The organism is Nocardia sp. NPDC057227 (genome assembly GCF_042669725.1).
In the GTDB taxonomy this organism is placed as follows: Bacteria; Actinomycetota; Actinomycetes; order Mycobacteriales; family Mycobacteriaceae; genus Nocardia; species Nocardia asteroides_A.
Genome location: NZ_JBHUXA010000037.1, coordinates 1 through 55,895 on the forward strand (window position 1 = coordinate 1; position 55,895 = coordinate 55,895).

A 55,895-nucleotide genomic window follows, 5' to 3' on the forward strand; every position below is an offset into this window, starting at 1 on the left:
TGGCGATGGTCCGGCCCGGCCGACCCGGCCCTCCATCCGACTCGAAGCACAATCGAGTCGAGGCGGCCGCTCGAGGCCCCGAATAGGGGTCAGAATCCGGCGCAGGGCGCGGCGCCGAAGGCATCCGCGCCGAGCGGCCGGGTTTCGGGGACCGGGCTCCACGCCCCGCCCTCGGCGGCGTAGGACCACACGGACTCCCCGCGCACCAGTGCGTGCAGCGCCGAGATGAGCCGGTCCACGTGCTGCACGGTCGTCCCCACCCCGACGCTGGCCCGCAGCGCGGCGGGCAAGCCGAGCCGCTCGAGCAGCGGGTGCGCGCAGAAACGCCCGTCGCGGACCCCGATCCCGTGCTCCGCGGAGAGGTACGCAGCGACGTGCCCCGGCGCGAACCCGTCCACCGTGAACGCCACGATCCCCACCCCCTCCCCGCTGTCGGTGAAGATCCGCGGCTGCGCGACCCCGGGCACCCCGGCCAGCCCGTCCCGCAGCCGCTCGGTCAGCGCCCGCTCGTGCGCGACGAACCGCTCCTCGGGAATCGCGGCCAACGCCTCGCACGCCGCGGCGAGCGCCGCCGCCCCGAGCACGTTCGGCGACCCGCCCTCGTGCCGCTGCGGCGCCGGAGCCCACTCGGTCTCGGTCACCGAGACGGAGCGGACGGCCCCGCCCCCGGCCAGGTACGGCTCGGCCGTGTCCAGCCAGTCCCGCCGCCCGACGAGCACCCCGGACCCGAACGGCGCGTAGAGCTTGTGCCCCGAGCACACCAGGTAGTCGATCCCGGTGTCGCGCAGCGAGATCCGCCGGTGCGGCGCCAGCTGTGCCGCGTCCACCAGCAGCCGCGCCCCGCAGCGGTGCGCGATCTCGGCCAGCTCGCGCAGCGGGAGCAGCTCCCCGGTGACGTTGGAGGCGCCGGTGACGGCGAGCAGCGCGGCAGGCTTGCAGCACAGCTCGGCGACGAGCCTGCGCAGCGTCTCGGCTACGGTGTCGGCCGCGGTCACCACCCGGCGCCCGCCCGCGAGCCAGGGCAGGAAGTTGGCGTGGTGCTCGATGTCGAGCACGACGGTGTCGCCCGGCACGCAGCCTGCCAGCAGGTTCAGCGAGTCGGTTGTCCCGCGGGTGAAGACCGTGACCTGGTCGTCGGCGGCGTCGAAGAAGGCGCCGACGGTGCCGCGCGCGCTCTCGTAGCAGTCGGTGGAGACCCGGGAGGCGTAGCCGGCGCCGCGGTGCACGCTGGCGTAGTACGGCAGCAGCGCGGTGACCCGCTCGGTCACCGCGGCGATGGCGGGGGCGCTCGCGGCGTAGTCGAAGTTCGCATAGCCGACGGTGCCGCCCTGCACCAGCGGGACGGCGAGGTCGTCACCGGAGGTCGCCGCGAGCGGGGCACAGGTCGGTTCGAGAACAGCGGTCATCACGTCATCCCAACGTTCGGGGACCCGCAACAGCGATGTGCCGAGTCCGCGCTTGCCGCGTCCGGTCGGACGACGGCCCGGTCGTCACCCGGAGCACCCCACCGCGGAGGAGGGTTGCCGACCAGCAAGCCGGGGCTGAACGCTGGTACTCATGACCTGCCGAAAAGACTGACAAAGCCACGCCCGGGTTGTCAAGGGCGGATCCGGCGAAGATCACAGCCCGCCCGCGGCGCGCACCCCACCAGGCAGGAGTCGCCGGATGAACGCCGGATGAACAGCGACGCACCCGCTCGACCAGCGCAAATGCCGGTCCGGCCGAGTACCGTGAACAACCGGTCGCCGGCGGGTTCGCCCGCTGGTAACCCGAACATGACAGAACGAGCGGGAAGTGTGGGCACATCGATGAAAGGTGGTGGGGACGTCATGGTCCGACCACAGCTCCATCCGGAGGAACTCGATTCCGCAGCCATCGGCTCGGCGCCGCCCGGCACGGCCACGCTCCCCGACCCGCTGCGCCGCGGCGCGCTCGCCGCGCCCCCGCGCACGCTCGTCGACATCGTCACCGCTACCGCCCAGGAATTCCCGGACGCCGCCGCCATCGACGACGGCGAGACGGTGCTCAGCTACCTGGAACTCGTGGTCGAGATCGAGGCGGCGATGAACCGGCTCGCCGAGGCCGGGGTGCGGCGCGGTGACCGCGTCGGCATTCGGCTACCTTCCGGCAATCGAGAGTTGTACGTCACCATCCTCGCGGTGCTCTACGGCGGCGCTGCCTACGTCCCGGTGGACGCGGACGACCCGGAGGAGCGCGCCCGGCTGGTCTTCGGCGAGGCGAAGGTGGCGGTGATCGTCACCGCCGACGGCATCCTGCCCGGCACCCGCGATGCCGCCGAGGCGCCCGCCGACGACAGCGGCTGGGCCGACCTGCCCACCCCCGACGACGACGCCTGGATCATCTTCACCTCCGGCTCCACCGGCACCCCGAAGGGCGTCGCGGTGACGCACCGCAATGCCGCCGCCTTCGTCGACGCCGAGCACAACCTCTTCCTGCCGGACGACCCGATCGCCCCCGGCGACCGGGTGCTGGCCGGCCTCTCGGTCGCCTTCGACGCCTCCTGCGAGGAGATGTGGCTGGCCTGGCGCAACGGCGCCTGCCTGGTCCCGGCCCCGCGCGACCTCGTGCGCACCGGCGCCGACCTGGGCCCGTGGCTCATGCGGCGCGGCATCACCGTGGTCTCCACCGTCCCGACGCTGGCCGCCACCTGGCCCGCGGAGGCGCTGGACGGCGTCCGGATGCTCATCTTCGGCGGCGAGGCGGTACCGCCGGAGCTGGCCGAGCGGCTCGCCCGCGACACCGACCGCGAGGTGTGGAACACCTACGGCCCCACCGAGGCCACCGTCGTCGCCTGCGCGGCCAGGCTGACCGGCGAGCCGCCGGTGCGCATCGGGCTCCCGCTGGACGGCTGGGACCTGGTGGTGGTGAACGCCGATGGCGAGCCGGTGCCGGAGGGCGAGACCGGCGAGCTGGTGATCGGCGGCGTCGGCCTGGCCCGCTACCTGGACCCGGCCAAGGACGCGGAGAAGTACGCCCCGCTGCCGACGCTCGGCTGGGACCGCGCCTACCGCAGCGGCGATCTGGTGCGCAACGACCGCGCGGGCCTGGTCTTCCTCGGCCGCGCCGATGACCAGATCAAGCTTGGCGGCAGGCGGATCGAGCTCGGTGAGATCGACAACGCGCTGCAGCACCTGCCCGGCGTCACCGGGGCGGCCGCCGCCATCCGCACCACCAAGGCGGGCAACAAGGTCCTGATCGGCTACCTGACCGGCCCGGACACCGACTACGACCTGCGCGCCGCCCGCGCCGCGCTGGCCGGGCAGCTGCCCGCGCCGCTGGTGCCCCGGCTCGCCATCGTCGACGACATGCCGACCAGGACCTCGGGCAAGGTCGACCGCAACGCCCTGCCGTGGCCGCTGCCGAACGCCGCCGAGGACGACCCGGAGAACGAGCTCACCGGCACCGCGCTCTGGATCGCCGGGATCTGGGACTCGATCCTCGGCGCCGAGATCACCGGTTCCGACGTCGACTTCTTCGACCTGGGCGGCGGCTCGCTTGCGGCGGCACAGCTGGTCACCGCGCTGCGCGAGCGCTACCCGACGGTCGCCGTCGCCGATATCTACGACCACCCCCGGCTCGGTGCCATGGCCGAGCTGCTCGACCAGAGCACGCCCGCGGTCGCCGTCGTCGACCGCACGGTCCGCCCGACCCCGCGGCGGGCGCAGCTCGCCCAGGTGCTCGCGACCGTCCCGCTCACCACGCTGACCGGGCTGCAGTGGCTCACCTGGCTCGCCATCGTCGGCAATGTGGCGGCGTGGTCCGGCTCGCTGCCGTGGCTGCCCGCGCTCTCCTGGTGGTGGACGCTGATCGCGTTCGTGCTCTTCATCTCCCCGCCCGGCCGGATGGCCCTCTGCGTGGTCGGGGCGCGCACGCTGCTCGCCGGGCTGCGGCCGGGCAGCTACCCGCGCGGCGGCTCGGTGCACCTGCGGCTCTGGGCCGCGGTCCGGCTCTCCGAGGCCTCCGGCGCGGAGAATCTCTCCGGTGCGCCGTGGATGGTCCCGTTCGCCCGCGCGCTCGGCGCCAAGATCGGCCGCGGCGTCGACCTGCACAGCCTGCCGCCGGTCACCGGCATGCTCGAACTCGGCGAGGGCTGCAGCGTCGAGCCCGAGGTGGACCTGGCCGGGTACTGGATCGACGGCGACGTCGTGCACATCGGCCCGATCGTGGTCGGCGCCGGCGCCGTCGTCGGCTCCCGCTCGGTATTGCTGCCCGGTAGCAAGATCGGCCGCGGCGCCGAGGTGGCGCCCGGCTCCGCCGTGGCCGGAAAGGTCAAGGCCGGGCAGGAGTGGGCCGGCTCGCCCGCGGGCAAGGTCGGCAAGGCCAGGCACCGCTGGCCGACGCAGCGCCCGGACCGGGCGCCGCACTGGGTCGCGATCTTCGGCGTCACCTCGATGGGGCTCGCCGCGGTGCCGATTCTCGGCCTCACCGCGGGCGGGCTCTTCCTGGCCTGGATGATCCGCGACACCAGCACGCTCGGCCAGGGCGCGCTGCGCGCCTTCCTGCTGCTGCCGCCCGCGGTGCTGCTCAGCCTCGGCGTCTACGCGGCGATCACCATCGTCGCGGTGCGGCTGCTCGCCATCGGGCTGACCGAGGGGTACCACCCGGTGCGCGGCCGGGTCGGCTGGCAGGTCTGGTCCACCGAGCGGCTGCTCGACGGCGCGCGCACCTTCCTCTTCCCGCTCTACGCCAGCCTGCTCACCCCGATCTGGCTGCGGCTGCTCGGCGCGAAGATCGGCAAGAGCGTCGAGGCGTCGACGGTGCTGCTGCTGCCCAAGTTCACCACCGTCGCGGACGGCGCCTTCCTCGCCGACGACACCATGATCGCCGGCTACGAGCTGGGCGGCGGCTGGCTGTACATCGGCGAGGCCAAGGTCGGCAAGCGCGCCTTCCTCGGCAACTCGGGGATGACCGCGCCGGGCCGCCGGGTGCCGAAGAACAGCCTGGTCGCGGTGCTCTCCGCGGCGCCGTCGAAGGCGAAGGCCGGGTCGTCCTGGCTGGGCAGCCCGCCGGTGCGGCTGCGCCGGGCCGCCGAGAACGCCGACACCACCCGCACCTTCGACCCGCCGCCGCGGCTGCGGCTGGCCCGCGCCGCCGTCGAGACCTGCCGGCTGATCCCGGTACTCGTCACCTTCGGCATCGGGCTCGGCGTGCTCTTCGGCCTCGCCGCGCTGGCCCGCACCGTGGGACACCTGGCGACCGCGCTGCTCAGCGGTATCGTGCTGATGATCGCGGGCGCGGTGGCAGGCGGCATCGCGGTGCTCGCCAAGTGGCTGTTGGTCGGCCGGATCGGGCGCGACGAGCACCCGCTGTGGAGCTCGTTCGTCTGGCGCAACGAGGTCTCCGACACCTTCGTGGAGACCGTTGCCGCGCCCTGGTTCGCCAGGGCCGCGACGGGTACCCCCGTGATGATCCTGTGGCTGCGCGGACTCGGTGCCACGATCGGCCGCGGAGTATGGTGCGAGTCCTATTGGCTGCCGGAGGCCGACTTGGTGACGCTCGGTGACGGCGCGACGGTGGAGCGGGGGTGCGTGGTGCAGACCCACCTCTTCCACGATCGGATCATGGCGATGGACACCGTCGTGCTCGAGGACGGCGCCACCCTCGGCCCGCACTGCGTCGCGCTGCCAGCCGCCACCATCGGGGCGGGCGCCACCGTCGGCCCGGCCTCGCTGGTCATGCGCGGCGACACCGTCCCCGCCTCCACCCGCTGGTGGGGCAACCCGATCGCCCCCTGGTACCTGAACGATCCTGGGACGGTGTGATGGGCGGCAAGTTCTACGACGCCCCCATCGACGAGTACCTCCCGCAGAACGGCAACCGGGGCTACCGCGTCTCCCGGTACGAACTCGAGCTCGGCTACCGGGTGGCGGGCAACCGGCTCACCGGCCGGGCCGTGCTCACCGCGGTCACCACCGAGGTCCGCGACCGCTTCGCGCTCGACCTCTCGCAGGCCATGCGGGTGACCAAGGTGCTCGTCAACGGCGTCAAGGCCGCGCGCTACGTGCACCAGCACCACAAGCTCGTCGTCACCCCGCAGCAGAAGATCCCGGCGGGCGGCGTGCTCACCTTCACCGTGCAGTACGGCGGTACACCGCGGCCGGTGCGCGGGCCGTGGGGCGAGGTCGGCTGGGAGGAGCTCACCGAGGGCGCGCTGGTCGCCAGCCAGCCGAACGGCGCCGCCTCCTGGTTCCCCTGCGACGACCACCCCAGCTCCAAGGCCAGCTACCGCATCGCGATCACCACCGACTCGCCGTACTACGCGCTCGCCAACGGCACCCTGGTCGGCAAGCAGACCAAGGCCAGCCAGACCACCTGGATCTACGAGCAGCCCGAGCCGATGGCCGGGTACCTGGCCACCATCCAGATCGGGCACTACCGCAGGCACCGGATCGGCCCCGCGCACGCGCCGGTGCCCATGGACGCCGTCGTGCCGACCCGGCTGCGCGCCGCCTTCGAGCACGACTTCGCCAGGCAGCCGTGGATGATGGAGCTGTTCACCGAGCGCTTCGGCCCCTACCCGTTCGCCGGCTACACCGTCGTCGTCACCGACGACGAGCTGGAGATCCCGATCGAGGCGCAGGGCATCTCGATCTTCGGCGCCAACCACTGCGACGGCAGGCGCAGCGCCGAGCGGCTGGTGGCGCACGAACTCGCACATCAGTGGTTCGGCAACAGCGTCACCATCCGGCAGTGGCGCGACATCTGGCTACACGAGGGCTTCGCCTGCTACGCGGAGTGGCTCTGGTCCGAGGAGAGCGGCGGCCCCGGCGCCGACCGGATGGCCCGCGCCGCGCGGCACAACCTGGCCAGGCAGCCGCAGGACATCGTCGTCGGCGACCCCGGCCCGGCCCGGATGTTCGACGACCGGGTCTACAAGCGCGGCGCGCTGGCGCTGCACGCGCTCCGGCTCGAACTCGGCGACCGCGCCTTCTTCGCGCTGCTGCGCGAGTGGACCACCCGCTACCGGCACTCCTCGGTGATCACCGAGGAGTTCACCGACCTGGCCGGGCACTACACCACGCTCCCGCTGCGCCCGCTCTGGGAGTCCTGGCTGCACAGCGCGCCGCTCCCCCAGCTGCCGCCGCTCAGCGGGGTTCAGGGCGCCAGGTAGCGGGCGGCCAACTCCTCGACCAGCGGGTCGTCGTCGGCCACCGCGTCGAGCTCGAGCAGATCGGTGCGGACCGCGTTCTGCCTGGTGTCGTCGTGCTCCGGGTCGGGGGTGCCGTCCTCCGCGAGCTGGCGCTCCAACTTGTGCCGGATCCGGGATTTCAGCGTGTCGCTCATACCGGTGGCCTTCCCGCCACGGGGACCGCGAATCTAGACCGGGGTGAGCCAGCCACCCCACGGCGAGTTGCGCAGCACGGTGTAGAGCGTCATCACCCCGAGGAACGCCAAGAGCATCCACCGCTCCAGCCCCGGCACCCGCACCGCGTCGCCGCGCCAGGCCCTTCGGGTCCAGTCGGCGACCCACAGCACGAAGGCGAGCACCAGCGGCAGCACCAGGATATTGCTGTGCAGCGAGCCGAGCAGGTCGCCCTCGGTGAGCAGGTGCGTGCCGCGCAGCCCGCCGCAGCCGGGGCAGTACCACCCGGTGAGCGCGTAGACCGGGCACACCCCGTAGGAGCCTTCGACGTGCGGATCGCGCACATGCAGCAGCACGGCCGCGCCGATCCCGGCGCCCGCGACGGCCAGCGGCGCGAGCACTCCGAGCCGGCTGCGGGTAGCGGTAGTCACGGCTTCCAACGGTAGCGCACCGGATACCCGAAGATCGGCCACCGTAACGGCCCGACGGTTTTGGCCGGATCTCACAAAGAAGCCGCTTTCATCGTGCGCAATATATCTGCTGTCCAAAACACGAATCGGGCTCCGAAATCCGGGTATAAAAGCTGCAAGAGCGAGGATTTCCGCAGTGCGGCGCTTGCTCTGGCAAGCACTCTGCTTGCAGCGTATGGTGTGCCGTTAGACACAAAGGAGTGCTCGCATGCTGGTCAAGTCGATGCGGACGGTCGCCGGTTTACGCGGCGCCGAGCCCCTCACCGCCGCCTACCGCGCCGGGCTGCGCTCGCGCACCTACGGCTCCGCCTCGCTGAACCGGCCCGCCGCCGACCCGGAGGTCTTCCCGGTCACCACTGTCGACGGCGCCAGACTCCGGGTGCACGCCTACGGCCCCGCCGATGCCGACGCGATCGTGCTGATCCACGGCTGGAGCTGCTGTATCGAGTACTGGAACCCGCAGATCAATGCCTTCGCCGAGAACTACCGCGTGATCTCCTACGATCAGCGCGGCCACGGCGACAGCGACCTCGGCCGGATCGCGCCGAGCGGCGAGACCCTCGCCGACGACCTCGCCACCGTCCTGGACGCCACGCTGCGGCCGGGCCGGAAGGCGCTGCTGGTCGGGCACAGCATGGGCGGCATCACCATCCAGGCCTGGGCGCAGCGCTACCCCGAGCAGGTCGCCCGCCGCGCGGCGGGCGTTATCCTGGCGAACACCGCCTCGAAGGACATCGCGAACGAGACCGACCTGCTGCCGCTGCTGAACAAGCAGCTCTCGGTGGGCGGCAACCCGCTTACCCTGCTCGGCGCCGCCGTCCGGATGCCCATGTTCCTGGCCGAGGCGCTGCTCTTCGCCCCGGTACCGGTGCCGGACGTCTGGCCGGTCGGGCTCGCACTCAAGCACCGGGTGATGACCAGCAGGGCCACCGACGAGCAGGTCTCCTTCGCGCTCGGCGTCGTCCGCTCCTGCCGCCCGCTCTCCCGCGGCCTGCACGCCGCCGCGCTCGCCGAACTCGACCTCGGCGAAGCCGCCGCGCACCTGGCCGCGGTGCCGACCACGGTCATCGCCGGCGAGCACGACCGACTGCTGCCCGAGCGGCTCTCCCGGCCCATCGTGCAGCACATCGTCAAGGCGGGCGGAACGGTCGACTACCAGGTGTGGCCGACCGGGCACCTCGGGAACGTCGAGGAGGCCGAGCGGTTCAACGCGGAGATCGCCAGGATGGCGGGGATGTCGCGCGGGGTCGCGGCGGTGGCGGGCTGACCGCTTTTCCCGAAGCCGAGGTCGCGGTCCGCTGGGGCCGCACCGGTGATCACTGCTTCCCCGCGGCCGCCGAAGTGGACGGCCGGTGGTGGGTGGCGCGGCTGAATCCGTTCCCCGACCACGAGATGTACACCCTGTTCGTCGACGGCGAGGTGCGGTTCGACTTCACCGAGGTTCCGGAGGCGTGGCTCGGGTTTCGCGCCGGTCTGCGCAGGGTGAATCGCTGGTCGGCGCGGCGTGCGCTCGCGCCGCTGCGCGAGTTCGCCGTCTACGGCAGTGAGGTCGGGCGGCCCTGCGACGACCCGTTCTGCTGCGGTTAGCCGCTTCCCTCCCGGACGTCCCTGCCTTCTTCGGCGAACGCCTTGAAGTCCCGCATGTGCTGCTGCGACTGCCTGCGGAAGGAACCGGGCAGCAGCCGCCCGAGCAATCGGATCAGCCGGCTGTCGAACCGGTACTCGCTCTCGCTCTCCCAGTGCGTCGCCTCGGGACCGGCCTCGGTCAGCCGATCCCGCACGGCGCTCCACATGCCAGCGCCGACGATCTCCCGGTCGAAGTGCACGACCACCTCCGCGGGGATGTCCCGCAGCTCCGCCGGTTCCCGGCGGGTGATCGTCTCGGTGCACTCGACCTCGCGATTACCCGTCCGCAGCACCACCCGCGACTCGGTTCCGAGCTCCCCGTGCACCCCTTTCACCGGCTCGTGCCGCACCACCCCGCGCAGCCACTTCGGGATGTGCACCGGGTCGGCCAGCAGCTGAGCCACCCGCTCCCGCGGCAGCGCGATCTCGATCGAGTTGGTGTACTTCACGGGCCGGATCATATTTCGAGAACGTGATTCTCTTCCAGCTCGGCCCCTTGCGCGCGTCACACCAGCGCAAACGCAACAGCAGGTTGACTGGGCAGCACCCTCGTGGAAACCTGTAGTTCCAAAATGAGAATATAATTCTCACAAGGAGGGACTACGCATGGCCAAAGCGCTTGCGGCAGAGGTGTCGACCTGGCCCGAGGACAACCCGCAACTGATCGGGAGCCGGTGCGGCACCTGCGCCGCCACCACCTGGCCGCGGCAGTCGCGCTGCCCGCGGTGCAGCGGCCCGGAGATGACCGATCTGCTGCTGCCCCGGAGCGGGACCCTGATCGCCTGGACCACGCAGGGCTTCGTCCCCAAGCTGCCCTACGCGGGCAAGGAGAACGCTGACAGTTTCCAGCCGTTCGGCGTCGGGCTGGTGCAGCTCGGCGAGGACGTGCGCGTCGAGGCCAGGCTCACCGAATCCGACCCCGAGGTGCTGCGCTTCGGCATGGACGTCGAGCTGACCTTCGTCCCGCTGTACACCGACGACGCCGGTGAAGAAGTCATGACCTGCGCCTTCCAGCCGGTTCAGTGAGGAGAGACAGATGAACGACGTCGCCATCATCGGCGTGGGGCTGCACCCGTTCGGCCGCTTCCAGAAGACCGCCATCGAGCTCGGCGCCGAGGCGATCCAGCTCGCGCTCACCGATGCCGGGGTGCAGTGGAAGGACATCCAGTTCGGCTTCGGCGGTAGCTACGAGGTGAGCAACCCGGACGCCGTCACCCGCCTGGTCGGGCTCACCGGCATCCCCTTCACCAACGTGTTCAACGCCTGCGCCACCGCGGCCAGCTCGATCGAGCAGACCGCGGAGGCCATCCGCTCCGGCCGCTACGACATCGGCATCGCCGTCGGCATGGACAAGCACCCGCGCGGCGCCTTCACCGACGACCCGGCCAAGCTCGGCCTCCCGTCCTGGTACGCGGAGAACGGCCAGTTCGTGACCACCCAGTTCTTCGGCATCAAGGCCAACCGCTACATCCACGAGCACGGCATCTCGCAGCGCACCCTGGCCAAGGTCGCCGCCAAGAACTTCCGCAACGGGGCGCTCAACCCGAACGCCTTCCGGCGCAAGCCGATCTCCGAGGACGACATCCTCAACTCGACCATGCTGAACTACCCGCTCACCCAGTACATGTTCTGCTCCCCCGACGAGGGCGCGGCGGCGGTCATCATGTGCCGCGGCGACCTCGCCGCCCGCTACACCACCAAGCCGATCTACCTGCGCTCCAGCGCGATCCGCACCCGCCGCTACGGCGCCTACGAGGTGCACAGCACCTGGGCCGCCATCGACGAGGACGTCTCGCCCACCGTCTACGCCTCCCGCGCCGCCTTCGAGACGGCAGGCGTCGAGCCGGGCGACGTCGACGTCATCCAGCTGCAGGACACGGACGCCGGTGCCGAGATCATCCACATGGCGGAGAACGGCTTCTGCAAGGACGGGGAGCAGGAGAAGTTGCTCGCCGAGGGGGCGACCGAGATCGGCGGGCGGCTGCCGATCAACACCGATGGCGGGCTGCTCGCCAACGGGGAGCCGATCGGGGCCTCCGGGATCCGGCAGGTGTACGAGATCGTGCAGCAGTTGCGCGGGAACGCCGGGGATCGGCAGGTGCCTGGGAATCCGAAGGTGGGGTTCGCGCAGGTCTACGGTGCGCCGGGTACCGCGGCGGCGTCGGTGCTGACTACCTGAGTTCGTCGAGAACAAGTTCGGCCCGGTCGTACGCGACCGGGCCGAATTCGTGCTTGGGTGAAAGAATATCCAGCTGTTGAGCCGCCTGCGAGAATCGAACTCGCGACCTTTTCATTACGAGTGAAGCGCTCTACCGACTGAGCTAAGGCGGCGTGCCTTTCGGCCAGGGCAGTCTATCGTCCCGGCCCTGGATCACGAAAACAGGTGGTCACTTCGTTTGGGCCTCGATGAGCGTGGCGACCATGGCGGCGACCGCGAAGCGCGGTTTGACGTTCAGGTCGAGCGCTTCGCGGCAGGCGAGGACGGCTTCGACGGAGCGGAGCAGCCCCTCGGGGGAGACGCGGTGGGCGAGGTCGTGGATGGGGTCGCTGAGGTCGGGGTGGGTGAGCGAGACGCCGGTGCGGACGGCGCCGAAGCGGACGGCGATGGCGTCGCGGTAGACGCCTGCGATGTCGATCAGGGTGCGGTCGAGTGCGTCGCGGCCGGTGCGGGTGGCGCGGGATTTCTGGCGGCGTTCGAGGTCTTTGAGCACGCCGGCCGAGCCGCGGGTGGCGCCTGCGGAGCCCTTGCCGGTGCCGCCCGCGCCGAGTGCGGTGGCGAGTTCGTCGCGCTCCTGCTCGTCGCGGTCGGCGCTCATCTCCTTCGCCTCGTCGTCGGCGGCTTTGACCAGTTCGTCGGCGGCGGTGTAGCCGTTGCCGCGGCCGACGGCGCCGACGAGGGCGAGCGACTTCTTGCGGCGGGCCCGCGCCTCGGGGTCGGTGGCGAGCCGCCGGGCGCGGCCGACGTGGCCGCCGCTCACCGAGGCGGCCCAGTCGGCGGCGTCGGCGGGGAGGCCGTCGCGTTCCTTCAGTACCTGGGCGATGGCGGGCACCGAAGGGGTCACCAGGTGGACGTGCCTGCAGCGGGAGCGCAGTGTGATGGAGATGTCCTCGGGGTCGACGGTGGGGGCGCAGAGCAGGAAGACGGTGCGCTCCGGCGGCTCCTCGACCGCTTTGAGCAGGGCGTTGCCCGCCCCCTCGGTCAGCCTGTCGGCGTCCTCGACGACCACAACCTGCCAGCGGCCGGTGCTCGGCCTGCGGGCGGCGATCTGCACGATGTCGCGCATCTCCTTGACGCTGATGCTGAGCCCCTCCGGCACGATCCGGCGCACGTCGCCGTGCGTGCCCGCGAGCACGGTGGTGCAGGCATGGCAGTGGCCGCAGCCGACGACCCCCGGCGTCGTGCACTGCAGGGCGGCCGCGAAGCACACAGCGGCCACCGACCGGCCGGAGCCGGGCGGGCCGGTGAACAGCCAGGAATGCGTCATGGCGCCGGACATCCGGCCCTCGCGGGCCGCGGTCGCGGCGGCGGTCAGCTCGGCCTCGACCGTTTCCTGCCCGACCAATCGATCGAAGACTCCCGCCACGGCGACCACCCTAGCCGGGGCCACCGACGCCGCGCCCCCACACGGCGGTCAGCCAGACGGCGCGCGCGGCGGCGAGCGCGCGCTCGACCGGAACGTCGGCGGCGGGCACGCTCTCCTGCCGCAGCACCCCGATCGTCATGCTGAACAGCGCCGTCACCAGCGCGGGAATGTCGTCGACCGGCGGGGCGGCGCGGCCGGAGGCCACCTGCCCCTCGACGAAGCCGACCAGTTTGCGCACGAAGGCGCCGATGAAGTCGTCCCACATGGCGCTGAGCTGCGGGTCGCTGTCGCGCGCCTGCACGCAGGCGTTGAGCAGCGCGGCGTGGCGCTGCCAGACGGCGACGGCGGCGTCCAGCATGCGGCCGGTGAAGGCGGCGGGGGCCTCGGCGGCGGCGAAGGTGCTCAGCTCGGCGGTGGCCTCGTCGACCTCGGACCACACCTGGGCCAGCGCCGCGGCCACGACGGTGTACTTGGACTCGAAGTAGAAGTAGAAGGCGGGCCGGGAGACGCCGGCCCGGCTCGCGATCCGGGCCACCGAGAGCTCCTGGATCGGCACCGAGCCGAGCAGCTCGGTGACCGCGTCGATGATGGCGGCGCGCTGCTGGTCGCCGCGGCTCGGCGCCCGGCGATCGCCGCGGGTGGCGCGCTCCGGCATCGCTGCTCCTTCGGATCGGGTGCCACCGAGCATACGGTTATTGACGGTGTGTCAGATTTGCTGACACACTGTCAGCCATGACCGAGCGTTCTTTCCCGGGCCGCCGCTGGGTCGGCGGCCGCACCATCGCCCGCCGGATGGCGGAGCTCGACCCGGTGCGGGACCACGAGGAGCTGACCCGGCTCACCGTCGAGGTGCGCTACGGCGACAAACTCTTCGTGCACGCGGCCTACCTGGTCGCCTTCGCCAGGCAGGTGGCGGTGCCGTCGATCGCGCGCACGGTCTACCGGCGCGGCACCGGCGACCTGATCCGGGACGTGCGCAGGCGCAACGACCACACGCTCGTCTTCTTCGGCGAGATGCTGCGGCACGGGCACACCGGGGAGCGGGGGCGGGCCGCCATCGATCGGATGGAGGCCATCCACAGCCGGTTCGGCATCGGCCACGACGAGAAGCTGTACACGCTCGCCTCGCTCGCGTTCGAGGGCGAGCGGATCGCGGGGAACCTCGGCCTGGATCCCTTCACCGACGCGGAACGCGTTGCGCAGTACCACTTCTGGCGCGGGGTCGGCGAGCGGATGGGGCTGACGGTGCCGGAGACCGCGGCGGCGTTCCAGGGTTGGGCGCTGGCGTACGAGCGGGCGCACTACGGGCACACCGAAGGCGGCCGGGCACTGGTCGACCAGCTCTTCGCCGACTGGCGGGCCCGCTGGTTCCCTGGCCCGGCCGGACACCTCGGCGACGGCGTGCTGCGGCTGCTCATGGACGACCACCTGCGCGCGACCCACCACCTCGCCGCACCGCCGCGCCCGCTCACCGCGCTCGCCCCGACGGCGCTGCGCGGGTACCTGGCGGTGCAGGCGGCCCGGCCACACCGCCCGGAGCGCTCCTGGGTCGACCACTTCGCCGACCCGGGCGCGCTGGACATCGCCGCCTACGGCCACCGGCCCACTCCGGCGTAGCGACCGAGCTACTCGCTGACGCTGCGCGCGGCCGTCTTCTTCGCGGGCGCCTTCTTGGCCGGCGCCTTCTTCACGGCCGACTTGGCCGCGGCCGTTTTGGTCGCGGTCGCCGCCGTCTTCTTGGCGGGCGCCTTCTTGGCCGGAGCCTTCTTCGTCGCGGTCTTCTTGGCGGTCTTCTTCACCGGCCCGCGCGCCCGCCGCTCGGCGAGCAGCTCGGCGGCGCGCGCATCGCTGATGCTCTCGACCTCGTCGCCCTTGCGCAGGCTGGCGTTGGTCTCGCCGTCGGTGACGTACGGGCCGAAGCGCCCGTCCTTGATCACCATGGGCTTCTCGGTCACCGGGTCGGCGCCGAGTTCACGCAGCGGCGGCGTGGCCCCGGCCTGCCTGCCGCGCCGCTTGGGCTCGGCGTAGATCTTCAGCGCGTCCTCCAGCGAGACGGTGAAGATCTGGCTCTCGTCGGCGAGCGAGCGGGAGTCGGTGCCCTTCTTCAGGTACGGCCCGTAGCGCCCGTTCTGCGCGGTGATCTCCTCGCCGGAGGCGGGATCCTTGCCGACCACCCGCGGCAGCGAGAGCAGCTTCAGCGCCTCGTCGAGGGTGACGGTCGCGGGATCCATCGACTTGAAGAGCGAGCCGGTGCGCGGCTTGGCCGCGGCGGGCTTCTTCGCCGTCTTGGTGGCCTCGGTCTTCTCCGGGGCGGGCAGCAGCTCGGTGACGTACGGGCCGAACCTGCCCTCCTTCGCCACGATCTCGTGCCCGGACTCCGGGTCGGTGCCGAGCGAGCGGCCCTCCTGCGGGGTCGCGAAGAGCTTCTCGGCGAGCTCGGGGGTGAGCTCGTCCGGGGGCAGGTCGTCGGGCAGGTTGGCCCGCTGCGAGACCGGGTCGCCCTCCGGATCGTCCGGGTCGGTGACGAGCCGCTCCAGGTACGGGCCGAACCGGCCGACCCGGACCACGACGTCCCGGTCCTCGTCGTCGCGGAACAGGACGATCGAGTTGACCTCGCGGGCGTCGATCTCGTCCAGCCGCTCGCCGACCATCCGCTTCAGCCCGCCGGAGCGCGCGACCGAGCCCTCGGCCCCGGTCTCGCCGCCGAAGTAGAAGCCGGACAGCCAGTCGCCGCGGCGCTCCCTGCCGCCGGCGATGGCGTCCAGGTCGTCCTCCATGGCGGCGGTGAAGTCGAAGTCGACCAGCCTGCCGAAGTGCGCCTCGAGCAGCCCGATCACCGCGAACGCCACCCAGGACGGGACGAGCGCGCTGCCGCGCTTGTAGACGTAGCCGCGGTCGAGGATGGTCTTGATGATCGAGGCGTAGGTCGACGGCCTGCCGATGCCGAGCTCCTCGAGCGTCTTGATCAGCGAGGCCTCGGTGTAGCGGGCGGGCGGGTTGGTGCTGTGCCCGTCCGGGTTCAGCTCGACCGCGGTGACGGCCTGGCCCTCGGTGAGCGAGGGCAGCCTGGACTCGGCGTCGTCGGACTGGCCGCCCGCCTCCTCGTCCACGCTCTCCACGTACGCCTTGAGGAAGCCGGCGAAGGTGATGGTGCGGCCGGAGGTGGAGAACACGCACTCCTCGCCGGTGCCAGCGTGCCCGGTGACCCGGACCGTCAGCGTGGTGCCCTTGGCGTCGGCCATCTGCGAGGCGACGGTGCGCTGCCAGATCAGCTCGTAGAGCCGGAACTCGTCGGTGTCCAGCCGCGAGTGCAGCTGACCCGGGGTCGAGAAGGTGTCGCCGGAGGGGCGGATCGCCTCGTGTGCCTCCTGCGCGTTCTTCACCTTGCGGGTGAACTGCCGCGGGGTCGGGTGCACGTACTCGGCGCCGTAGAGCTGGGTGGCCTGCGCGCGCGCGGCGGCGATGGCCGACTCGGAGAGCGTCGTCGAGTCGGTGCGCATGTAGGTGATGTAGCCGTTCTCGTACAGCCGCTGCGCCACCCGCATGGTGCGCTCGGAGGTGAAGCGCAGCTTGCGCCCGGCCTCCTGCTGCAGCGTCGAGGTCATGAACGGCGGGTACGGCTTGCGCGTGTACGGCTTGGACTCGACCGAGCTGACGGTCAGGTCGACGCCGTCGAGCGCCTCGGCGAGCCTGCGCGCGTGCGCCCCGTCGAGCACGACGACCCCGGCGGCCGACTTGAGCGCGCCGCTGGAGTCGAAGTCGCGGCCCGAGGCGACCCGGGCGCCGTCCACGCCGACCAGGCGGGCGCCGAAGATCCGCGGATTGCTCGCGGCCTCCTGCTCGCCCGCGTCCAGTTTGGCGGCGATATCCCAGTACTCGGCCGAGCGGAAGGCCATCCGCTCGCGCTCGCGGCGCACGATGACCCTGGTGGCCACCGACTGCACCCGGCCTGCCGAGAGCCGGGGCATGACCTTCTTCCACAGCACCGGGCTGACCTCGTAGCCGTACAGCCGGTCCAGGATGCGCCTGGTCTCCTGCGCGTCGACCAGGTCGCTGTCCAGATCGCGGGTGTCGGCGGCGGCGGCGCGAATGGCGGGTTCGGTGATCTCGTGGAAGACCATCCGGCGAACCGGAATCTTCGGTTTGAGCGTCTCCAGCAGGTGCCAGGCGATGGCCTCGCCCTCGCGGTCCGGGTCGGTGGCGAGGTAGAGCTCGTCGGCGTCCTTGAGCAGGCTCTTGAGCTCGGTGACCTTGGACTTCTTGTCCGGGCTCACCACGTAGATGGGCTCGAAGTCGTTGTCGACGTCGACGCCGAGCCGCGCCCACGGCTGCCCCTTGTACTTGGCCGGCACGTCGGCGGCGCCGCGCGGCAGATCCCTGATGTGGCCGACCGAGGCCTCCACCGTGTAGTTGCGGCCCAGGTAGGGGGCGATCTTCCTGGCCTTGGTCGGGGACTCCACGATCACGAGACGACGCAGGGGCCGGCCCTGGTCGGCTGTACCGCGGTCTCGTGTTGCCACCGGCGACTCCACACCTTTCGTTCTCTACCCGCACGGCGCGTATGCGCCCGGCGCGGCTGCAGTGGGCGGCGCGGGACGACCGTCGCCACCAGAGACGTTTATACCCTCGGCCTGCACACCGCGAGCGCGGTGGAAATACCGAGCGTACGACCTCTCAGCGGTTCAGTATGCACCGAACCACGAGCGCGATGCGTCCGCGCCGGACACGCCGGCCCTGCGAGCACCCCCCTGAGCAGGGTCCGCGACGGACCCGGACCTCCCCCGGAAACGGCTTCGTCCCTCACCTCCGTCGCCGGTGGTGAGGGACGAACGCTGATGCGTGGCTCAGCTGAGCGCGCGCACTCCGGTGGCCTGCGGGCCCTTGGTGCCCTGACCGACCTCGAATTCGACCTTCTGGTTCTCCTCGAGGGTACGGAAGCCCGCCCCCTGGATTTCGGAGTAGTGGACGAAGACGTCAGCGGAGCCGTCTTCGGGCGCGATGAAGCCGAACCCCTTCTCCGCGTTGAACCACTTCACAGTTCCCTGTGCCATTCTGTTCCTTCTCTTTCTTACCCGGAACGGCGGACAACTGGTTCGTCCACCGGGCCCGTTGAGACCGCTGTACTGTTGGTTTCCCCCTGCAGGAAAGCCCGAGCACACCGTTCGCAACTCGATCCTGCTGACGGTTTGGACTTTGGATCCGTCCCTCGAACACAGAAGCTTGCGACCAGGAACCAGTGAACCATGTCCCTCACGAATTCAACAGCCGAGTTACCAGTAATTTGCAAAAAACTTGATCTTGCGAATGCGCAGGTGCGGAACCCATTGGCGAAATCCATACTTCGGGTCGGTTTGCCGCACGATAACCAAGTCCGAGTACGGCAAACGGGCTGTGATGCAGGTCGCTATTTGGTATCGAATACACCCTCGACGGCACGCCGATACACACTGATCACAGCGCCGGAGGCCGGAAGGGGCGGTTACGCGTGAGTAGCAAGCAGCCTGGGGCGTGCGCGGCGCCGGAATTGCCGCTGTCCTATGGTCGATCGTTGCTCAACCGTGTTCTGGTCAATGGTCCAGAATTCGACGGGCAGTTGACGCACGTGGCGGAGCTGCCCGCGCGGCCCGCGGCGCCGGATTCCTGGCCGGAATGGGCTCCGCCCGAGGTCATCGCCGCTTTCCGGGAGACCGGGGTGCCGGAGCCGTGGCGGCATCAGCGGCGGGCGGCGGAGCTGGCCTTCTCCGGCGCCGATGTCGTGCTGGCGACCGGCACCGCGTCCGGCAAATCGCTGGCCTATCAATTGCCGGTGCTCAGCACCCTGCACGACGACCCGCGGGCCACCGCGCTGTACCTGGCCCCGACCAAGGCGCTCGGCGCCGACCAGCTGCGCGCGGCGGGCGCGCTCACGCACGCCGGCGCGCTGCGCGAGGTGCACCCGGCCACCTACGACGGCGATACGACGCCCGAGGTCAGGCAGTGGGTGCGGGCCAATGCGCGCTGGATCTTCACCAACCCGGACATGCTGCACCTGAGCGTGCTGCGCTCGCATCAGCGCTGGGCGCGGCTGCTGCGCGGGCTGCGCTATGTCGTGGTCGACGAATGCCACGCCTACCGGGGCGTCTTCGGGTCGCACGTGGCGCTGGTGCTGCGCAGGCTGCGGCGGCTGGCCGCGCGCTACGGCGCCGACCCGACCTTCGTGCTGTGCTCGGCCACCGCCGCCGACCCGGCGGCCGCGGCGTCCCGGCTGATCGGGCGGGAGTGCGCGGCGGTGACGGAGGACGGCTCGCCGAGCGGTCCGCGCACCATCGCGCTCTGGGAGCCGCCGCTGCTTACCGGCGTGACCGGGGAGAACGGGGCGCCGGTGCGCCGTTCGGCCACCGGAGAGGCCGGCCGCTTCCTCGCCGACCTGGTGCTGGAGGGCGCCCGCACGCTGGCCTTCGTTCGCTCCCGGCGAGGCGCCGAGGCGACCGCGCTTGAGGCCCGCAGGCTGCTCGCCGCGGTCGATCCGGAGCTGGTGGGGCGGGTGGCGGCGTACCGGGCCGGGTACCTGCCGGAGGATCGCCGGGCGCTGGAGGCGGCGCTCTCCGAGGGGGAACTGCTCGGGGTCGCGACCACGAACGCGCTGGAGCTGGGCGTCGACATCGCGGGGCTGGACGCCGTGGTGATGTCCGGCTTTCCCGGCACCGTCGCCTCTTTCCGGCAGCAGGCCGGGCGCGCGGGGAGGCGCACGCAGGGTGCGCTCGTCCTGCTCGTGGCCAGGGACGATCCGCTCGACACCTACCTGGTGCACCACCCGGAGGCGCTGCTCGGCAAGCCGGTGGAGGCGACGATCACCGACCCGCGCAACCCCTACGTCCTCGGCCCGCACCTGCTCTGCGCGGCCTGTGAGCTGCCGCTCACCGAGAACGAGATCGACGCGCTCGACGCCCGCGCCGTGGTCGCCGAGCTGGCCGCCGACGGGCTGATCCGGCGGCGGCCGGGGCGGACCGCCGACGAACCCGCACGCTGGCACGTGACCGCGGGCAGCCAGCCGCACGACGGGGTGGATGTGCGCGGCGGCATCGGCGATCCGGTGGTGATCGTGGACAGCGAGACCGGCAGGCTGCTCGGCACCGCCGACGCCGGACGGGCGCTCGCCACCCTGCACCCCGGCGCCGTGCACCTGCACCAGGGCGAGACCTTCGAGGTGGAGGAGCTCGACCTGGACGAGGGCGTCGCCTTCGTCCGGGCGGAGGATCCCGGGTGGACCACGCACGCCAGGCAGACGACATCGATCGCGGTCGTGCACACCATCGACCAGCGGATTTCCGGTCGCGTGGTGGCGTCGCTCGCCGAGGTCCGGGTGACCGGGCAGGTCGTCGGCTACCTGCGCACCCTGGCCGACGGCACCGTGCTCGACCTGGTCGAACTCGCCATGCCGGAGCAGATCCTCCCCTCGATCGCGGTCATGTACACGGTGACCCCCGCGCTGCTGGGCGCGGCGGGGATCGTCGACGTCCCCGGTGCGCTGCACGCCGCCGAGCACGCCGCCATCGGGCTGCTTCCGCTCGTCGCGACCTGCGACCGCTGGGACATCGGCGGGGTCTCGGTGGCCGAGCATCCGGACACCGGGCTGCCGACGGTGTTCGTGTACGACGGGCAGCCGGGTGGCGCCGGCTTCGCCGAGCGGGGGTACGCCGCCCTGGAGCGCTGGCTGGCGGCGACCAGGGATCTGATCATCGCCTGTGAGTGCCTGGCCGGGTGTCCGTCCTGCGTGCAGTCGCCCAAGTGCGGGAGCGGGAACCATCCGCTGGACAAGGACGGCGCTGCTCGGCTGCTCGGTGCGGTACTGCGGGAGATCACCGGCGCAACGCCGATCCGTGACGGCGGCGACGCCGCCTCGTGACCGCCCCGCCACCGGCGCTGGGTCGAAGCTCGTCGTGCTCGCCCCAGCCGGTCGCCGAGCGGCCGCCGAGGCGCTCGATGGAATAAAAAGGATAGGTTTCAGGTTAACTGGGCTATTGCCACGTCACCCAATTGCGGCCGATTGGTTTATTTCGTTCTGTTTCGATTGGTTCTCCGCACATTAGTGGGAGCCTTCGCATTTCCCGCAGAATCGCGATTAATTCACTCTGATTGCGACGATCCCGAGGGTTGCGCAATAGCGCATCGTGATCACTCGATCTTGTCCGTCGGACCGGCGCGAGCAGCTGCGCTGGCGAATCGTGCACCGAACAGACCTAGCGGTATTCGCAGCTCCGCGACGACGGTCACATCCCATTGATCGACGGTGCACTCGCGCAGCCGGGTGCCCGCTCGCGCCGCGAGCTCGTCGGCCGCCGCGCAGCCTGCCACCGGCCCCTCGAGCAGCGCGCCCGCCGCCGCCAGCGCGGCCAGGTCGGCCGCGGACTGCACCCGGTGCCTGGCGGTGACGGCGGCGCCGAGTTGAGCGATCATCGCGGTCACCGCCAGCAGGGCGAGCAGGGCGAAGCAGGCGATCACCGTCGCGCTGCCCCGCTCACGGTGGGCGCGCACGGCCTGTGCGGGCGTGTCGCCACGCTCGCTCGGAGCGGTCACCGGCGCACGGGCGCGCCCGCTGTGCGCCGGGACAGTTGGCACACTCGCGCTGACGTGCGGCTTCACCGGCCCGCCTCCGGCTCGACGGCTGCGACGGCCTCAGCCCGCAGCCGCAATCCGGGCAACAGCGGCACCGATGCTGTGACCTGCGCGACGACCAGTGCGCCGTCGTGCCGCAGCGTGATCTCGGCGCCGGTCGGGGCGACCTGTCGTGCTGCGGCTTCGGCCTGCGGCCGGTCGCCGCGGGCGGCGAGCCGGGCGGCCTCGCGGGCGGCGTCGACACAGCGGACCTGTGCCGACGCCGCGAGCAGGGCTCCGAGGCAGAGGGCGACCACCGCGACCAGGGTCGCGATCGCGATGGCCGCCTCGACGGTGACGGCGCCGCGATCGCCGCGGAGCGGGCCGGTCAGACTGTCGTCCGCAGTGCCCGATCGATGATGCCGGTGAGCGCGTCCACGATATTGTCCCCGGTCACCACGGTGAAGAGCACCGCCCCGAAGGCCGCGGCGGCGATCGTCCCGATGGCGTACTCGACGGTCGACATGCCGTCGTCGGCGCCGAGTGCGTGCCGGAGCCGCTCGCGCAGCCCGGCCCTCTCCGATTCGGTCATCCCTCTCCCCTTCCTGTCCGGCGGGCGCCCCGCGCGCCCGCCCGTTCCTGTGCCGCCTCACAGCAGCCCGTTTCCGAGGACCCGGCCTGCCAGCCCGATCACCACCGGCACGATGCCGAGGCAGAGGAAGGCGGGGAGGAAACAGAGGCCGAGCGGGCCCGCGATCAGGACCCCCGCGCGTTCGGCGCGCGCGGCGGCCGCGTCCTCGACCGCTGCCCTGCGCTGGCCGGCGAGTTCGGTGACGGCGGTGGCGAGTGCCGCGCCGGAGCGGGCCGAGCGGCGGGCCAGCCGGGCGAGGGCGTCGATCTCCTCGGCGCCGGGGCGGTTCGCACACTCGGCGGCGGCGCGCTGCCACGCGGTGCTCGCCTCCGCGCCGAGTGCGAGTAGTTCCGCGGCGCGGCGCAGGGCCTCGGCAACGACGGGTGGTGCCGTCGGGGCCACGGCTCTTGCCGCGTTCGCCATCGGGAGTCCGGCGCGGAGGCAGGCGGCAAGGAGGTCGAAGACGGAGGCGCCCGCCAGCGGGTCGGCGACGCTCTCGGCTTCGGGCTCCGCGTCGGGGCCGGGTGTGCGCAGCCGGCGCGCTACCGGCGGCCGCGATGGCGTGGCCAGCAGGGCGAGTGCGAGCAGCAGGAAGGGAGCGGGGATCAGCGCGTGGGTCATCCCGCTACTCCCCGGATTTCGGTGCCGGTCGAAGGAGCGGCCGGGCGAGAGCGCCGGTCCGAGAACTGACAGAGAGCAGTCATGGGAGTACCGATCGGGTGATGGCGTCGGTCCAGAGGAGACCTGCGCAGGCGAAGGTGGCGCCGAGGGGTAGGAGGATCGCTCCGGTGCCGGGGCCGAGGAGGACTTCGAGGGGCGCGGCGGCCATGAGGTGGCCGAGGGCGATGCCGAGAATCGGGAGGGCGGCGAGGACGGTGGCGGTGGCCCTGGCGCCTGCCAGGGCCGCTCTGGTGCGACTGCGGAAGCGGCGGCGGGCGTGCAGGTCGGTGCGGGCGGCGGTGAGGAGTTCGGCGAGGGCGAGGCCGTGTTCCTCGGCGATGCGCCACGCGGTGGCGATGCGGGCGAGTTCGGGGGCGATCGGGGAGGTGGGGCGTTCCAGGCCGTCGGCGGCGGAGCCGCCGAGCTTGCTGCGGCCCGCGGCCACCGCGAAGGCGGCGGCGGCTTCGCCGCCGGCGTCGGTGGCCGCGGACTCGGCGGCGGCGCCGGGGTGCGCGCCGACTCGCAGTTCGGCGACGACCAGTTCGAGTGCGTCGAGCAGCTCGGCGGAGCCGGTTTCCCGCGTGCGGTCGATGCGGGAGCGGCGGATCCGGAGCAGGACGGTGCACGCCAGAACTCCGGTGGCGATGGATGCGCCGACGCCGAGCAGGGCGGCGGCCGCGGTGGCAAGGAAGCAGGCGGCCTCGGCGCAGTGGTCGGCGAGGATGATCCGAAGCCTCCCTTGGCGCCTGCCACCGATGGCTCGCGCCGAACCACCGACGCCTGCCGGCGAACCGCTGGTGCCGCCCAGCGCACCGATAAGGCCGATCGGCGCACCGCTGATACCTGCTAGCGGTCCGCTGATGCCGGCCGCCGCACCACTACTGCCTGGCATCGAGCCGCCGATACCGAGCGATGACAGCCGCCGACGTGCGGCGGGCGGCGGCACCAGCAGCAGGGCGACTGCGAGACAGGCGAATGCGGCGCTCACGTCCACCACCCGGTGACCCCGCGCTCGGCCAGCAGCGCGCTCAGGGCGGGGGCGCCTGGCGTCGGCCCGTCCTCGGCACTCCACGCCGCCTCGATGCGGACCTCGGCATCGCCGCTCCTCCGCAGCACCCCGATCTCGCGCAATCGCCGCGATCCGTCGGCGCGCCGGTGCACGTGCAGCACCACCTGGACCGCGGCGGCGAGCTGGCTGTGCAGGGCGGCGCGGCCCATGCCGCCGAGTGCGGCGAGCGCCTCGAGGCGGGCGGGGACCTCGCGCGGTGAGTTGGCGTGCACGGTGCCCGCTCCCCCGTCGTGCCCGGTGTTCAGCGCGGTCAGCAGGTCGACGACCTCGGCGCCGCGCACCTCGCCGACGACGATCCGATCGGGGCGCATGCGCAGCGCCTGGCGCACGAGGTCGCGCACCGTCACGGCTCCCGCACCCTCCACATTGGCGGGGCGCGCGACGAGGCGGACCACGTGCGGGTGCGGCGGGGCGAGCTCGGCCGCGTCCTCGACGCAGATGATCCGTTCGCTCCGCGACACCGTGGCGAGCAGCCCGGAGAGCAGGGTCGTCTTTCCCGCGCCGGTGCCGCCGACGACCAGGAAGGCCAGCCGCGCCCCGATGATCGCGGTGAGCAGTTCCCGTGCCTCGGGGGCGACGGCGCCCGCGCGGGTGAGCGCGTCGAGCCCCTGGGTGGCCGGGCGCAGCACGCGCAGTGACAGGCAGGTGCCGCCGTGCGCGACCGGGGCGAGCACCGCGTGCAGCCGGACCCCGAAGGCGGCGCCGATTCCGGCCTCGTGGCCGGGGAGCTTGCCGTCGACCCACGGCTGCGCGTCGTCGAGGCGCCGACCGGCGGCGAGCGCGAGCCGCTGCGCCAGGCGGCGCACCGCGGCTTCGTCGGGGAAGGTGACGCTGGTGCGCTCCAGCCCGCCGCCGCGGTCGATCCAGACCGCGCCGGGGCCGGTGACCAGCACGTCGGCTACGGCCGGGTCGTGCAGCAGCGGTTCGAGTGCGCCCGCGCCGGTCATCTCGGTCTGCAGCAGCCGCAGGGCGCGCAGCAGGTCGGTGTCGCCGAGGACGCCGCCCGCCTCGGCTCTGATGGCGGCGGCGAGCTGCTCCGGCTCCGGTGCGCCGGTGCCGGTGGCGAGCCGCTCCCTGACCCGGTCGAGCAGTGCGGCGGTGACGAGGGCGCTCATCGGCCGCTCCGCTCGCCGAGTACGGCGAGAATGGCGTCGGCGGCCCTGGTGAGCGGGGTGCGGCGGCCGAGGCCGAGACCGCCGCGCTCCAGCCGCCCGGCGAGCCCCGGTTCGGCGCGGATGGCGGCGAGCAGCGGGAGGTCGAGCGCACCGGCGATCTCGGCGCCGCGCAGGTTGCCGGGTGCGGGGCCGCGGATCACCAACCCCTGGTTCGGGTTCCGGCGGCGGATGGTGGTGGCGACGGCGCCCGCCGCGGCGAGTGCCCGCAACCGGGCGGGAACCACGAGGACGACGAGATCGGCGGCGTCCAGCATCTGCTCGGCATGCGGCCCGCGCTCGCCCGATATGTCGCAGATCACGAGATCGCCTGCGGCGCGGCCTGCTTCGACGACGGCGTGGCTCGCGGCGGCGCCGATCGGGGCGGGCAACTTCCCGGCAGCGGGCCGGGCGCAGGAGAGCACGGCGAGGCCGGGCGCGGCGCTCGGCAGGGCGTTGTGCAGCGCGCTCGCGGCGACCCGCCCGTCTTCGATGGCGAGGTCGGCCCAGCGCGGCCCGCCCGCGGTTTCGATACCGAGCAGCAGGTCGAGGCCGCCGCCGAGCGGTGCGCCGTCGACCAGCACGGTGTGCCCGCGGAACCGCCGCGCGGCGGCGCGCAGGGCGGTGGCGGCGGCGAGGGTGGAGGCGCCCGCCCCGCCGACCGCGCCGGCGAGCGCGACGACGACGCCGTCGCCCGCGCGCGGCTCCGCGTGTTCAGCAAACTTCTGCACCAGTTCGACGGCCGCACCGGGCAGCGCGACCACCCGCTCGGCCCCGACGGCCGCCGCGGCCCGCCAATCCGGCAGCTCCGGTTCGCCCGCGGTGACCAGGACGACGCCGACCCGCCGCGGGTGCCCGGCCGCCGCGCAGCCGGTGGCAGCGGCGGTGTCGAGCACGACCAGCGGGGCCGCGCTCCAGGCATGTCTGCCGACCGGCGGCGTCAGCTCGGTGAGCGGCCGCTGGGCGGCTGCCGCGACCCGGCGCACCTCGGCGCGCAGGGCGCTCTCGGCCACCAGCGCAAGGGCGGGGGCGCCGCCACCGTTCTCGGTATCCATGCAGTTCAGCGTGGTGGAGCCGGGGAGGCCGCGACAGCCACCGCCAACCGAATGTGGATAACTCCGAGCCTGTGGACAACTCACCGACGGCCGCGCCGCGGCAACTGGGAGAAACCGGGTCACCCGGCTGGAAATAGAGGACGGCCCCAGCCGGGGGGGAGGAGGCTGGGGCCGTCGGGGTTCAGCCCCGGGGGGTCGGGCTGAACACGCCTGGAACGAATCCCAGGTACTGGCCATACTACACCCACGATCGGCACCGGACGCAAGTCCGACATGCCACATTCCCCGCCGCCGTGTCGCCCCGTGAGCGGCCCGGGAGCCGCTCACGCGCGGCCGTCCGGCGGCCTGGCAAACCCGCAGTGACACCTACTGCGCGCAGACCGGCACACTCGCGCCCGGCATGCCTATCCTGGACCGATGACGGCCGACGACCCCGCCGCGCGGAACGAGCCCCCGGATCGGGCCGGGCACGTGGCCGCGTTCTTCGATCTGGACAAGACGGTGATCGCCAAGTCCAGCACGTTCGTGTTCAGCAAGCCGTTCTACGCCCAGGGGCTGCTGAACCGGCGCTCGGTGCTGGAGAGCAGCTACGCGCACTTCCTCTTCCAGCTCTCCGGCGCGGACCACGACCAGATGGAGCGCATGCGCGCGCACCTCACCAGCATGTGCGCGGGCTGGGACGTGGAGCAGGTGAAATCCATTGTGGCGGAGACGCTGCACGAGCTGGTCGAGCCGCTGATCTACGCCGAGGCGATGGATCTGATCGCCGATCACCGCATCCGCGGGCACGACGTGGTGATCGTCTCGGCCTCCGGTGAGGAGATCGTGGCGCCGATCGCGGCGGCGCTCGGCGCCGACCACGTGGCGGCGACCAGGATGGTGGTCGCGGACGGCCACTACACCGGCGAGCTGGACTTCTACTGCTACGGCCCCGGCAAGGTGGCCGCGATCGAAAAGCTGGCCGCCGACAAGGGTTACGAGCTGGCGCGCTGCTACGCCTACTCGGATTCGGTGACCGATCTACCGATGCTGAGCGCGGTGGGGCACCCGACGGCGGTGAACCCGGACCGCGCGCTGCGCCGGGAGGCGACGGCGCGCGGCTGGCCGGTGCTGACCTTCTCGAACCCGGTGTCGCTGTGGTCGCGGTTCCCGAGCTCGTCGTCGACGGTGGCGGCCACCGCGGTGGTCGGGCTCGGCGCGCTGGTTGCGGGCGCGCTCAGCTACCGGCTGCTGCGCAAGCGGTAGAAACAGCCCGGCAAATCCGCTGGTCGAAGCCCTTGATGTGAGGGCGGTCACAATGTAAGAATGGGTGCCACGGGAAGGCGGAAGGCCAGGGCGGAGCCGGAAGAGAAGGCTCAGTCTCCCGACCTTCTTCCCCAGCACGGACGCCAGGTACCCACGCGGAGCGCGCCGCGAAAGGGCAGAAGCGTTGTGGGCCTGCGGGTTCCGGATTGGTGGCGGCAATGGCCTCGCACAGGTTGCGGGGATGAACCGCCGGAGTCCGGTCCATCCGCCGAGGCCGGAGAACACAACCCACCGAGCACGCTTGGTAGCCCGGTGATCCGTGCTCGCGGGCGGTGAGTCGATGTCGACACACCGCCCGCTGTGGTGTCCGGCTACTGTCCGGCAGCCGCGTCCGCGATCGAGGTGGCCTCGCGCGCACCGTCTTCCAGTCCGCCGCAGCAGAAGATGACCCAGCCGCCGACGGCCTCCGGCTCACCCGAGCCGAAGCCGGCGGCGGCGTCGCGGTAGGCCTGCCCGCGGCGCAGCCAGAACACCTCGGGCACGCCGAGCGCGTGCGGGTCGAGGCCGCTGGACACCGTGACCAGCCGGGCCGCGGCCCTGGCGACCACCCCGTCCGCGGTGCCGAAGGGGCGCAGCGCGAGCAGCTCGCCGTGCACCACCGCGGCGATCACCGGGGCGGGCGCGCTGGAGGTCAGCGCGATCTGGGCCAGCAGGTCGAGCCGCTCGGCGACCCCGGCATCGGCGCGCGGGCGGCCGAGCGCGGCCTCCTCGGTGAGGTCGGCGGCGGCGAGCAGGTGCAGCCGGGCCAGCGTCTGCAGCGGCGCCCGCTGCCAGGTGCCGGTCAGATTGCGCAGCGCGTCGCCGTCCAGCGCCTGCCCGACCCGCAGCGCGCCGGCCAGGATCGGGTCGTCGACCCGGCCGTCCACGCTGGGCAGGTCGGTGCTGCCGCCGTCGATGGCGGCCGACGAGCGGGCGGCGCGCACCGCGGCCTCGGCGGCGGTGGTCGGCCAGCCGCGCCGGTTGGTCTTGTGCCGGTGCACCGCGGCGAGCGCGTCGCGGGCACGGTCGGCGGCCGCGCGGACGCCGGGCAGGTCGACGAGGGGCTGCAGCGGGTCGGTCACGGGATACGAGGCTACCGGCGGCGCTCAGCCCACCCGCAGGTCCCGGCCGGGGATGGCGTCGAGCAGCGCGCGGGTGTACTCCTCGCGCGGGTTCTCGAAGACCTCGGCGGTGCTCGCCTCCTCCACCACCCGGCCGTCCCGCATGACCAGCACGTGGTCCGCGATCCGCCGGACGACGGCGAGGTCGTGCGAGATGAACAGGTAGCTGAGCCCGAGCTCGGCCTGCAGTTCGTCGAGTAACTCCAGGATCTGCGCCTGGACCAGCACGTCCAGCGCGGAGACGGCCTCGTCGCAGACCACGAGCTCCGGCGAGAGCGCGAGCGCGCGGGCGATGGCGACCCGCTGGCGCTGCCCGCCGGAGAGCTCGTGCGGGTAGCGGCGCAGCACGTCGGCCGGGAGCGCCACCCGTTCGACCAGGTCGCGGACGCGCTCCGCGCGCTCGGCGGGCGTGCCGACCCGGTGCGTGCGCAGCGGCTCCTCGATCGCCCGCGCGATGGTGAAGAGCGGGTCGAGCGAGCCGTACGGGTTCTGGAACACCGGCTGCATCCGGCGCCGGAAGTCCAGCTCGGCGGCGCGATCGAGACCGGTGACCGGGCGGCCGTCGAAGGTCACGCTGCCCGAGGTCGGCGCGAGCAGGCCGAGCACCAGGCGCGCGAGCGTCGACTTGCCGGAGCCGGATTCGCCGACCACCGCGGTGGTGGTACCGCGCACGACGCGGAAGGAGACGTCGTTCACGGCGTGCAGCGGCTCGGACCGCCACGGCACCCGGCCGCGCAGCGGGAAGGTCTTGACCAGGTGCTCCGCCACCACCACGTGGTCGGGCGGCGCCGCGGAATCCACCCTGGCCAGCACCGCGGCGCGTTCCCGCCGCACCGCACCGCGCCCGCTCGCCGGTGCGGGCGCCGCGGCCACCAGCCTGCGCGTGTACGGGTGCTGCGGCTCGCGCAGGATGCGCTGCGCCGGACCGGATTCCACCACCCGGCCGCGGTACATCACCGCGACGTGCTCGGCGCGCTCGGCGGCCAGCCCGAGGTCGTGCGTGATGAGCAGCACGGCGGTGCCGAGCTCGCCGGTCAGCCGGTCCAGGTGATCGAGGAGCTGGCGCTGCACCGTGACGTCGAGCGCCGAGGTCGGCTCGTCGGCGATGAGCAGTTTCGGGCGGCAGGCCAGCGCCATGGCGATCAGCGCGCGCTGCCGCATGCCGCCGGAGAACTCGTGCGGGTACTGCCCGGCCCGGCGCGCGGCGTCCGGCAGCCCGGCCTCGGCGAGCAGCTCGACGGCCCGCTCGCGGGCGGCCTTCCCCGTGGCGATGCCGTTCGCGGTCAGCGTTTCCCGAATCTGGAAGCCGACCTTCCACACCGGATTCAGGTTGGTCATCGGGTCCTGCGGCACCAGCCCGATCCCGGTGCCGCGGATCCCGACGATCGCGCGCTTCGAGGCGGTGGTGAGCTCGGTGCCGTCGAACTCGATCGAGCCGCCGGTCACCCGGCCGGTGCCGGGCAGCAGGTCGATGACGGCGTGCGCGGTGGTCGACTTGCCCGAGCCGGACTCGCCGACCAGCGCGACGGTCTGCCCGGGGTACACCGCGAGATTCACCCCGCGCACCGCGGCCGTCGTGCCGAAATCGACGTCCAGGTCGGAGATCCGCAGCAGCGGCCGGTCGCCGGTCATCGCACCCGCGCCCGCGGATCGAGCGCGTCGCGCACCGCGTCGCCGAGCATGATGAAGCTCAGCACCGTGACGGCCAGCGCGGTGGCCGGGTAGAAGAGGATCGGCGCGGTGCGGATCTCGCGCTGCCCGGTGGCGATGTCGCCGCCCCAGGAGACGATGGTGCGCGGCAGCCCGACCCCCAGGTAGGAGAGCGTCGCCTCGGTGACGACGAAGACCCCGAGCCAGAGCGTGGTCACCACGATGAGCGGGCCCGCCGCGTTCGGCAGGACGTGCCGGAGCAGCACCCGCAGCCGGGTGACGCCGAGCGCCTCGGCCGCCGTGACGTACTCGCTGTTCTTCGCCTCCAGCACCGCGCCGCGGGCGATCCGCGCCGCCTGCGGCCAGGTGAAGGCGGCCAGGATGAGGATCACCGTCCAGACCGTGCGCTGGGTGAGCAGCTGCATGAGCACGATGGCGGCCAGCATGAGGGGCAGCGCGTAGAAGATCTCCGCGATCCGGGAGACGATCGAGTCCAGCCAGCCACCGAAGAACCCGGCCAGCGCGCCGAGCGTGCCGCCGATCGCGACGAAGAGCAGGGTCGCGCCGAGCCCGGTGAGCACCGAGGCCCGCGCGCCGTAGACGGTGCGGGCGAAGATGTCGCAGCCCTGCCGGTCGAAGCCGAAGGGGTGGCCCGGCCCGCGCGGATCCATGCTGACATCGCCGTTGCAGTACCGCGGATCCTGGTCGGTGAAGAGCTGCGGAAAGGCCGCGACCAGCACGACGAGCACGATCAGCACCGCGGCGGCCAGGAAGACCGGGTTGCGGCGCAGCCTGCGCCAGGCGTCCAGCCAGACGCTGGTCGGGCCGCCGGAGAGCCGCACCTTGTCGGTGACCACCGGTTCGTCGTCGACGGGCGCGACGAAGTACTCCTGGCCGGGCCGTTTAGGCATAGCGGATCCTCGGGTCGAGCGCGGCGTAGAGCAGGTCGACCAGCAGGTTGGTGAGCAGGAAGATCACGATCAGCACGGTCACGAAGGAGACCACCGTCGGCGGCTCGACCCGGGTGATCGCCTGGTAGAGCGTGCCGCCGACGCCGGGGATGTTGAAGATCCCCTCGGTGACGATGGCGCCGCCCATGAGCGCGCCCAGGTCGGCGCCGAGGAAGGTGACCACCGGGATCATGGAGTTGCGCAGGATGTGCACGGTGACGACGCGCCGCCGGGAGAGCCCCTTGGCGGTGGCGGTGCGCACGTGGTCGGCGATCATGTTCTCCGCCACCGCGTTCCTGGTCAGCCGGAGCACGTAGGCGAAGGAGAGCGAGCCGAGCACGATGGCAGGGACCAGCAGCTCACCGAGGCTCGCCCGGCCGGAGACGGTGACCGGCGCGATCCCCCACTTCACCCCGAGCAGGAACTGGGCGAGAAAGCCGAGCACGAATACCGGCACCGCGATCAGCACCAGGCTGGCCACCAGCAGCGTCGAGTCGAAGAGCCTCCCCCTGCGCAACCCGGCGAAGAGCCCGAACAGCACCCCTAGGACGCCCTCGATCAGCACGGCGAGGAAGGCGAGGCGCAGCGTGATCGGGAAGGCCCGCGCCAGCTCCTCGCTGACCGGCCGCCCGGAGAACGTGGTGCCGAGGTCGAAGGTGACGATCCCCTTCAGGTAGAGCAGGTACTGCCCCAGGAACGGCTGGTCCAGGTGGTAGCGGGCGCGCAGTTGCGCCTCCACCGCGGGGGTGAGCGGCTTCTCCCCGGCCAGCGCCTGGATCGGGTTGCCCGGGATCAGGAAGACCAGGGCGTAGACCAGCAGGGTGGCACCGAGGAAAACCGGGATCATCTGCAGCAGCCGCCGCGCGACGTACCAGCCCATGCGCGGTTACTTCTCGATGTTCTCGAAGTCGAAGAGCCCGTTCCAGGCCAGTTCGGCGCGCTGCACCCGATCCGACCGCCCGGCCGCGGCCACGTAGTCGAAGACCGGGATGTCGGCCATGTCCCTGATCAGCAGGGCCTGTGCCTGCGCGATGATCCGGTGCGACTCGTCCTGGGTCGGCGCGGCCAGCGCGGCGTCGAGCAGCCGGTCCAGCTCGGGGTTGTCGTAGTCGACGTTGTTGGTCTCCGAGTAGCTGTAGTACTGCGAGGTCAGGAACTGCAGCATGGACGGGTAGTCGCCCTGCCAGCCGTAGCGGAAGGCGGTGCCGATGGTGCCCGCGTTCACCTCGTCGCGCACGTTCTTGAAGGTGGGCAGCGCGCGGCCGACCGCTTCGATGCCGAGCGTGTTCTTGACGCTGTTCGCCACGGCGTCGATCCAGGCCTGGTGCCCGCCGTCGCTGTTGTAGGTGATCTCGTATCGGCCGGACCACGGCGCGATGGCGTCGGCCTGCGCCCAGACCCGGCGCGCCTCCTCCGGGTTGTACCGGAAGACCTCGGCGCCGGGCAGGTTGCCGTCGAAGCCGGGCAGCGTGCTCGCGGTGAAGTCGCGGGCCGGGATCCTGGTGCCGTTGAAGATGTTCTGCGCGATCTGCTCCCGGTTGATCGCCATCGAGATGGCCCTGCGGCGCAGCAGCCCCTCTTCGCCGCCGAAGTGCGGCACCGTGGCCTGCACGCCGATGTGCTGGTTCTGCGCGGTGGGCTTGGTGATCGCGCGGTCGCCGAGATCCTGCTGGTAGCTGCCGAGCGCGCTGTCCGGCACGGTGTCGAGCGCGTCCAGGTTGCCCGCCTGCAGGTCGGCGTAGGCGGTGTCGAAGGACTGGTACATGACGAAGCGCAGGCCCTTGTTCTTCGCCGGGCGGCCGCCCGGGTAGTCCGGGTTCGGCTTCAGGTCGATCTGCACATTGTGCTGCCAGGCACCGGTGTCGCTGAACATGTACGGGCCGTTGCCGATCGGGTTCTCGCCGAACGCCCGCATGTCCCGGAAGGCCGCCTCGGGCAGCGGGTAGAAGGGGGCGTAGCCGAGCTGGGACTCGAAGTCGATCGACGGCTGCTTCAGCTCGACGGTGAAGGTGCGGTCGTCCACCACCTTCAGCCCGGCCATGGTGGTCTGCGTCGGGTTCTCGGCGGCCACCTCGTCGAAGCCGACGATCGGGGTGAAGACGTAGTTCTGCAGCTGGGCATTGGTGCTCAGCGCGCCGTAGTTCCAGGCGTCCACGAAGGACTTCGCGGTGACCGGGGTGCCGTCGGTGAAGGTCCAGCCCGGCTTCAGGGTGATCCGGTAGCTGCGCCGGTCGGCGGTCTCGATGGACTGCGCCAGCTCGTCGTGCGCCTCCCCGTCGGCGTCGTAGTACTTGAGCCCGGCGAAGAGCCGGTCGACGACACGGCCGCCCTGGTTCTCGTTGGTGTTCGTGGGGACCAGCGGGTTCTGCGGCTCACCGCCGTTGACGGTGACGAACTCGGTCTCCGTCGAGCCGCTGGAGCAGGCGGTCGCGGCGAGCCCGAGCACGAGCACTCCGGCGGCCAGCAGGGCGGTGATTCGTATCGATCGCAACGCATCTCCCCGTTTCGCGGTGATCGAGAACTTGGTCATGGACAGTATCGACACGGGCCGCGCTTGTCAGGGTAACTACTGTCGATGCCGAGCGAACCACGGAAGGGCGAGACGAGATGACCGAGAATCCCGAACACCAGGCTTCCTACGCACCGTCCGCGGAGTTCGCGGCCTCGGCCAACGCGGGCGCCGAGCTCGCCGAGCGGGCGGCGGCGGACCGGCTCGCCTTCTGGGCCGAGCAGGCCGACCGGCTGCACTGGGAGCAGAAGTGGACCGACGTGCTGGACTGGTCCGGCGCGCCGGTGGCCAAATGGTTCGTCGGGGGCAAGCTCAACGTCGCCTACAACTGCGTCGATCGCCACGTCGACGACGGCCACGGCGAGCAGGTCGCCATCCACTGGGAGGGCGAGCCGGGCGATTCCCGCGACATCACCTACGCGGAGCTGCGCGACGAGGTGAGCCGGGCGGCCAACTACCTCACCGAACTCGGGCTAGAGGCGGGCGACCGGGTCGCCATCTACATGCCGATGATTCCCGAGGCGATCGTGGCCATTCTGGCCAGCGCCCGGCTCGGGCTGACCCACTCGGTGGTCTTCGCCGGCTTCTCCCCCTCGGCGCTGCGACAGCGCGTGGACGACGCCAGCGCGCGGCTGGTGATTACCACCGACGGCCAGTGGCGGCGCGGCAAGGCGGCCCCGCTCAAGGAGGCCGTCGACGAGGCGTTGTACGCGAACGGCGATGTGCCGCACAGCGTCGAGCACGTGCTCGTCGTGCGCCGCACCGGGACCGAGGTGCCGTGGACCGAGGGTCGCGACCTGTGGTGGCACGAGACGGTCGCGAATGCCGACCCGCACCACGAGCCGCAGGCCTTCGACGCCGAGCACCCGCTCTTCATCCTCTATACCTCCGGCACCACCGGGAAGCCGAAGGGCATCCTGCACACCAGCGGCGGCTACCTCACCCAGGCCGCCTACACCCACCACTACGTCTTCGACCACAAGCCGGGGCAGGACGTCTACTGGTGCACCGCCGACATCGGCTGGGTCACCGGGCACAGCTACATCGTCTACGGGCCGCTGGCGAACCGGGCCACGCAGGTGGTCTACGAGGGCACCCCGAACTCCCCGGACGAGCACCGGCACTGGCAGATCGTGGAGAAGTACGGCGTCAGCATCTACTACACCGCGCCGACGCTCATCCGCACCTTCATGAAGTGGGGCAGGCAGATCCCGGACGCGCACGACCTGAGCTCGCTGCGCGTGCTCGGCAGCGTCGGCGAGCCGATCAACCCGGAGGCCTGGCGCTGGTACCGCACGGTGATCGGCAGCGGGAAGACCCCGATCGTTGACACCTGGTGGCAGACCGAGACCGGCGCGATCATGATCTCCCCGCTGCCCGGCGTCACCGCGGCCAAGCCGGGCGCCGCGCAGACCCCGCTGCCCGGCGTCTCCGCCCAGGTCGTGGACGAGGAGGGCAACCCCGTCGTGCTCGGCGAGACCGAGGCCAACGGCTACCTGGTGCTCGACCAGCCGTGGCCGTCCATGCTGCGCGGCATCTGGGGCGACATGGAGCGCTACCAGGCCACCTACTGGGACCGGTACGCGAAGCAGGGCTGGTACTTCGCGGGCGACGGCGCCCGGCTCGACCCGGACGGCGACCTCTGGGTGCTCGGCCGGGTGGACGACGTCATGAACGTCTCCGGACACCGGATCTCCACCGCCGAGGTGGAATCCGCACTGGTCGGACACTCCGGCGTGGCCGAGGCGGCCGTGGTCGGCGCCACCGACGACACCACCGGGCAGGGCATCGTCGCCTTCGTCATCCTCACCGCGTCCACCGAGAACACCGGGGACGCGCTGGTAAAAGAGCTCAAGGCCGAGGTATCGCGGGAGATCAGCCCGATCGCGCGGCCGCGCGAGATCCACGTGGTGCCCGAGCTGCCGAAGACCCGCAGCGGCAAGATCATGCGCAGGCTGCTGCGCGACGTCGCCGAGGGCAGGGAGCTGGGCGACACCAGCACCCTGGTCGACCCGTCGGTGTTCGAACAGATCAGGGCGGACAAAGCCTGAAGCCCCGACCGGCCCGGAGCGACGTCAGCGACGGCGCTCCCGGGTTCGGCGCTAGTGTTGCCGCGTGAGCGTGTCCATTCGCGCGCCGGGGAACCGGTGCGCTGGAATGAGACAACGCGGGTATGAGTACAGCGAGAGCCGGGACAGGGAGAAGGGTCGACCAAGTGAGCTTCACACAGGGCGGTAACGGAAACGACGCGCAGCGCGGCCGGTCGGTCACCGCCATCCCGCTCTCCGACGCCGACCCGGTCGGCTCGGCCAGCTTCGGCAGCCTGGTGCGCGATGCCACCGAGCAGATGTCGACGCTGGTGCGCGCCGAGGTCGAGCTCGCCAAGGCCGAGGTGACGGCGGAGGTCAAGAAGGGGCTGCAGGGCAGCGTCTTCTTCATCCTCGCGCTGACCGTGCTGCTGTTCAGCACCTTCTTCTTTTTCTTCTTCGTCGGCGAGCTGCTCGACGTCTGGCTGGCGCGCTGGGCCGCCTTCCTCATCGTCTTCCTGATCATGGTGCTGGCGACGGCGGTGCTCGCGCTGCTCGGCTATCTGCGGGTGAAGAAGCTGCGGGCGCCGGAGAAGACCATCGACTCGCTGAGGCAGGCCAAGACGGTACTGCCGGGCGGGCTCGGCGCGAGCCACGACGAGCCGAAGGCGCTCCGCAGCTGACCGACTAGGCTTCCGGGCGTGCCGGCGACCTTTCCCCCTGACCCGTCCAGCGTCCGCTACGCGGGCCCGTGGACGCACCGGGACGTCCGCGCCAACGGCATCCGCCTGCACATCGTTGAGGCGGCGCCGGAGCGGGTCGACGCCCCGCTGGTGCTGCTGCTGCACGGCTTCGCCGATTTCTGGTGGTCGTGGCGGCACCAGCTGACCGCGCTCGCCGATCTCGGGTACCGCCCGGTCGCGGTCGACCTGCGCGGCTACGGCGACTCCGACAAGCCGCCGCGCGGCTACGACGGCTGGACCACCGCCGGTGACATCGCCGGGCTGATCCGCGCGCTCGGGCACACCGACGCGACCCTGGTCGGGCATGCCGACGGCGGGCTCGGCTGCTGGACGACTGCGGTGCTGCACCCCCGGCTGGTGCGCTCGATCGCGCTGGTCGGCTCGCCGCACCCGGCCGCGCTCAAGCGCTCGGTGCTGCGCGACCGGAGGCAGCGGCGGCTCTGGCTGCCCGGCTTCCTCCGCTACCAGATCCCGCGCTACCCGGAGCGGCTGCTCACCAGGGACGACGGCGCGACGGCCGAGCGGCTACTGCGCACGCGCGCGGGCGCCGAGTTCACCGCGGGGCCGGAGTTCGCCGACACCGCCGAGCGGCTGCGCAACGCCATCCGGATTCCGGGCACCGCGCACTGCGCGCTGGAGTACCAGCGCTGGGCCTTCCGCAGCCAGTGGCGGCCGGACGGGCGGCGGTTCATGGCGACCATGCGGGAGCCGGTCCGGATCCCGGTGCTCGCGCTGCGCGGCGAGCGCGACCCGTACATCCTGCCCGCCACCTTCCACCGCGGCCGCGCGCTCGCGCCCGAGCGGCGGCTGGTCTCGGTGCCGCGCGCCGGGCACTACGCGCACCAGGAGAACCCGGAGTTCGTCACCGCCGAGCTGGCCAAGCTGCTCGGTTGACGGTGGCTCGCCGAGCTGCTCAGCTCAGGACGCAGGCTCCGGTGTCGACCGGGCTCGCCACCGTCGGCGCGGCGGCCAGCTCGTCGGCGACCTCGTCCAGGGTGAGCACGTAGCCGGTGTCGTCGTCGGTCACCGCGGCGCCGAAGACGATGCCGAGCACCTGCCCCCTGGTATCGACCAGCGGGCCGCCGGAGTTGCCCGCGCGCACCTGCCCGCGGACCGTGTAGACCTCGCGCTCCACCGTGCCGTTCCGGTAGATGGTCGGGCCGGTGAGGTCGAGCGTCTCCCTGACCCGTGCCGCGCTGGCCGTGTACGGCCCGCCGCCGGGGTAGCCGAGCACGATCGCGCTGTCCCCCGGCCGCGCCGCGCCCGGCGCCTGCGGCACCACCGGTGCCTGCAGCCCGGGCACCCGGAGCACCGCGACGTCCTTGGACGGGTCGAAGAGCACCACCTCGGCGTCGATCGGCCCGCGCGGCGTGTCCACCGCGACGCTGGTGGTGCCTGCCACGACGTGCGCGTTGGTCATCACCCGCTCCGGCGCGATCACGAATCCGGACCCCTCCAGCGCGCGTTGGCAGCTCGGCGCCACCCCGCGGATGCGGAGCACGCTCTGCTGCAGCGAGGCCGCGACCGGGCTCGCGAGCACCCCGGCGTCCGGCGGTTCGGCGGCCGCGATCGGGGTGCGGCCGAAGGGGCCGATCACGTCGGGCAGGCCGGAGGTGTTGAGCAGCTGGGAGAACTCGTTGGGCAGCTTGCGCAGCCAGTTCGGCGCGACCTGGTTGACGTCGGCGAGCACCCGCGAACCGTTGATCGCGGTCGCGACGGCGGGCTGCGACGAGGTGGCCAGTGGCAGCGCCAGCAGCCAGGCCGTCACCAGCACGGCGACCGCCTGCAGCACCGCGCCGACCGCGCTGTCCACCCCGCGCGCGACCGGGTTGTGCATCCCGCTGCGCGCGGCGCGGCCGAGCACCATGCCCGCGACCTCGCCGACGATCACCAGCACCACGATGAGCAGCACGCCCGCGAGCACCCGCGCCCTGCCCTCGTCCACGTGCAGCAGCAGGTGCGGCGCGATCAGGATGCCGGCGACCGCGCCGAGCACGACGCCGAGGAAGGCGAGCGCGGAGGAGACCGCGCCCTGCCGCCAGCCGGACGAGGCGGCGAGCAGCGCGAGCAGCAGCACGGCCAGATCGAGCCAGCCCGACGGACTCACAGCTCCATCCCCACGCTGGCGAGCGCGGCCGCCAGGTCGCGCACGTCGGAGCGGTCCCACTCCAGCTCCCAGCCCGCCGAGGTGATCAACCCGGCCAGGATGCCGCCGGTCAACCCCCAGACCAGCATGTTGTCCACGAGGAAGGCCGGGCTCTTGTACCCGAGCCCGCTGCGGACCAGGAACCGGTTCGCCGGGTCGAGCAGCTCGGCCATCGGCACCCGGACCACCCGCTCGGTCTCGCTGCGGTCGACGACGCCGACCGGGCTCGGCTCGCGCCAGTAGGCGACCACCGGGGTCACGTCGAAGCGCGAGGGCGGCACGAAGAGCGCGGGCAGCAGGGCCAGCGGGGCGACGCCGGCGGGAACCAGCCCGGTCTCCTCCTTCGCCTCGCGCAGTGCGGTGTACACCGGCCCGGAGTCGCCGGGGTCGACGCTGCCGCCGGGGAAGGCGATCTGGCCGCGGTGCTGCCGCATGGTGGCGGCGCGCTGGGTCAGCAGCACGTCGGCGTCGGCGGGCAGGCCGCCCGGGGCGGCGGGGTCGGGCTCGGGCGCTCCGGCGAAGAGCACGAGTACGGCGGCCTCGCGCGGCTTGCCGGTGATGGTCATGGCGCGGCGCAGGGTGCGGGCCAGGCTCAGGGTGTCGCCGGAATCGGGCGCGGACGGCACGGTGGTGGCGCGCAGCCACTCCGGAGCCGCGGCGGGGTCCGGGTCGGGCGCGGTGAAACCCTGGTTGTCCGGCGATCCGGACGCGGGCACGCTCATGGGACTACCTGTACCAGCAACACAACCCGCGCCGACCCAGTCATTCCCACCTTCATGCTGTGCCCGATGGGTATGACCGGGGGCCCTGCGTGGCTACGCTTCGCTACCGCCTTCGGGCCTGACCCGCTCATACCAAAACTCCCAGTTCGCCTGCGACAGTCCGCGCGACGTCGTCGGTGTCGGTGAAGCTGCGCACCACGACGTCGGCGACGGTGCCGTCCGCGCGCAGCAGTACCGAGATCGGCAGCACCGCCGGTGCGCCGACCGCGTTCCGCAGGGCGGCAGCGGGGTCGAGCACACCGGGCAGCGTGACGCCGAGACCGGTGAGCCGGCTGAGCGCGAACGCCTCCTCCGGGTCGCTGTGCACGGTCAGCACGGTCATCCTGTCACCCGCCCGCCCGGCGAACTCCTGCAGATGGGGCAGTTCCTTCGCGCAGGGCGCGCACCAGTAGGCCCACAGGTTCAGCAGCGCGGGTTTGCCGGCGAGTGCGGCGCGCAGGTCGACGGGTTTGCCGTCGGCGAGGCAGGTGAGGTTCAGCCCGGCGAGCGGGGTGGAAACTCCGGCGCCACCGGTCGGCGAGGCCGGCGCGCCCGGACACGGCGTCAGCCCCGCCGCCGCGCGCTCCGCCTGCGGCACCCCGGTCGCGGCGGGCGCCTCCCGACCGGCCGCAGGCGAGTCCGCGCTACGCGGCCACAGCGCGACAACCGCCGCCACCGCGACGATCACCGCGACGAGCGCGAGACGGGCGGCGACCGGCCACCGCGTCACCGGCCGGCCAGTTCGAGCAGGTGCGGCGCCTCCGGCCCCTTCACCAGCTTGGCGGCCACCTCGGGGTCGGTCGGGCCCGCGCCGTAGGACGGGCAGTCCTTGGCGAGCAGACAGGCACCGCAGGCGGGTTTGCGGGCATGGCACACGCGCCTGCCGTGGAAGATCACCCGGTGCGAGAGCATGGTCCACTCTTTGCGCTCGATCAGCTCCCCGATCGCGTGCTCGACCTTGACCGGATCCTCCAGCTCGGTCCAGCCCCAGCGCCGCACCAGCCGCCCGAAGTGCGTGTCGACGGTGATGCCGGGAACGTCGAACGCGTTGCCGAGGATGACATTGGCGGTCTTGCGCCCGATTCCGGGCAATTGCACCAATTCGTCCAGGGTGTGCGGAAGTTCGCCGTCGTGTCGCTCCAGCACCGCCTGCCCGAGCCCGATGAGCGAACTGGTCTTGTTCCGGAAGAAGCCGGTCGGCCGGATGAACTCCTCCAGCTCGGCGCGATCGGCCTCCGCGTAGGCGCGGGCGTCGGGATACCCGGCGAAAAGCGCGGGAGTGGTGAGATTCACTCTCTGGTCCGTGCACTGGGCGGAAAGAATCGTCGCCACCGCCAATTCGAGCGGCGTCCGGAAATCAAGTTCACAGTGCGCGTCCGGAAAGGCGAGGGTCAGCGTGCGATACATCCGCCGCGCCCTCCGTACGAGGCCCAGCCGTGTTTCCGGCTGTCGCGCCCTGGCTTTGCGGCGCGGCGCGGCGTCGCCGCCCGGCGTCGCCGCCGCCCCGGCCGTGGCGCGGGCGGAACCGTCGGCAGCGGCGGTGGAGGCGGGAGAACGCACGCGTCCACCATACGGAACCGCCCGACACTGTTGCCCTGCCAGTTCTCCCGCCGTGTTCCATCTGAGACCTCGACCGTGTTTACTGCTCGTCATGCAAGGACTCGCTGTGGTGCTCTTCCCAGTGGCGATGATGCTGTTCGCACTCGGCATGGAGCGGTTCGAGAGCCGCCTCCGCAAACTCGTCGAACCCGACGAGGAGGTCCAGCAGTACCTGGACAAGGCAAGCAATGCCGAGGTCAGCGAGCTGACCAAGCTGGGTCTCCCCGCCGCCGTCGCCCGGATGCGCAAGCGCCGCTCGCGCACCGAGGATCTCGACGTCGCCAGGGCGAGCTGAGCTCATCCCACCCCGCGTCCGGCCTGAGTGAGCCGGTCGCGCGGCCTTTCCATCACTCGTTCCGTCGACGTCCCGCAATCCGCTCTTTACGTGGTGTCTGTCACTGTCCGAGCCTCCCTCCGCGTAGACTCCGCTGGTGGCCGGGTCGATTCGGTCCCGGTACGGAAGCCATTTCCCAAAGGAGCACATTCGTGGACGAGGCCCTCGCCAGAGCAGGCATCTTCCAGGGCGTCGAGCCCACTGCGGTGGCCGCCCTCGCCAAACAACTCCAGCCCGTCGACTTTCCGCGCGGGCACATCATCTTCAACGAGGGTGAGCCAGGCGACCGGCTGTACATCATCACGACCGGCAAGGTGAAGATCGGCCGCCGCTCGCCGGACGGCAGGGAGAACCTGCTGACGATCATGGGCCCCTCGGACATGTTCGGCGAGCTGTCCATCTTCGATCCCGGCCCGCGCACCTCGACCGCGACCACGGTCACCGAGGTCCGCGCCGTCACCATGGATCGGGACGCGCTGAAGGCGTGGATCGACCAGCGCCCGGAGATCGCCGAGCAGTTGCTGCGGGTGCTCGCCCGCCGCCTCCGGCGCACCAACAACAACCTGGCCGACCTGATCTTCACCGACGTCCCCGGTCGCGTCGCCAAGGCCCTGCTGCAGCTCGCGCAGCGCTTCGGCACCCAGGAGGCGGGCGCCCTCCGGGTCACCCACGACCTCACCCAGGAGGAGATCGCCCAGCTCGTCGGCGCCTCCAGGGAGACCGTGAACAAGGCGCTCGCCGACTTCGCGCACCGCGGCTGGCTGCGGCTGGAGGGCAAGAGCGTGCTCATCTCCGATTCGGAGCGGCTGGCCCGCCGGGCCCGCTGACCCGGGCCAGCACAGCAGACAGCGCGCCGATGCGTAACCCGCACGGCGCGCTGTGCTGTGTCGTCAGTTGGCGCGCAGATAGTCCAGCTGGGCCTGCACCGAGCTGCGGGCCGCCGGCCAGAGTTTCTTGTCGACGTCCGCGTACACCTTGCGCACGACCGCCATCGGCCCGGCGTCCTCGCCCAGTTCGACGAGCGCGGCGCGCACCTGCTCCAGCCGCTGGTGCCGGTGCTCGATGTAGTACCGCAGCACCGGGCCCAGGTCCGGGTGGTCCGGCCCGTGCGCGGGCAGCAGCGGCCGCCCGTCGCCCGCGGCGAGCAGCCGATCCAGCGAGGCCAGGTAGTCGGCGAGCGCGCCGGGGCGGCTCTCCAGCACCGTCGTCCCGAAGCCGAGCACGGTGTCGCCGGAGAGCACCCCGTCCGCCAGCACGAAGCTCACCGAGTCGGTGGTGTGCCCCGGCGTGCCGAGCACCTCGATGCGGAGCCCGGCCGCCTCGATCACCTCGCCGTCGGCCAGCGCGGCCTCGGTGCCGCGCAGGAAGGTCGGGTCCTTGGCGCGCACCGTCGTCCCGGTCAGGTCGACCAGCCGATCGATGCCGCCGGTGTGGTCGTGGTGGTGGTGCGTGATCAGGGTCAGCGCGATCGCGCCGCCGGTGGCCTCGGCAATCGCGTCGACGTGCGCCCTGTCCTTCGGGCCCGGGTCGACCACCACGTACTCGGCGCTCTCCGGGGCCTTCAGGATCCAGGTATTGGTGCCGTCCAGGGTCATCTGGCCGGGATTGTCGGCGAGCAGCACCGACGCGTTCGGCGTCACCGTGCGCAGCTGCCCGTAAGCGGGATGGGTCAGGGTCATGGCACTCCCCCTGTGATTCGGATTCGATTCGCTTGTCAGCGGACCTCGGCGATGAGCTCCACCTCGACCGGGGTGTTGCGGGGCAGCTCGGAGACGCCGACGGCGGAGCGCGCGTGCGCCCCGGCGTCGCCGAACACCGCGCCGAGGAACTGTGAGGCGCCGTTGATCACCACCGGCTGGTCGCCGAAGCCGGGCGCGGAGGCGACGAAGCCGACGACCTTCACGATCCGCACGACCTCGTCCAGCCCGACCAGGTCGTGCACCGCGGCCAGCGCGTTCAGCGCGCAGAGCCGGGCGGCCTCGGCGGCCGCCTCGACGGTCACCTCGGCGCCGACCTTCCCCTCGACAACGAGTTTCCCGTCCACGAAGGGCAGCTGGCCGGAGGTGTAGACCAGGTTGCCCGAGCGCAGTGCGGGCACGTAGGCGGCGACCGGCGCGGTGACCGGCGGCAGCGTGGTGCCGAGCTTGGCCAGGTTCTCCCGCCAGGGCGTCACGGATTCGGCCACGGCTACTTCGCGCGCTTGAGGTAGGCCACGTGCTGCTCGCCGGTCGGGCCGGGCAGCACCGTCACCAGCTCCCAGCCGTCGGCGCCCCACTGGTCGAGGATCTGCTTGGTCGCGTGCGTCAGCAGCGGCACGGTCGCGTACTCCCACAGGGTGATTTCGCTCATGCGCAGAGCGTAACGGGACGCCACCGACGAGGGCAGACATGGCTCCGCCGCTGATCGGAAGTCCGTGATCGGGACATCTTGTACCCATTCGACCCGCCGGTGGCGCATCACACGGACGGACCGGTCTCCCGGCCTATAGGCTCGCTGGGGTGGAAGCACCAACAGCAGCGCCGACGACGGGCTGGCCGGAGCGGGCGACCCGCGCCCGGCTGCACTACGTCTCCGGCAAGGGCGGCACCGGCAAGTCGACGGTCGCCGCCGCGCTGGCACTGGCGCTGGCCAGGGGCGGGCGCCGGGTGCTGCTGGTCGAGGTGGAGAGCAGGCAGTCCATCGCCCAGCTGTTCGACCGGCCGCCGCTGCCGCCCACCGAGACCAGGATCGCCGCCGCGGACGGCGGCGGCGAGGTCTGGGCGCTCGCGCTCGACATCGAGCACGCCTTCCTCGAGTACCTGGACATGTTCTACAACCTCGGCTTCGCCGGCCGGGCCATGCGCCGGATGGGCGCCATCGAGTTCGTCACCACCATCGCGCCCGGGCTGCGCGACGTCATCCTCACCGGCAAGATCAAGGAGTGCGTGATCCGGGTGGATCGCGACACCGGCGAGCGGGTCTACGACGAGATCGTGGTCGACGCCCCGCCGACCGGCCGGATCGCGAGCTTCCTCGACGTCACCACCGCGATGGCCGAGATCGCCCGCGGCGGGCCGATCGCGAGCCAGGCCGAGGGCGTCTCGAAGCTGCTGCACTCGGACGAGACGCTGATCCACCTGGTGACGCTGCTGGAGGCGCTGCCGGTGCAGGAGACCGCCGACGCCGTCGCCCAGCTCACCGCGGAAGACCTGCGGATCGGCACGGTCATCGTGAACCGGGCGGGCCGCGGCTACCTGCCCGCCGAGCTGCGCGACGCGGTGGCCGACGGCGAACTCGACCGGGACGAGCTGCGTTCCGGGCTGGCCGCCGCGGGCATCACCCTGCCGGACGCGGACTTCGACGGCCTGGTCACCGAGACGGTCGAGCACGCGGCCCGGCTGCGCGCCCAGGACGACAGCGCCACCGAGCTGGCCGAGGTGGACGTGCCGCAGCTGTACCTGCCCGCGCTGCCCGACGGCATCGATCTCGGCGGGCTGTACGAACTGGCGGAGAAGCTCAGCGAGCAGGGGGTCCGATGACAACGCCGAGCACAGGTTCCCGGCTCGACGTCGCGGCGATCCTGGCCGATCCGAGCGCGCGCGTCGTCGTCTGCTGCGGCTCCGGCGGGGTCGGCAAGACCACGACGGCAGCGGCGATTGCGCTGCGCGCCGCCGAGCTGGGCCGCCGGGTCGTCGTGCTGACCATCGACCCGGCGCGCAGGCTGGCCCAGTCGCTCGGCGTCGCGGAGCTGGACAACGCCCCGCAGCGGGTGCAGCTCGGCCCCGAGGTCCCCGGCGAGCTGCACGCCATGATGCTGAACATGCGCCGCACCTTCGACGAGATGGTGCTCGAGCACACCAGCCCGGACAAGGCGAAGCAGATCTTCGCCAACCCGATCTACCAGACCGTCGCCTCCTCCTTCGGTGGAACGCAGGAGTACATGGCGATGGAGAAGCTCGGTCAGCTGACCGGCCGCAAGGACTGGGACCTGATCGTGGTCGACACCCCGCCCTCGCGGAACGCGCTCGACTTCCTCGACGCGCCCAAGCGGCTCGGCACCTTCCTCAACGGCCGGATGATCCGGGTGATCATGGCCCCCGGCCGCGGCGTCGGCCGCTTCGTCACCGGCGCGATGAGCCTGGCGCTCAAGGGCGTCTCCACGGTGGTCGGCGGGCAGCTGCTCAAGGACGCCTCGAACTTCCTGCAGTCGCTGGAGTCCATGTTCGGCGGGTTCCAGGAGCGGGCGAACCGCACCTTCGCGCTGCTGGCCGAGCCGGGCACGCACTTCCTCGTGGTCGCCGCCGCCGAGCCGGACGCGCTGCGCGAGGCCTCGTTCTTCGTCGACCGGCTCTCCACCGAGAAGATGCCGCTGGCCGGGCTGGTGCTGAACCGCACGCACCCGGTGCTGAGCGGGCTCTCCGGCGATCGCGCGCGCTCGGCGGCCGAGCAGCTCGGCGGCGACGCGGCGCTCACCGCCGCCGTACTGCAGGTGCACGCGCAGCGGGCGGCCACCGCGAAGCGCGAGCAGCACCTGCTGCAGCGCTTCACCGGAGCGCACCCGCGGGTGCCGATCGTCGCGGTGCGCGCGCTGCCCTTCGAGGTCTCCGACCTGGCGGCGCTGCGCGCGGTGGGGGATCAGCTGGCCGGGCCCCGCCCCACGGCCGACGTCCACCCCTGAACACGGGACCGAGCCCGCTACTGCGGGCTCGGATTCCGGGCTGCGGGCGATCCTGGGCTAGATCGCGATCTGGTGCTGCCGCTGGGCCTGGAAGAAATCGGCCCAGGAGGTCACCTCCGGATGCTGCTTGAGCAGCGCGCGCCGCTGCCGCTCGGTCATGCCACCCCACACCCCGAACTCGACCCGGTTGTCGAGCGCGTCGGCCCCGCACTGCATCAGCACCGGGCAGTGGCGGCAGATCGTGGCCGCCTTGCGCTGTGCCGCACCGCGAACGAACAGCTGGTCGGGATCGACTTCCTTGCATCGGGCCTCGGAGACCCAGGCGATCCGCGCCTCGGCCTGCTCCACGTTCAATCGAGCGATGGGGGTTGTCATGTGCATTTGTGTGCCCCTTTGCAGTCCGAACACCGAATGAACCGGCGCTCCGGAATCGCGTTCAGTACGCGGCAACCCAGACCCCGCTGCGCACTGCACCACATTCCACTTTGAGTGTTAGCTCTATCACACTGGGTTCTCAATCTAGGTAAAGGTTGGGAGCAACGCAAGACCGCACCCGAACCTTTTTGGTACGTCCGTGCCTGGGAAGCAAGTTTCGAACCGTCCGGTTGGGCCGACTCGCTGGGAAAACCGGGCGACACGCCCATAGGTAGCGGACACCGCCGTCCGGCGGCGTGTCCTTCGCCGTGCGCACCTCGCAGGCGGGTCCTGCCCACCCCGTACTCTTGGGCCGTGCCGATGACACGAACACTCGCGAAACTGGCCGGCAGCTGCGTGCTCGCCGCCGTGCTCGTCGCGGGGCTGTTGTTCCCGCTCGCCGGTGGATTCGGCTTCGTCTCGAACCGCGCCGCCGACGCCGTCGACAACGTGTCCGCCGAGCTGGTCGAGGGCACCGTCCCCGCCGTCTCCACCATGGTCGACACCGCGGGCAACCCGATCGCCTGGCTGTACGAGCAGCGCCGGTTCGAGGTGCCGAGCGACGAGATCTCCAACAACATGAAGCTCGCGATCGTCTCGATCGAGGACCGCCGCTTCGCCGAGCACGAGGGCGTCGACTGGCAGGGCACGCTGCGCGCGTTCCTCACCAACTCCGCCAGCGGCGAGGTGCAGCAGGGTGCCTCCACGCTGGACCAGCAGTACGTGAAGAACTTCCAGCTGCTCGTCGTCGCGAAGACCGACGCCGAGCGCCGCGCGGCCATCGAGACCACCCCCGCGCGCAAGATCCGCGAGATCCGGATGGCGCTCACCCTCGACCGCGAGCTCACCAAGGACGAGATCCTCACCCGCTACCTGAACCTGGTCCCGTTCGGCAACAGCTCCTACGGCATCCAGGACGCGGCGCAGACCTACTTCGGCGTCGATGCCGCCGACCTGAACGTCGCGCAGTCGGCGATGCTCGCCGGCATGGTGCAGAGCTCGTCGAAGCTCAACCCGTACACCAACAAGGAGGGCGTGCTGCAGCGGCGCAACACCGTCCTCGACACCATGGTGCAGAACATCCCGAGCCGGGCCGACGAGTTCCGCACGGCCAAGACCGAGCCGCTCGGCGTGCTGCCCGAGCCGAAGGGGCTGCCGCGCGGCTGCATCGCCGCCAACGACCGCGGCTTCTTCTGCGACTACGCGCTGCAGTACCTGGCCAACTCCGGGATCAGCCGGGAGCAGGTGGACAAGGGCGGGTACCTGATCCGCACCACGCTCGATCCGGCCGTGCAGGACTCGGTGCGCGACGCGGTGAGCGCCGCCGCCGACCCCAACCTGGCGAATATCGCCGAGGTCATGTCGGTGGTCGCGCCCGGCGAGAACTCGCACGACGTGGTCGCCATGGCGAGCAGCAGGCGGTACGGCCTCGACCCGGACGCCAACGAGACCGTGCAGCCGCAGCCGTACTCCATGGTCGGCGACGGCGCCGGCTCGATCTTCAAGCTCTTCACCACCGCCGCCGCGATGGAGAAGGGGCTCGGCATCAACGCCCAGCTGGACGTGCCGAACCGGTTCGAGGCCAAGGGCATGGGCAACGGCGGCGCCCGCGGCTGCCCGGCGGCCACCTACTGCGTGGAGAACGCGGGTAGGTACAAGTCGCCGCTCTCGGTCACCGAGGCGCTCGCGACCTCGCCGAACACCACCTTCGTCAAGCTGATCCAGGCGGTCGGGGTGGCGCCGACGGTGGACATGGCGGTCCGGCTCGGGCTGCGCTCGTACACCGAGGCGGGCACTTCCGGGTTCAGCAACCAGAGCCTGGCCGACATGATCAAGGAGCAGAACCTCGGCTCCTTCACCCTCGGCCCGGTCGCGATCAACCCGCTGGAGCTCTCCAACGTCGCCGCCACGCTGGCCTCCGGCGGCCGCTGGTGCCCGCCGTCGCCGATCCGCGAGGTCGTCGACCGCCAGGGCAAGCAGGTGCCGCTCACCCAGCAGGCCTGCGAGCAGGTGGTCGAGCCGGGGCTGGCGAACACCCTGGCGAACGCCATGGGCAAGGACGACACCGAGGGCACCGCCGCCGGCTCGGCGCGGGCCACCGGCTGGAACGCGCCTGCCTCCGGCAAGACCGGCACCACCGAGAGCCACCGCTCCTCCGGCTTCCTCGGCTTCACCAACTCGCTGGCCGCCGCGGTCTACGTCTACGGCGACAGCCCGACCCCCGGCGAGATCTGCTCCTTCCCGCTGCGCAACTGCGGCAGCGGTGATCTCTTCGGCGGCAACGAGCCCGCGCGCACCTGGTTCAGCGCCATCAAGCCGGTGCTCGGGCAGTACCCGCCGCCCGCGCTACCGCCGCTGGACGACAAGTACGTGCGCGGGTCGAACCAGGCGCAGGTGCCCGACGTCAGCAACATGTCCCAGGGCGACGCCACCTCGGCGCTCACCAGGGCCGGGTTCCAGGTCACCGCGGTGACGCAGGGCGGCGCGACGCCGAAGGGGACGGTGATGGGCACCGCGCCGAACGGGTCGGCTATCCCGGGGTCGGTGATCACCATCTACGTGAGCGACGGCACCCAGCGGCAGGCGCCGAGCCCGGCGCCCGCGCCCGCCCCCGTACCGGTTGCTCCCGGGTTGCCGCCGCTGCGGCTTCCGCCCATTCCGATCCCGATCCCGATCCCCCGCTAGAACCGGGGGCGGGGCGGCTCAGAGCCGGGCTTTGACCGCGGCCGAGATCCGGGAGCCGTCCGCCTTGCCCGCGGCGATGGCGGTGGCGATCTTCATGACCTGCCCCATCTGCCGCATGCCGGGCCGCTCCCCCAGCGCCTCGGCGACCTGCGCGATGGCGGTGTCGGCCACATCCGCCACCTCGGCCTCGGTGAGCTGCGTCGGCAGGTACCCGTCGATGATCCTGGCCTCGGCGTGCTCGTTGGCGGCGAGCTCACCGCGGCCGTTCTGGGCGTACACCTCCGCCGCCTCGCCGCGCTTCTTGGCCTCTTTCTGCAGCACGGAGATCACTTCGGCGTCGGAGAGTTCGCGCGCCGCGGAGCCGGCCGTCTCGGCGTGCTGGATCGCGGCGAGCAGCATCCGGACGGTGCCCAGACGCAGGGTGTCCTTGGCTTTCAGCGCGGTGGTGAGATCCGCCCGCAGCTGCGACTTCAGTTCCGACATACCCCCACGCTAGCCCGTCCCGCACCCGGCTCCCAGCGCATTTGCGCTCGTGGCACCCGCTGTGCGAGAACACACGGGGCAGGACCGGGCCGGCTCACCTATGCTGGGCAAATGCCCGTCATCACGACCTCCGCCGTCGGACGCGCCGCAACGGTGGCCGCGGGAGCCGCGGTCGCCGGAATCGGTTACGCCTCCCTCGTCGAGCGCAATGCCTTCGTGCTCAGGGAGACGACCATGCCGGTGCTGCAGCCCGGGTCGTCGTCGCTGCGGGTGCTGCACATCAGCGATCTGCACATGACGCCGAACCAGAAGCTCAAGCAGCAGTGGCTGCGCGACCTGGACCGGCTGGAGCCGGACCTGGTGGTGAACACCGGCGACAACCTGTCGCACCAGAAGGCGGTGCCCGCCGTCGTGCAGTCGCTCGGCAGCCTGCTCTCCCGCCCCGGGCTCTTCGTGTTCGGCAGCAACGACTACTTCGCGCCGGTGCCGAAGAACCCGCTCAAGTACTTCGAGAAGAACCACCGCCGCACCTACGGCGCGCCGCTGCCCTGGCAGGACCTGCGCGCCGCGTTCAACGAGCGCGGCTGGCTCGACCTCACGCACGTGCGCCGCGATCTCGAGGTCGGCGGCATCCGGATCGCCACCGCAGGGGTGGACGACCCGCACCTGCGGCGCGATCGCTACGACACCATCGCCGGAGCGCCGAATCCGCTGGCGGACCTGCGAATCGGGGTCACCCACTCGCCCGAGCCCCGGGTTCTCGACCGCTTCGCCGCCGACGGCTACGACCTGGTGCTGGCGGGCCACACGCACGGCGGCCAGCTCTGCGTGCCCGGTTTCGGTGCGCTGGTGACCAATTGCGGCATCGACCGGTCCCGGGTGAAGGGCCCGTCCAGCTGGGGCGAGCACACCAAGCTGCACGTCTCGGCCGGTATCGGCACCTCGCCGTGGGCGCCGTACCGCTTCTGCTGCCGCCCGGAGGCCACGCTGCTCACCCTCGTCGCCGCGCCGACCGAGCAGACCGAGATCGGCTACGGCCGTTCGGCTTCGGAGGCCGTCGCCCGCTAAGGTCGCGTCCCGAGGCCGAACGTCAGGCAGGGGGACGGGACAGTGGCGGACAGCCATGTGCAGGGACTACCGGGGGCACAGCCGGATTCCGGTGCGGTGAACCGAGTTACGCCGATCGTTGGATCGACGTTTTCGGACGGATCCGGCTCGTGGCACGCCACCGCCGTCCGCGAGCGGGACCCCGAGCGGCCCGCCGTGCCGCCGCCGCACGATTTCGACGCCTTCCTCGCCGAGTACCGGACCGGGCCGAGCGGGCAGAGCCGGACCCTGCCCGCCGCGGGCGCCGTCGTGCTCGTCTTCGCGGCCGCCGCCACCGCCGTCGCCGTCACCCGCGGCTCGGACGCCCCGGCTGGCGGCCCCTCGCTGGTCAGCGCGCTCACCAGTGAGGCGCCCGCCAGCGTCGCGGCGCCACCGCCGGTGCTCCCCGGCTACCAGGTGGTCGCCGCACCGGACCGGGACGCGGCCTACGACGTCCCCGCGGGCTGGCACATCGCCCCGGCGGACACCGTCGCCGGGTTCGGCCGCGCCCCGGACGCGCTCACCGGCAAGGGCTACGCCACCGACGGCCGCGACTACTGCCCCGGCTCCACCCGCACCGTCTCCTTCCTCACCGCCGCCGCCGACGCCGATTCCGCCGCGGCGGCCACCGCCGTCGGCGCCGAAGCCGCCCGCCTCGCCTACGCCGACCCCGGCGCCGCCGCCCCCGCCGAGCCGCTGCGCTCCATCGACGGCGGCCAGCAGGGCATGTTCGTCGAGACCAGGGGCCGGATCGCCCGGCCCGCCCCGGGCTGCGCCGCCGAGTACTCCGTCTACACCTGGGCCGCTCCCAGCACCAACGGCAGCTTCGTCATGGTGATCGCCGCCGACACCGGCGTCCCGCACGCACTCGACGCCGCCGGAGCCAAGCGCGTCTTCAGCTCCATCCGCCCCTACGAACCCTGACTGACCTGCCGGTTTAACGTCCGGAGGCCCCCTGTTGTAAGCTACTTCAGGTTCTCCTCCCCGGGGTGTGGCGCAGCTTGGTAGCGTGCTTCGTTCGGGACGAAGAGGTCGCAGGTTCAAATCCTGTCACCCCGACTCGTGTGGTTGAGACACGAAGGCCCTGATCCGTTCACACGGATCAGGGCCTTTTTTTCGCGGTTTGACCTTCGAGTTGCTCGAAGCTCCATGATGGCCGCATGCCGGACGAACTCATGCCGATCGGAGAATTCGCGCGCCGCAGTGGGCTGACCGCCAGCGCGCTGCGCTTCTACGCCGACACCGGGGTGCTGCTGCCCGCGGAGGTGGATGCGGCGACCGGGTATCGGTACTACGCCGGGGAGCAGGTCGAGCGGGCCGGGGTGCTGCGCCGGTTGCGCGAGATCGGGATGCCGCTGGCGCCGGTGCTCCGGGTGCTGGAGGGGGATCCGGCGGAGGCGGTGCGGCTGGTCCGCGAGCACGCGGAGGCGGTGGCGGCGGAGGCGGTGCTCGCTCAGCGGACCGCCGCCGAGCTGGAGGCGGCGTTCGGTGGGGCGCCGGAGGTGGCGATCGGGGCAGTCCGGGGGCCGGTGCTGGCGGCGGCGATCGAGCAGGTGCTCGCGGCCACCGCCGTCGACCCGGGGCTGCCGGTGCTCAACGGGGTGTGCCTGGAGGCGCTGCCGGATGCGGTGATCCTCACCGCCACCGACCGGTATCGGCTCTCGACCCGGACCATCGCCCCGGCCGAGGCACCCGCTTCGAGCTGGGCGGGGACCGTCGCCGGGGTCGATCTGCGGGCGGCGGTGCCGGAAATTCGGCGCACGCCGGTGGTCGCGCTGCGCGCCACCGGGCACCGCATCGGGCTCGGTGCGCAGAGCTGCCGCGTCCTGCCGGAGGAATTCCCGGACTACCGCGGCATGCTCGCCACGCTCGCCGCCGTCGGCACCAGGGTGACCGTCGGCCGGGACGCCCTGCTCCGCGCGCTCGAAGAGCACCGGGGCAGCGATATCGAACTGCGCGCAGCCGCGGGTGGACCCGCGCCCGGCGCCACCTCGCCACCCGCTGTCGGCGACCCCGCCGGCGGCATTACCGCCTCCGGCGAGCTGCGCATCGGCGGCACCGCGCTACCCGCGACCGTCACGGGCACCCCGTGCACCCTGCACTTCGACCCCGCCATCCTGCACCCGGCCGTCGCCACCGCGATCGGCCCGGAACTCCTGCTCGACCTGCGCGGCCCGACCCAGCCGATCACCCTCCGCTCCGCCGACCGCGGCGACCTCACCACCCTCGCCATGCCCATCCACCCCCGAAACGGAGCCCCGTGACCGACCCAACCATGACCGCCATCCTCGCCGCCGTCGGCGCAGGCCGCGACGGCGACACCGGCGCCGCCCGCACCGCCCTGCTCGCCCTCTGGACCGAGATCGGCCCCGCGGGCGACGCACTGCACCGCTGCACCCTCGCGCACTACCTCGCCGACCTCTACGACGACCCGGCCCAGGCCCTCGCCTGGAACATCCGCGCCCTGGACGCCGCCGACACCGTCACCGACGAGCGGGTGCAGGAGCAGCACGACAGCCTGCGCATCGCCGGCTTCTACCCCTCCCTGCACCTGAACCTCGCCGACGACTACCGCCGCCTCGGCTCCTTCCGCACCGCCGCCGAACACCTCGCCCTGGCCAGGCAGCACGCCCCCGCCCTCGGCCCCGACCCGTACGGCGACCTCATCCGCGGCGCCATCGACGGCGTCGGCGCGGCGATCGAGCGCCGCGACACCGCGCCGCGCGGCTGATCAGGCCGGGATCCGCTCACCGGCCAGGAACGGGACGACGAAGGCGCGCAGGAGTTCGCGCTCCTCGTCCGGCTCGGCGGGCATGGTGAGCAGCGAGACCACACTGCGCACCAGCCAGCGGCCGAGGCGGCGGGCGGCGGCTGGGTCGAGGTCGGGGCGGAGGCTCGCGACGAACTGGCTGGCGAGCACCTCGACGGCGTCGGAGGAGTCGGCCAGCTGGGCGACGACGCCCGCGTTCACCGGCTCGAACCAGACCGCGAGGTACTCGGTGCCGCGCACGGCGGCGAGCACCGCGAGGAGCGTGTCGAGCAGGGCGGTGGCGGGGTCGGTGACGGCGCCGCGCTCGCGCCAGACCCGGGCGACCACCCGCTGCGCCTCCCGGTCGGCGAAGGCGACGAAGAGCGCCTGCCGGTTCGGGAAGTAGCGGTAGAGGGTGGCGCGGGAACAGCCCGCCGCCGCGGCCACCTCGGCCATCCCGACCCCGGAGACCCCGGTCAGGCCGCGCGTGCGGAAGAGGCTGCGCACCCCGTCCAGGATGCGGTCGGCGGCGAGTTCGGTGCGCGGGCCCGCGAGCCAGTCGCTCACGCCGCGCTCCGGAACGGGACGCGGGTCGGGCGCCGCACGTACGGGCCGTCGGCGTACTCGACGGCGTCCGGGTCGACGGCGAAGCGGGGGTAGCGGGCGAGCAGCTCCTCCAGCGCGACCCGCGCCTGCATGCGCGCGGCGGCGGCGCCGAGGCAGTGGTGCGGGCCCTGGCTGAAGGTCATCAGCTGCTGCGGGTTGCGGTGGATGTCGAGGTCGGCGGCGTCCGGGCCGTAGACCCGTTCGTCGCGATTGGCGGAGCCGTACACCAGCAGCACCTTACGGCCCGCCGGAATGGTGACGCCCGCGATCTCGACGTCGCGGGTGGTGGTCCGCGCCAGCCCCTGCACCGGCGCGGTGAGCCGGAGGAACTCCTCGACGGCGGCGCGGATCAGCTCCGGCTCGCGCACCAGCCGCGCGCGCTGCACGGGGTTGCGGTGCAGCAACTGCACCGCGCCGCCGAGCAGGCCGGTGGTGGTGTCGTTGCCGCCCGCGACCATGGTCCAGGTGTAGGCGAGCAGCTGCACCAGCCCGGTGCCGTCGTCGTCGGTGGCGCCGAGCCCGGCCTGCACCAGCAGCGAGACGGTGTCGTCGCCGGGGTCGGTGCGCCTGCGCTTGATGAGCTCGGCGAAGTACCCGACCATCTCCATGGAGGCCGCGCGCGCCTGCTCGCTGCCGGAGATGCCGCCCGCGACCACGGCGTCGGTCCAGCCGTCGAAGCGGACGCGGTCCTCCTCCGGGACGCCGAGGTAGTGCGCGACCACCATGCTCGGCAGCGGCTTGAAGAGCGTGCGCACGATGTCGCCGCCGTCGGCGAGCAGCTCCAGCCGCTCCCGGACGAAGGCGCGCACCATCGGCTCCAGCGCCTCCACCCGCCGCGGCGTGAACCCACGCGCGACCAGGCTGCGGAACTCGGTGTGCTGCGGCGGATCCTGCATGACCAGCGGCGGATTCGCGGTCAGCCCGATCTGCTCGAGCTCGCCGTACTCGATGGTCAGCCCCTGGCCCGAGGAGAAGGTGGCCGTGTCCCGCGCCGCCGCGTAGACGTCGGCGTGTCTGGTGAGCACCCAGTAGTCGTGCTCCGGCCGGGCCGGGACCACGTGGTGCACCGGGTCGTGCTCGCGCAGCGCCAGGTACATCGGCCAGGGCTCGGCCCAGGTGGAGCCGGAGCAGGGCTGGAACACGGCGCGAGACTCATCGACCAACATGTCCCGAAGGTAAGACAGATTGCGCGATGTGTCTAGAGTGCGTACTCGGTGAACTCCCCCGCCGCCCGGAACCCGAGCCTGCGGTACACCGGCTCGCCGTCCGCCGAAGCCTGCAGAACCGCCGTGCGATAACCGCTCTCGCGCGCGGCGTGCAGCACCGCAAGGGTCATGGCGCCGCCGAAGCCGCGCCGCCGGTACCCCGCGAGCGTGCTGATGTTGTAGATGCCCGCGACCCCGGCGAACCGGAAGACCTCGGCCGCGCAGACCGCGCGATCACCCACGGAGCCGACCAGGTAGCGGGCCGGACAGTCCGGCGCGAGCGCCGCCGCGGCGGCCAGGTCGTAGAAGAGCGGGACCGTCGCGGCGGGCGGCTCCCAGTTGGCGGCGAGCACCGCGGCGTAGTCGGCGAGCTCGCCCCGCTCCCGGACCGGCCGGATCGTGAGCAGATCCGGGATCGGCGGCAGCTCGCCGAGCTCGGCCCACATGGCGGTCTCGGTCTCGGTCGCGGTCCAGCCTGCCGCGGTCAGCGCGGCGCCGAGCTCCGCCGACTGCGACCACCAGGAGAACGGCCGCCCGGTCGCGCGGACCAGCGCCGCCACCTCCTCGATGCGCCGGGCGTCGGCCGAGCCCACGATCTGGTTGAAGGTGTCGTCGGCGAGGCCGCTGTCCGCGATGGTCACGTCGCCGGGTTCGAGGACGCGGGCGCCGGGCAGCCCGCGGTGCAGGTGCGCCGCGTGCTCGGCCAGGTTCGCGGCCATCCGAGCGGGGATATCGTTTTCCG

General features: G+C 72.1%; 53 protein-coding genes, 2 tRNA genes and 1 riboswitch. Of the genes, 22 read left to right on the plus strand and 33 right to left on the minus strand.

Annotated elements, in window-relative coordinates:
- Positions 1 to 89 precede the first annotated feature (89 nt).
- The gene (locus ACFUJ1_RS32350) at positions 90 to 1,406 is read right to left on the minus strand and encodes an aminotransferase class V-fold PLP-dependent enzyme (RefSeq protein WP_378651122.1); all 1,317 of its coding nucleotides are present in this window, start codon (positions 1,404 to 1,406) and stop codon (positions 90 to 92) included.
- 43 nt (positions 1,407 to 1,449) lie between these two features.
- Positions 1,450 to 1,563, minus strand: a riboswitch (SAM riboswitch).
- 266 nt (positions 1,564 to 1,829) lie between these two features.
- Between ACFUJ1_RS32350 and ACFUJ1_RS32355 the strand changes: the two genes are divergently transcribed.
- Complete coding sequence (locus ACFUJ1_RS32355; protein WP_378651123.1) at positions 1,830 to 5,783, plus strand: Pls/PosA family non-ribosomal peptide synthetase; 3,954 nt, start codon at positions 1,830 to 1,832, stop codon at positions 5,781 to 5,783.
- A complete protein-coding gene (locus tag ACFUJ1_RS32360) occupies positions 5,783 to 7,132 on the plus strand; it encodes a M1 family metallopeptidase (RefSeq protein WP_378651124.1) in 1,350 nt (449 codons plus the stop codon). Before ACFUJ1_RS32355 ends, ACFUJ1_RS32360 begins: the two co-directional genes overlap by 1 nt.
- On the opposite strand, the gene ACFUJ1_RS32365 is transcribed toward ACFUJ1_RS32360, so the two are convergent.
- Entirely contained in the window at positions 7,117 to 7,305 is a 189-nt protein-coding gene (locus ACFUJ1_RS32365) for a hypothetical protein (RefSeq protein ID WP_378651125.1), read from the minus strand. The genes ACFUJ1_RS32360 and ACFUJ1_RS32365 overlap by 16 nt on opposite strands.
- Positions 7,306 to 7,338: 33 nt before the next feature.
- The gene (locus tag ACFUJ1_RS32370; RefSeq protein ID WP_378651126.1) at positions 7,339 to 7,755 is read right to left on the minus strand and encodes a DUF2752 domain-containing protein; all 417 of its coding nucleotides are present in this window, start codon (positions 7,753 to 7,755) and stop codon (positions 7,339 to 7,341) included.
- A 247-nt stretch (positions 7,756 to 8,002) separates the two neighbouring features.
- On the opposite strand from ACFUJ1_RS32370, the gene ACFUJ1_RS32375 reads away from it, so the two are divergent.
- Positions 8,003 to 9,061, plus strand: a complete 1,059-nt coding sequence (locus tag ACFUJ1_RS32375) for an alpha/beta fold hydrolase (RefSeq protein ID WP_378651127.1) — start codon at positions 8,003 to 8,005, stop codon at positions 9,059 to 9,061.
- A gap of 92 nt (positions 9,062 to 9,153) precedes the next feature.
- The gene (locus tag ACFUJ1_RS32380) at positions 9,154 to 9,381 is read left to right on the plus strand and encodes a hypothetical protein (RefSeq protein ID WP_378651128.1); all 228 of its coding nucleotides are present in this window, start codon (positions 9,154 to 9,156) and stop codon (positions 9,379 to 9,381) included.
- Here the strand turns inward: ACFUJ1_RS32380 and ACFUJ1_RS32385 are convergent.
- Entirely contained in the window at positions 9,378 to 9,869 is a 492-nt protein-coding gene (locus ACFUJ1_RS32385) for an SRPBCC family protein (RefSeq protein WP_378651129.1), read from the minus strand. The two genes, ACFUJ1_RS32380 and ACFUJ1_RS32385, sit on opposite strands and share 4 nt — an antisense overlap.
- A 157-nt stretch (positions 9,870 to 10,026) precedes the next feature.
- Here ACFUJ1_RS32385 and ACFUJ1_RS32390 point away from each other — a divergent pair, with 157 nt between their 5' ends.
- Together ACFUJ1_RS32390 and ACFUJ1_RS32395 are read left to right on the plus strand one after the other, a co-directional pair.
- The gene (locus ACFUJ1_RS32390) at positions 10,027 to 10,446 is read left to right on the plus strand and encodes a Zn-ribbon domain-containing OB-fold protein (protein WP_233015635.1); all 420 of its coding nucleotides are present in this window, start codon (positions 10,027 to 10,029) and stop codon (positions 10,444 to 10,446) included.
- A 10-nt stretch (positions 10,447 to 10,456) separates the two neighbouring features.
- Entirely contained in the window at positions 10,457 to 11,599 is a 1,143-nt protein-coding gene (locus ACFUJ1_RS32395; protein WP_378651130.1) for a thiolase family protein, read from the plus strand.
- Between the two features lie 79 nt (positions 11,600 to 11,678).
- On the opposite strand, the gene ACFUJ1_RS32400 is transcribed toward ACFUJ1_RS32395, so the two are convergent.
- The 3 genes from ACFUJ1_RS32400 to ACFUJ1_RS32410 form a co-directional block, all read right to left on the minus strand.
- Positions 11,679 to 11,751 (minus strand) — tRNA-Thr (locus ACFUJ1_RS32400).
- Positions 11,752 to 11,807: 56 nt separating this feature from the next.
- On the minus strand, positions 11,808 to 13,004 hold the full coding sequence (locus tag ACFUJ1_RS32405; RefSeq protein WP_378651131.1) for a DNA polymerase III subunit delta': 1,197 nt from the start codon (positions 13,002 to 13,004) through the stop codon (positions 11,808 to 11,810).
- A gap of 10 nt (positions 13,005 to 13,014) precedes the next feature.
- On the minus strand, positions 13,015 to 13,659 hold the full coding sequence (locus tag ACFUJ1_RS32410; RefSeq protein ID WP_378651132.1) for a TetR/AcrR family transcriptional regulator: 645 nt from the start codon (positions 13,657 to 13,659) through the stop codon (positions 13,015 to 13,017).
- Between the two features lie 77 nt (positions 13,660 to 13,736).
- Here ACFUJ1_RS32410 and ACFUJ1_RS32415 point away from each other — a divergent pair, with 77 nt between their 5' ends.
- Positions 13,737 to 14,621: an oxygenase MpaB family protein gene (locus tag ACFUJ1_RS32415; protein ID WP_378651133.1), complete on the plus strand. Its 885-nt coding sequence runs from the start codon at positions 13,737 to 13,739 to the stop codon at positions 14,619 to 14,621.
- Between the two features lie 8 nt (positions 14,622 to 14,629).
- Here ACFUJ1_RS32415 and topA read toward each other — a convergent pair whose 3' ends face one another.
- Entirely contained in the window at positions 14,630 to 17,524 is a 2,895-nt protein-coding gene (gene topA / locus ACFUJ1_RS32420) for a type I DNA topoisomerase (RefSeq protein WP_378651134.1), read from the minus strand.
- A gap of 324 nt (positions 17,525 to 17,848) precedes the next feature.
- Positions 17,849 to 18,055, minus strand: a complete 207-nt coding sequence (locus tag ACFUJ1_RS32425) for a cold-shock protein (RefSeq protein ID WP_067648074.1) — start codon at positions 18,053 to 18,055, stop codon at positions 17,849 to 17,851.
- A gap of 497 nt (positions 18,056 to 18,552) precedes the next feature.
- Here ACFUJ1_RS32425 and ACFUJ1_RS32430 point away from each other — a divergent pair, with 497 nt between their 5' ends.
- On the plus strand, positions 18,553 to 20,889 hold the full coding sequence (locus ACFUJ1_RS32430; protein ID WP_378651135.1) for a DEAD/DEAH box helicase: 2,337 nt from the start codon (positions 18,553 to 18,555) through the stop codon (positions 20,887 to 20,889).
- 269 nt (positions 20,890 to 21,158) lie between these two features.
- Here the strand turns inward: ACFUJ1_RS32430 and ACFUJ1_RS32435 are convergent, their stop codons facing one another.
- From ACFUJ1_RS32435 to ssd, 7 genes are all read right to left on the minus strand, one after another.
- A complete protein-coding gene (locus ACFUJ1_RS32435) occupies positions 21,159 to 21,560 on the minus strand; it encodes an Rv3654c family TadE-like protein (RefSeq protein WP_378651136.1) in 402 nt (133 codons plus the stop codon).
- Positions 21,561 to 21,622: 62 nt separating this feature from the next.
- Positions 21,623 to 21,970 (minus strand): TadE family type IV pilus minor pilin, encoded by a 348-nt coding sequence (locus tag ACFUJ1_RS32440; protein WP_378651170.1) that lies wholly within the window; start codon positions 21,968 to 21,970, stop codon positions 21,623 to 21,625.
- On the minus strand, positions 21,967 to 22,170 hold the full coding sequence (locus ACFUJ1_RS32445; RefSeq protein ID WP_378651137.1) for a DUF4244 domain-containing protein: 204 nt from the start codon (positions 22,168 to 22,170) through the stop codon (positions 21,967 to 21,969). Before ACFUJ1_RS32445 ends, ACFUJ1_RS32440 begins: the two co-directional genes overlap by 4 nt.
- A gap of 57 nt (positions 22,171 to 22,227) precedes the next feature.
- Positions 22,228 to 22,830, minus strand: a complete 603-nt coding sequence (locus ACFUJ1_RS32450) for a type II secretion system F family protein (protein ID WP_378651138.1) — start codon at positions 22,828 to 22,830, stop codon at positions 22,228 to 22,230.
- Between the two features lie 79 nt (positions 22,831 to 22,909).
- On the minus strand, positions 22,910 to 23,857 hold the full coding sequence (locus tag ACFUJ1_RS32455; protein WP_378651139.1) for a type II secretion system F family protein: 948 nt from the start codon (positions 23,855 to 23,857) through the stop codon (positions 22,910 to 22,912).
- Positions 23,854 to 25,053, minus strand: coding sequence for a TadA family conjugal transfer-associated ATPase (locus ACFUJ1_RS32460; protein WP_378651140.1), 1,200 nt, complete (start codon positions 25,051 to 25,053; stop codon positions 23,854 to 23,856). Before ACFUJ1_RS32460 ends, ACFUJ1_RS32455 begins: the two co-directional genes overlap by 4 nt.
- On the minus strand, positions 25,050 to 26,144 hold the full coding sequence (ssd, locus tag ACFUJ1_RS32465; RefSeq protein ID WP_378651141.1) for a septum site-determining protein Ssd: 1,095 nt from the start codon (positions 26,142 to 26,144) through the stop codon (positions 25,050 to 25,052). Before ssd ends, ACFUJ1_RS32460 begins: the two co-directional genes overlap by 4 nt.
- A 417-nt stretch (positions 26,145 to 26,561) precedes the next feature.
- Here ssd and ACFUJ1_RS32470 point away from each other — a divergent pair, with 417 nt between their 5' ends.
- Positions 26,562 to 27,389, plus strand: a complete 828-nt coding sequence (locus ACFUJ1_RS32470) for an HAD family hydrolase (protein WP_378651142.1) — start codon at positions 26,562 to 26,564, stop codon at positions 27,387 to 27,389.
- Between the two features lie 371 nt (positions 27,390 to 27,760).
- Here the strand turns inward: ACFUJ1_RS32470 and ACFUJ1_RS32475 are convergent, their stop codons facing one another.
- The 5 genes from ACFUJ1_RS32475 to ACFUJ1_RS32495 are packed head-to-tail and all read right to left on the minus strand — an operon-like array spanning position 27,761 to position 33,679.
- Complete coding sequence (locus ACFUJ1_RS32475; RefSeq protein WP_378651143.1) at positions 27,761 to 28,510, minus strand: oxidoreductase; 750 nt, start codon at positions 28,508 to 28,510, stop codon at positions 27,761 to 27,763.
- Positions 28,511 to 28,534: 24 nt separating this feature from the next.
- Entirely contained in the window at positions 28,535 to 30,181 is a 1,647-nt protein-coding gene (locus tag ACFUJ1_RS32480) for an ABC transporter ATP-binding protein (RefSeq protein ID WP_378651144.1), read from the minus strand.
- Positions 30,178 to 31,110 (minus strand): ABC transporter permease, encoded by a 933-nt coding sequence (locus ACFUJ1_RS32485; RefSeq protein WP_378651145.1) that lies wholly within the window; start codon positions 31,108 to 31,110, stop codon positions 30,178 to 30,180. The genes ACFUJ1_RS32480 and ACFUJ1_RS32485 overlap by 4 nt, the downstream gene beginning before the upstream one ends.
- Positions 31,103 to 32,029: an ABC transporter permease gene (locus tag ACFUJ1_RS32490; protein ID WP_378651146.1), complete on the minus strand. Its 927-nt coding sequence runs from the start codon at positions 32,027 to 32,029 to the stop codon at positions 31,103 to 31,105. Before ACFUJ1_RS32490 ends, ACFUJ1_RS32485 begins: the two co-directional genes overlap by 8 nt.
- A gap of 6 nt (positions 32,030 to 32,035) precedes the next feature.
- The gene (locus ACFUJ1_RS32495; protein WP_378651147.1) at positions 32,036 to 33,679 is read right to left on the minus strand and encodes an ABC transporter substrate-binding protein; all 1,644 of its coding nucleotides are present in this window, start codon (positions 33,677 to 33,679) and stop codon (positions 32,036 to 32,038) included.
- A gap of 77 nt (positions 33,680 to 33,756) precedes the next feature.
- Here ACFUJ1_RS32495 and acs point away from each other — a divergent pair, with 77 nt between their 5' ends.
- The 3 genes from acs (at position 33,757) to ACFUJ1_RS32510 (ending at position 37,322) form a co-directional block, all read left to right on the plus strand.
- Positions 33,757 to 35,709, plus strand: coding sequence for an acetate--CoA ligase (gene acs, locus ACFUJ1_RS32500; RefSeq protein ID WP_378651148.1), 1,953 nt, complete (start codon positions 33,757 to 33,759; stop codon positions 35,707 to 35,709).
- Positions 35,710 to 35,873: 164 nt separating this feature from the next.
- Positions 35,874 to 36,368, plus strand: a complete 495-nt coding sequence (locus ACFUJ1_RS32505) for a phage holin family protein (protein ID WP_378651149.1) — start codon at positions 35,874 to 35,876, stop codon at positions 36,366 to 36,368.
- Between the two features lie 18 nt (positions 36,369 to 36,386).
- Positions 36,387 to 37,322, plus strand: a complete 936-nt coding sequence (locus tag ACFUJ1_RS32510) for an alpha/beta fold hydrolase (protein ID WP_378651150.1) — start codon at positions 36,387 to 36,389, stop codon at positions 37,320 to 37,322.
- A gap of 19 nt (positions 37,323 to 37,341) precedes the next feature.
- On the opposite strand, the gene ACFUJ1_RS32515 is transcribed toward ACFUJ1_RS32510, so the two are convergent.
- The 4 genes from ACFUJ1_RS32515 to nth form a co-directional block, all read right to left on the minus strand.
- Positions 37,342 to 38,535 (minus strand): MarP family serine protease, encoded by a 1,194-nt coding sequence (locus ACFUJ1_RS32515; RefSeq protein WP_378651151.1) that lies wholly within the window; start codon positions 38,533 to 38,535, stop codon positions 37,342 to 37,344.
- A complete protein-coding gene (locus ACFUJ1_RS32520) occupies positions 38,532 to 39,290 on the minus strand; it encodes an NUDIX hydrolase (RefSeq protein ID WP_378651171.1) in 759 nt (252 codons plus the stop codon). Before ACFUJ1_RS32520 ends, ACFUJ1_RS32515 begins: the two co-directional genes overlap by 4 nt.
- Before the next feature lie 133 nt (positions 39,291 to 39,423).
- Positions 39,424 to 40,065: a TlpA family protein disulfide reductase gene (locus tag ACFUJ1_RS32525; protein WP_378651152.1), complete on the minus strand. Its 642-nt coding sequence runs from the start codon at positions 40,063 to 40,065 to the stop codon at positions 39,424 to 39,426.
- Positions 40,062 to 40,769, minus strand: coding sequence for an endonuclease III (gene nth / locus ACFUJ1_RS32530; RefSeq protein WP_378651172.1), 708 nt, complete (start codon positions 40,767 to 40,769; stop codon positions 40,062 to 40,064). Before nth ends, ACFUJ1_RS32525 begins: the two co-directional genes overlap by 4 nt.
- Before the next feature lie 232 nt (positions 40,770 to 41,001).
- Here nth and ACFUJ1_RS32535 point away from each other — a divergent pair, with 232 nt between their 5' ends.
- Both ACFUJ1_RS32535 and ACFUJ1_RS32540 read left to right on the plus strand, forming a co-directional pair.
- Complete coding sequence (locus ACFUJ1_RS32535; protein ID WP_084505189.1) at positions 41,002 to 41,229, plus strand: hypothetical protein; 228 nt, start codon at positions 41,002 to 41,004, stop codon at positions 41,227 to 41,229.
- Between the two features lie 191 nt (positions 41,230 to 41,420).
- The gene (locus tag ACFUJ1_RS32540; protein WP_067648128.1) at positions 41,421 to 42,095 is read left to right on the plus strand and encodes a Crp/Fnr family transcriptional regulator; all 675 of its coding nucleotides are present in this window, start codon (positions 41,421 to 41,423) and stop codon (positions 42,093 to 42,095) included.
- Between the two features lie 63 nt (positions 42,096 to 42,158).
- On the opposite strand, the gene ACFUJ1_RS32545 is transcribed toward ACFUJ1_RS32540, so the two are convergent.
- Genes ACFUJ1_RS32545 through ACFUJ1_RS32555 form a run of 3 tightly spaced genes read right to left on the minus strand, consistent with a single transcriptional unit; the run spans position 42,159 to position 43,617 of the window.
- Complete coding sequence (locus ACFUJ1_RS32545) at positions 42,159 to 42,947, minus strand: MBL fold metallo-hydrolase (RefSeq protein WP_378651153.1); 789 nt, start codon at positions 42,945 to 42,947, stop codon at positions 42,159 to 42,161.
- Positions 42,948 to 42,982: 35 nt separating this feature from the next.
- Positions 42,983 to 43,453, minus strand: coding sequence for a RidA family protein (locus tag ACFUJ1_RS32550; protein ID WP_233015605.1), 471 nt, complete (start codon positions 43,451 to 43,453; stop codon positions 42,983 to 42,985).
- A 2-nt stretch (positions 43,454 to 43,455) separates the two neighbouring features.
- On the minus strand, positions 43,456 to 43,617 hold the full coding sequence (locus tag ACFUJ1_RS32555; RefSeq protein WP_378613738.1) for a hypothetical protein: 162 nt from the start codon (positions 43,615 to 43,617) through the stop codon (positions 43,456 to 43,458).
- A 149-nt stretch (positions 43,618 to 43,766) separates the two neighbouring features.
- Here ACFUJ1_RS32555 and ACFUJ1_RS32560 point away from each other — a divergent pair, with 149 nt between their 5' ends.
- Positions 43,767 to 44,786, plus strand: coding sequence for an ArsA-related P-loop ATPase (locus ACFUJ1_RS32560; protein ID WP_378651154.1), 1,020 nt, complete (start codon positions 43,767 to 43,769; stop codon positions 44,784 to 44,786).
- Positions 44,783 to 45,925: an ArsA family ATPase gene (locus ACFUJ1_RS32565; protein ID WP_378651155.1), complete on the plus strand. Its 1,143-nt coding sequence runs from the start codon at positions 44,783 to 44,785 to the stop codon at positions 45,923 to 45,925. The genes ACFUJ1_RS32560 and ACFUJ1_RS32565 overlap by 4 nt, the downstream gene beginning before the upstream one ends.
- A 57-nt stretch (positions 45,926 to 45,982) precedes the next feature.
- On the opposite strand, the gene ACFUJ1_RS32570 is transcribed toward ACFUJ1_RS32565, so the two are convergent.
- Positions 45,983 to 46,306, minus strand: a complete 324-nt coding sequence (locus ACFUJ1_RS32570) for a WhiB family transcriptional regulator (RefSeq protein WP_067648142.1) — start codon at positions 46,304 to 46,306, stop codon at positions 45,983 to 45,985.
- 354 nt (positions 46,307 to 46,660) lie between these two features.
- Here ACFUJ1_RS32570 and ACFUJ1_RS32575 point away from each other — a divergent pair, with 354 nt between their 5' ends.
- Positions 46,661 to 49,024: a penicillin-binding protein gene (locus tag ACFUJ1_RS32575; RefSeq protein ID WP_378651156.1), complete on the plus strand. Its 2,364-nt coding sequence runs from the start codon at positions 46,661 to 46,663 to the stop codon at positions 49,022 to 49,024.
- Between the two features lie 18 nt (positions 49,025 to 49,042).
- Here ACFUJ1_RS32575 and ACFUJ1_RS32580 read toward each other — a convergent pair whose 3' ends face one another.
- Positions 49,043 to 49,507, minus strand: coding sequence for a GatB/YqeY domain-containing protein (locus ACFUJ1_RS32580; protein WP_378651157.1), 465 nt, complete (start codon positions 49,505 to 49,507; stop codon positions 49,043 to 49,045).
- 111 nt (positions 49,508 to 49,618) lie between these two features.
- On the opposite strand from ACFUJ1_RS32580, the gene ACFUJ1_RS32585 reads away from it, so the two are divergent.
- From ACFUJ1_RS32585 to ACFUJ1_RS32605, 5 genes are all read left to right on the plus strand, one after another.
- Positions 49,619 to 50,575 carry a metallophosphoesterase gene (locus ACFUJ1_RS32585; RefSeq protein ID WP_378651158.1) on the plus strand — a complete coding sequence of 319 codons (957 nt, stop codon included), beginning with the start codon at positions 49,619 to 49,621 and terminating at the stop codon, positions 50,573 to 50,575.
- 195 nt (positions 50,576 to 50,770) lie between these two features.
- On the plus strand, positions 50,771 to 51,517 hold the full coding sequence (locus ACFUJ1_RS32590; protein ID WP_378651159.1) for a hypothetical protein: 747 nt from the start codon (positions 50,771 to 50,773) through the stop codon (positions 51,515 to 51,517).
- 61 nt (positions 51,518 to 51,578) lie between these two features.
- Positions 51,579 to 51,652: transfer RNA gene (locus ACFUJ1_RS32595), tRNA-Pro, on the plus strand.
- Between the two features lie 101 nt (positions 51,653 to 51,753).
- Positions 51,754 to 52,857, plus strand: a complete 1,104-nt coding sequence (locus ACFUJ1_RS32600; RefSeq protein WP_378651160.1) for a MerR family transcriptional regulator — start codon at positions 51,754 to 51,756, stop codon at positions 52,855 to 52,857.
- A gap of 11 nt (positions 52,858 to 52,868) precedes the next feature.
- Positions 52,869 to 53,324, plus strand: a complete 456-nt coding sequence (locus tag ACFUJ1_RS32605; protein WP_378651173.1) for a hypothetical protein — start codon at positions 52,869 to 52,871, stop codon at positions 53,322 to 53,324.
- Here ACFUJ1_RS32605 and ACFUJ1_RS32610 read toward each other — a convergent pair whose 3' ends face one another.
- The 3 genes from ACFUJ1_RS32610 to ACFUJ1_RS32620 are packed head-to-tail and all read right to left on the minus strand — an operon-like array spanning position 53,325 to position 55,872.
- Positions 53,325 to 53,909 (minus strand): TetR/AcrR family transcriptional regulator, encoded by a 585-nt coding sequence (locus tag ACFUJ1_RS32610; protein ID WP_378651161.1) that lies wholly within the window; start codon positions 53,907 to 53,909, stop codon positions 53,325 to 53,327.
- Positions 53,906 to 55,114 (minus strand): cytochrome P450, encoded by a 1,209-nt coding sequence (locus ACFUJ1_RS32615; RefSeq protein ID WP_378651162.1) that lies wholly within the window; start codon positions 55,112 to 55,114, stop codon positions 53,906 to 53,908. The genes ACFUJ1_RS32610 and ACFUJ1_RS32615 overlap by 4 nt, the downstream gene beginning before the upstream one ends.
- Positions 55,115 to 55,146: 32 nt before the next feature.
- Positions 55,147 to 55,872, minus strand: coding sequence for a GNAT family N-acetyltransferase (locus ACFUJ1_RS32620; RefSeq protein WP_378651163.1), 726 nt, complete (start codon positions 55,870 to 55,872; stop codon positions 55,147 to 55,149).
- Positions 55,873 to 55,895 lie beyond the last annotated feature (23 nt).

Coding starts and splice junctions, on each gene's coding strand:
- ACFUJ1_RS32350 (WP_378651122.1), bottom strand. CDS start 1,406: ATGACCGCTGTTCTCGAACCGACCTGTGCCCCGCTCGCGGCGACCTCC.
- ACFUJ1_RS32355 (WP_378651123.1), top strand. CDS start 1,830: ATGGTCCGACCACAGCTCCATCCGGAGGAACTCGATTCCGCAGCCATC.
- ACFUJ1_RS32360 (WP_378651124.1), top strand. CDS start 5,783: ATGGGCGGCAAGTTCTACGACGCCCCCATCGACGAGTACCTCCCGCAG.
- ACFUJ1_RS32365 (WP_378651125.1), bottom strand. CDS start 7,305: ATGAGCGACACGCTGAAATCCCGGATCCGGCACAAGTTGGAGCGCCAG.
- ACFUJ1_RS32375 (WP_378651127.1), top strand. CDS start 8,003: ATGCTGGTCAAGTCGATGCGGACGGTCGCCGGTTTACGCGGCGCCGAG.
- ACFUJ1_RS32390 (WP_233015635.1), top strand. CDS start 10,027: ATGGCCAAAGCGCTTGCGGCAGAGGTGTCGACCTGGCCCGAGGACAAC.
- ACFUJ1_RS32395 (WP_378651130.1), top strand. CDS start 10,457: ATGAACGACGTCGCCATCATCGGCGTGGGGCTGCACCCGTTCGGCCGC.
- ACFUJ1_RS32410 (WP_378651132.1), bottom strand. CDS start 13,659: ATGCCGGAGCGCGCCACCCGCGGCGATCGCCGGGCGCCGAGCCGCGGC.
- ACFUJ1_RS32415 (WP_378651133.1), top strand. CDS start 13,737: ATGACCGAGCGTTCTTTCCCGGGCCGCCGCTGGGTCGGCGGCCGCACC.
- ACFUJ1_RS32425 (WP_067648074.1), bottom strand. CDS start 18,055: ATGGCACAGGGAACTGTGAAGTGGTTCAACGCGGAGAAGGGGTTCGGC.
- ACFUJ1_RS32445 (WP_378651137.1), bottom strand. CDS start 22,170: ATGACCGAATCGGAGAGGGCCGGGCTGCGCGAGCGGCTCCGGCACGCA.
- ACFUJ1_RS32450 (WP_378651138.1), bottom strand. CDS start 22,830: ATGACCCACGCGCTGATCCCCGCTCCCTTCCTGCTGCTCGCACTCGCC.
- ACFUJ1_RS32460 (WP_378651140.1), bottom strand. CDS start 25,053: ATGAGCGCCCTCGTCACCGCCGCACTGCTCGACCGGGTCAGGGAGCGG.
- ssd (WP_378651141.1), bottom strand. CDS start 26,144: ATGGATACCGAGAACGGTGGCGGCGCCCCCGCCCTTGCGCTGGTGGCC.
- ACFUJ1_RS32470 (WP_378651142.1), top strand. CDS start 26,562: ATGACGGCCGACGACCCCGCCGCGCGGAACGAGCCCCCGGATCGGGCC.
- ACFUJ1_RS32480 (WP_378651144.1), bottom strand. CDS start 30,181: ATGACCGGCGACCGGCCGCTGCTGCGGATCTCCGACCTGGACGTCGAT.
- ACFUJ1_RS32485 (WP_378651145.1), bottom strand. CDS start 31,110: ATGCCTAAACGGCCCGGCCAGGAGTACTTCGTCGCGCCCGTCGACGAC.
- ACFUJ1_RS32490 (WP_378651146.1), bottom strand. CDS start 32,029: ATGGGCTGGTACGTCGCGCGGCGGCTGCTGCAGATGATCCCGGTTTTC.
- ACFUJ1_RS32495 (WP_378651147.1), bottom strand. CDS start 33,679: ATGACCAAGTTCTCGATCACCGCGAAACGGGGAGATGCGTTGCGATCG.
- acs (WP_378651148.1), top strand. CDS start 33,757: ATGACCGAGAATCCCGAACACCAGGCTTCCTACGCACCGTCCGCGGAG.
- ACFUJ1_RS32545 (WP_378651153.1), bottom strand. CDS start 42,947: ATGACCCTGACCCATCCCGCTTACGGGCAGCTGCGCACGGTGACGCCG.
- ACFUJ1_RS32555 (WP_378613738.1), bottom strand. CDS start 43,617: ATGAGCGAAATCACCCTGTGGGAGTACGCGACCGTGCCGCTGCTGACG.
- ACFUJ1_RS32565 (WP_378651155.1), top strand. CDS start 44,783: ATGACAACGCCGAGCACAGGTTCCCGGCTCGACGTCGCGGCGATCCTG.
- ACFUJ1_RS32570 (WP_067648142.1), bottom strand. CDS start 46,306: ATGCACATGACAACCCCCATCGCTCGATTGAACGTGGAGCAGGCCGAG.
- ACFUJ1_RS32575 (WP_378651156.1), top strand. CDS start 46,661: ATGACACGAACACTCGCGAAACTGGCCGGCAGCTGCGTGCTCGCCGCC.
- ACFUJ1_RS32580 (WP_378651157.1), bottom strand. CDS start 49,507: ATGTCGGAACTGAAGTCGCAGCTGCGGGCGGATCTCACCACCGCGCTG.
- ACFUJ1_RS32585 (WP_378651158.1), top strand. CDS start 49,619: ATGCCCGTCATCACGACCTCCGCCGTCGGACGCGCCGCAACGGTGGCC.
- ACFUJ1_RS32600 (WP_378651160.1), top strand. CDS start 51,754: ATGCCGGACGAACTCATGCCGATCGGAGAATTCGCGCGCCGCAGTGGG.
- ACFUJ1_RS32605 (WP_378651173.1), top strand. CDS start 52,869: ATGACCGCCATCCTCGCCGCCGTCGGCGCAGGCCGCGACGGCGACACC.
- ACFUJ1_RS32615 (WP_378651162.1), bottom strand. CDS start 55,114: ATGTTGGTCGATGAGTCTCGCGCCGTGTTCCAGCCCTGCTCCGGCTCC.
- ACFUJ1_RS32620 (WP_378651163.1), bottom strand. CDS start 55,872: ATGGCCGCGAACCTGGCCGAGCACGCGGCGCACCTGCACCGCGGGCTG.